The organism is Ensifer sp. Root1252 (genome assembly GCF_001425885.1).
Taxonomy (GTDB): Bacteria; Pseudomonadota; Alphaproteobacteria; order Rhizobiales; family Rhizobiaceae; genus Ensifer; species Ensifer canadensis.
This window is the reverse complement of record NZ_LMDT01000056.1, coordinates 1-56,949: the sequence shown is the minus strand read 5'-3', so window position 1 is coordinate 56,949 and position 56,949 is coordinate 1. Positions and strand designations below refer to the sequence as shown.

Here is a 56,949-nt window from a genome sequence, read left to right as displayed (position 1 = left end):
TCGGTATTTCCAGGCGTTCTGCAATACGCACGAGGTCGGCAAGCGAGGCCGCCTCCATCTTCTGCATCACATTGCGTCGGTGAATCTGCAGCGTCACTTCACTGATGCCGAGCGCGGCGGCCGCCTGCTTGTTGAGAAGACCGCTCACCACCAGAGGTAGAACCTCGCGTTCGCGCGGCGTCAGGTCAAGATAGCGACGCTTCAATTTCCCTGACTCGGCGCGCACTGCCCTCTTTTCCTTATCCAGTGCAATTGCCGCGTTTATGGCGTTCATCAGATCCGCGTCGGTAAATGGCTTGGTCAGGAAGTCTACCGCGCCGTCCTTTATCGCGCGCACGGAGGATCGGATATCACCGTGGCCGGTTATGAACACAATCGGTGGATGCTCCCCTTCAGCAATCTCACTTTGGAGGTCGAGACCGTTGATGTCGGGCAGTTCGATATCGAGGATCAGACAAGCGGGTGCATCCGGCTTTTCAAAGTTGACATAGTCCCCGGCGGATCCGAACGCCATCGCGCGAATGCCGTGCGAGGCCAGGAGCTCGCAGAGCGCCTCACGAATTCGGCTGTCGTCATCGACAATGAACACAATATGCTCGTCTCTCATCATACCGAAGCATCCACTTTGATCGGCAGCGTAAACGCAAACGTGGCACCCTCAGACTCGTTGTTCTGCGCCCACAACCGCCCTCCGTGCGACTCGATGATCGAACGACAAATTGCCAGGCCCATGCCCATTCCGTTCACTTTCGTGGTAAAGAAGGCTTCAAAGATCCGTTCCGGATACTCGACGCCCGTGCCGTGGTCGCTGACTTCGGTTTGAATCATCCCCGCGACGCGACGTGTGCGCACCTTCACCACCCGATCGGTCGCAACTTCGTCCATCGCGTCCATTCCGTTGCGGATAAGGTTCACCAGAACCTGCTGAATATGCACCCGATCCAGAGCGATCTGTGGAAGGTCGAGCGCGATATCAACGTCGACGCGAACACGACGTCGTAATGCGTCCTCTGCAATGAGATTGATTGCTTCACCAATTACGCTTGCCAGGTTGGTATTGCTCCTCGCTTCGACGGGATGTTTGAACAGTGCGCGGATCCGACTGACGACGTCCGCGGCGGAGTTTGCGTCACGGATGATGCGCTCGGCGGTGATCTTGGCCCGCTCCAGATTCGCAGGCTTGGCCGATAACCAGCGATGGCAAGCGTTGGAATTGGCAACGATTGCGGCCAGCGGCTGATTGACCTCATGCGCGATCGACGCCGACAGTTCGGCAAGGCTTGCCGCCTGGGCAGCGCGAGAGAGCCGTTCTTGCGCTAGCCGCAACTCTTCCTGCACCTGAACCTCGCCATGAATGTCCAGGCAAATGACGTTCCACTGAATGATCCTGTCCTCCGAGTCCCGCATCGCGGCGGCTCTTGTTTCAACCCATCGGTATTCACCATCATAGCGCCGCAGGCGATGCTTGCGCGCGTAGGGCTCGCCGGTTGCAAGAGAATGCGCATATTTCTCCTTCACGCCGGCAACGTCATCGGGGTGCACTCCGGCATCAAGCGTACCGTTCAATCGGGACTTTCCAACGCCGTCCAATTCCTCCAGGTTGTATCCGAGAAACTCTCGGAGCTGCTGGCTGCGATAGACTGGTTCACCATTCGGCATGGCGCAGTCGATCATCGCCGGAAGGGTTTCCACCAGCTGCCACAGCGACCGCTCCCGTTCACGTAGCGCCTCCTCGATCCGCAACTGATCGTCGATGTCATGCGACAGGCCGTACCATTGCAGGATATCTCCATTCTCATCGCGTAGCGGTTCAGCGTTGCTCTCGACCCAACGGTAGACGCCGTCCGCCCGGCGCAGGCGAAACTTCTTGGTGAAGTTCCCGCCGGTTGCGACAGATAATTTAAGCGCTTCCTCGAGGCCGGTCGCATCGTCGGGGTGGACCGCTGCCTTCAGAGTTGTTGCCAGCCGGTCTATGTCTGGCTGCCGTGTATCCGCGGCATTCAAACCAAGAAAAGCCATCATGCGTTTGTTGAAAAAGGTCGGTTCGCCTTGTCGGTTCAATCGCCAAAGCAGGCTTGGGACCATATCGACCAGTTGCGAAAGTTCTCGCTCCCGATCGCGAAGGGCCTCCTGCGCTCGCATCTCGTCATCGATGTCGATCGAGATCGCGTACCAATGCGCGATCGCTCCATTTGGATCGACCAGGGGCTCTGCGCGGCCGTCGACCCAACGATAGGCGCCATCGGCTCGGCGCAAGCGATACTTCATGGAATAAGGCTCACCTGTTACCACTGAATGGCGGACGGCTTTCAGAAGGCGCACGGCATCGTCAGGGTGAACGAGCTTTTCCATCGCGCGGGCCAATCGGCTCTCGCCTTGCCTTTCCAGCTGCGCAAGATCGGTCCAGCCAAAGAAATCGAGCAGGCGCTTGTTGAAGAAGGTCGGTTCGCCCTCGGGTGTAAGACGCCTGATCTGCACCGGTACCATGTCAACAAGCTGCGAAAGCTCGCGCTCCCGGCCGCGCAACGCCTCAACGGTTTTCTTGTAGACATCGATGTCGAGCGCTATGCCGAACCACCCGACGACACGGCCCTGTTTGTCGCGCGCGGGCCGTGCGGCGGTTCTGGCCCAGACATAGCTTCCACTGACACGACGAAAGCGAAACTCGACATTGAAGTCGTCGCCAGTTTCCAGACAACGACGCCATCTCGCCGCGACGTGATCATAGTCATCGGGATGTAACAGTTGCTTCCAGGCGGTATCGCCCTGATCCAGCGAGGTGTTCAGCTGCTCCGGCGTCACACCCAGCGAGCTTTGGGCGAAAGGATGCAGGTAGATCCAACGTCCGGCGGCATCGAATGCCCACCCGTTGCCGAATATGCTCTCGACGGCCCTGGCCGACCGCATCGGCTCGATATCATCCACCGCCGACAGGTCGGAAACCGCCGCTATATGCGGCTCTCTTTCCGTTACCAGATCGTCGATGTCGATGCTGACACTGTATCCTGGCTCTGCGCGGGTCTCCGTCCATCGATACTTGCCGTTTGTCTGGAGTTGGCGGTGCCTGGTGACCTGGGGAACGCCCGTCCAGAAGGCGCGGGCGGCCGCATGAGCGGCCGTCGTCCGGTCGGCTGGATGAATACGGCTCAACGAATGCGGCTGTTCTTGCGTGACCTTCCTCTCCAAAGCCGCGGTTGCGACATCGCCAAACCGCTCGCTGGCAACGGAGGTATCTCCAACAATGAACGTGCCGTACCAACCGAGCACACGGCCTTGACCATCGCGCAAGGGCTGGGCCGAACTCCTGCTCCATCCGTAAGCACCACTTTCACGCAATAAGCGATGCTCGACGTTGAAATGCTCACCCGTTTCAAGGCACCTGCTCCATTGAGCAGTAACGAGCCCGTAATCGTCCGGGTGAATCATGCGCCTCCAACCAAGCAAGCCACCATCTGCCGGCGAACTGAACTCTTCGAGCGTAATCGCCAGGTGCGACAGAACCGCAGCGCTCACGTAAATGATCTTGCCGGACGCATCGGCGGCCCAAGCGTTGCCGACCACGCTCTCGATGAACCGCACAGCTTGCAATACATCGGGCGCGATTTTGCCAGGTTGGTTGAACGCCTTCGTCATTGCCTTCTCCTGCCGGACGAGGAAAGCCTTTGTCAGCGCTCTGCATAGCACTTGTCTTGAGATCAGGACCGGGTGAACTCGTCACTTATCCTATTCCCGCTGCGCCTCCTGTGCACCCTATGGAAATCTATGACAACCGGGTGGTGCAATCTAACCTGTACTTCAGGATAGCTTGGTCTGGATCGTTGCGACGGGGTGGGAGCCGCCGGACAACGAGGTGACCTCCCTTAGGTGTCTGCGTCCAGGGTGCCTTCGCGCTCTACCTCACGTTGATCATCGTTCTGGACTCACAAGCGATACCGAGCCAAGGCGCCGTTTGTCGCCCACAAATATCGACGGCCGACCAAGCTAGGCTAGTGGTTTTTGCTGCCTCTGAGCGTAGATTTCGATAGATTGAAACTTTGGCATGAGGGGTAGAGCGGTGGCTAATAAAGCCCAGGCTTTCTCTGTCCGGTTGGAGAAGCCAATGAAATCAACGTTTCGCCCAGTTAGCAAAACCAATTCAGAAGCAGCGCGTACACAAACGCAACACCGAGATGGATCCGAACCAGGATCAAGTGGGGAAGCAGTCGTTGTGCCGCCAGTTGAAAGAGAATCGGCCCGGCGCGATTTTCCAGCAATGCGCCGATGGCGTGGGGTCGGGCTGCACCGCCCGCGGTTCAAGTATCTCGCGCTATTTTTCGCAGCCTATGTGTTGGGATGCGGATTCGCAAATGTGCTGGCGATCGTGCCTGGCATAACTGTTTCGATTTGGCCTCCTGGCGGGGTCTTCGTCGCTACCCTGATCCTAACATCTCCATACAGTTGGCCCTGGTGGATATTGGGGGGCTGCCTGGCTGAGATGTTCGCGCAGATCGTGTGGTTTCACAGTCCGCTGCCTGCCGGCTTTTTGATCTACGTGGGCAATGCCCTGTGCGCTATTGCCGGCGCTGCTCTCGTCAGCCGGGCGACCGGCAAGCCGGTCAAGTTGGAGACCTTGCAGCAGGTCCTTGCATTCGTCGTTTTTGGGGCGGGAACTGCGCCGCTCATAAGTGCGACGGTGGGAAGTGCGACACTTGCTTGGTTCGGTGTAAAAGCGCAGACTTTCACAGGCGTGTGGCCGCTATTTTGGATTGGAGATGCTACCGGCATCCTGCTCGTTGCGCCACTTGTATTGGTTTTGGTCCAATACTGGCGCAGCAAGTCCAAACTATCTGCCGCGCAGTTGGCAGAAGCCGGAGTGCTCGGTCTGATTTTTTTGGGAGTCGCCGCTCTCTCCCTGAGTGATAACTATCTTCCGTCTCCCTACATCATCCTGCCATTGCTTCTTTGGGCCTCAGCGCGTTTCGAGTTCCGGGGAGCCGCAGTCGCGCTGACACTCCTCGGCTTAATGACGATGGCACTTACAATATCTGGTGACAGTCAGTTTGTCGGCGAGTCCCAAAGGCAAAGGCAGGTAATGCTGCAGCTTTTCCTGGCGATATCAGCGTTTTCAGCGCTGATTGTCGCCGCCATCTCGCGACAATATCAACTGGCGTTGCTGACTGTGCGCGAAAGCGAGCGCCGCCTTCAGCAATTGATCGATGCAGTTCCAGCGCTCATATGGTGCACAACTCCAGAAGGCATACCCAGCTACCTCAACAAACAGGCCACGGACATCACAGGCATGACTCTCAAGCAGGTGATCGCGCCCGACGGGTCAAGGTCTCTGACAGACATTCATCCAGACGACCGGCAATCAACAGATGAGGCACTTAAGCGCTCGTTCGAGACGGGCGCGTCCTTTGTGGGTAGGTATCGCCAATGCCGAGCGGACGGACCCCACAGATGGGTTGAGGCGCGCGCCGAACCATTGCGCGACGAATCCGGCACGATCATTCAGTGGTATGGCGTGTCTGTTGACATTGAAGACATGGTGAGGGCGCAGGAGGCCCTGAGTGAACGAGAGGAGGAGCTCTCCCAGCTTGTCAATATGGTTCCAAGCCACGTTTGGCGTCTGACCCCTTCGGGCGAACCAGCATTCTTCAACAAACGCATGATCGACTTCCTTGGCTTGAATGTTTCAGATACGGTCAAACCGGGTATGACAAGGTTAGCCGCCTTGGTGGAGGCATCCGTTCATCCGGAAGACGCGGTTCCGTTCAACGATTTGCTTTCCCGCGCGCTCGCCACCGGGGAAGTCTTTGCCATGCGATACCGTCTGCGCCGGGCGGACGGCGTTTACCGCTGGATGTCCAGCCGCGCCGAACCGCGTCGGGATCAGTCCGGGCTTATCGTCCAATGGTACGGCATTTGTCATGACATTGACGATCAAATGCGTGCCCAAGACGCGTTGCGCGAACGGGAACGCGAGCTATTGCTGCTTGTGGACATGGTGCCGGCTTTCATCGCACGTCAGGCTTCAGACGGAGCGTTGACGTTCTTTAACAAGCGGTTGGTAGACTTCCTCGGGCTAGACGTTGCGCATGCGGACAAGTTGGGGATGAGGCGCGTGACCGCCATGATCCAAGCTGTCGTCCATCCCGACGATGTTTCCCTGGTGAGGGAGAACGCCACACGCGGCTTGTCGACGGGCGAACCCTTCTCGAATCGATATCGTATGCTTCGCGCCGACGGTGAGTATCGCTGGATGGACGGGCGCGCCGAGCCGTTGCGTGATGAGCGCGGGACGATAATGCAGTGGTATGCGGTCGCCATCGACGTCGATGATGAAGTGCGCGCGCAGCAAAGGTTGTACGATCGGGAGCGAGAGCTTTCGCAACTGGTGGATATGGTACCCAGCCCGCTCTGGCGGTTGACCCCAGAAGGGGAGCCGGTCTTCTTCAACAAGAGCTTGATTGAATTCCTGGGCCATGATGTTGGAGATGGGCGGCGCAAAGCATTGGCCGCTGCTCTTGTGTCTGCGATCCACCCGGATGACATGACAGCGCTTGAAGCATCACTGAACAAGGCACTTGCCACTGGCGAGAGCTTCTCCGTGAACTATCGCATGCGCCGCGCCGACGGCCTGTATCGCTGGATGTCTGGTCGCGGAGCGCCTCTGCGGGACACCGGCGGGCGCATCCTGCAATGGTTCGGCATTTGTCACGACATCGACGATCAACTTCGCGTCGAACAGGTCCTGCGCGAGAGGGAGCGCTCGCTGCGCCAACTTATTGAAACCTTGCCCGCAATGGTCGAATGCACGGGGCCAGACGGCCATCCGGTCTATCGAAGTGAGCAGCTTTGCGATTTCCTAGGATACAAACTTGAAGCGCCGGTCGGATCGGGAGAGCCGCGGCCGTCCGCAACGCTCAGTGCCGCTGTCCATCGTGAGGATATGCCCCTCGTCCGCGAGAACCATGAGCGCGCATTGGAAACCGGCACCCCTTATGCGCAGAAGCATCGTCTGCGGCGTTCGGATGGTGAGTACCGCTGGGTGGAAACCCGAGCTGCACCCATGCGAGACACCGACTCTTCGATTATTCAATGGAATGTTATTTGCCTGGACATCGATAGCGAGGTCAGGACGCAAGAGGAATTGCGTTTGACGCGAGAGGGCCTGGCGCGAGCATTTCAGGCGGCAAGCCTTGCCGAACTTTCCGCTTCGATCGCCCATGAGGTGAACCAGCCGCTGGCAGCGATCGTGGCAAACTCGCACGCATGTCAACGCTGGCTCACAGCCGACCCTCCAAATCTTGAGCGAGCGCAAAAGACGATCGGACGCATTACGCGCGATGCAAACGCTGCGGCTGATGTTGTGAGCCGTATCCGCGCATTGTTCAAGCGATCCCTGGAGACCGAAGCGAGCGCCACCCCCCACGAGGTCATCGCGGAGGCCCAGAGCCTGATGGCCGACGAGGCTGCACGACGTCGTGTCCGGATCGAGGTGAACGTTGCGAACGAACTTCCGTTTGTTCCTATGGATCGCGTTCAGGTCCAGCAGGTGCTGGTCAATCTGATGAGAAATGGCATCGAAGCCATGACATCCTCGGATGCGCCCAGGGTTCTAGGTCTAAGCGTGTATCCGATGGACAACGCGGTACAGATCGCGGTGAGCGATCTGGGCACAGGCGTGGAGTTCCCGGACAGGATCTTCGAGCCATTCTTTACAACGAAGGACGACGGCATGGGCATGGGGCTTGCGATCTGCCGTTCGATAGTCGAATCACACGGTGGGCGGCTTTGGGCGGAGAAAAACGAGCCGCAGGGCACCACCTTTTTCTTCACATTGCCGACTGAGCCAATAACAGTCGCTTGAGGCGAGACTTACATGGAGTTATATCGCCGGTCTCGAGGAGCTGCACCTCGGCCCCGGCCGTTAACGGCCTACTTTGCCGGTGTTACGAGCTCCGTTTCGGCAGTATCAAGAACGAAGACAGCCAGGATCTTTGCTGGCTCGCTATCGCTGGCATTCGCGCTCACGCGGTGATGGTCGCCGGGAACTTCGACCCAGTTTTCGCCAGTCTTGTATACCTTGATTTCGCCGTCGTTGATCTGGCTCTTGATGTTGCCTTCGATTACCGTGGCATAGATAAAGGCGCTCCTGGGATGCGTGTGTGAAGGGTTGTGACCACCAGGGCCATATTCGACCAGAACACCGCGCATGCTTTTTCCTGGCACGTTGGGAAGTGCTTGGTCGAACACCACTGAGACCTTGGCATTATAGGGCTGGTCCGAGGCTGCTGCAGGTGTAATCAGCGCCGCAAACATCAAGCCAGTCGCCAACCTTCGCATGAATATCTCCTCTTGCTTCATATTCGATTAATCTCGGGTGCGATCGTATGCCCGGCGCTGCGAAAGGAGGAGCTATACGTAGGTTGGTGGTGTTATACATACATGTCCGCCCCTGCGGCCGGGCGTAATCAAACATTGCACGTTGTTGCTCGACCAGCCGGGATTGGGCAGCATCAATGGTTTCGGCAGCTGGCATGAGCCGCATCGCCTTTGTTGCCGGCGCGACAATGCCAGACCTCAAACTCGACGCCACGCACGCCGCGTCGCCCTATACCAACAGACAATTGGAATTTTAACACGTTGTGTCAGCTTACGTCAGACTGGCGCAGCGCGGCTCGAGACAATTCGGAAAAAGCGCGCGGCGCCTCTTCCGAAACTGCGTCCGTTCAGTTGGCTTTCGAGGGTTAGATTTTCATGTCAGATAGCCCGCTCAGCCGCTGTTGGTTGCTGGCAAGCCTCGCGCTCCTCTTCGCCCTTGGCAGTGCCCATTTGACGCTCGCCCAGATGCCACCGTCCTCGATCACCGTCATTCTCACACCTGATCAGAGTGCCATCGAGATCGAACAAACGCTGGGCGCCGCCTTAAAGGTCGGCGGGTCGGTGACGGTCGAATGGCGCGACGAGTCAAATGAAAATGCAGGCTCCGGCAATGCGACAATACCCGGCACTGGAACGAGCGAGACAACGCCCCACATTGCAACTTCCGCCGACACGGATGAAAATGAGATAGCGGCCAGGACGCTGCCAGCTTTTCAAGCCGCGGATCCAGTGGAATCGTTCGACAGCGTTTCCGATCACCTTCTCAATGGGCTGCAAATCGGTTTTGCCGGCATCTGCGGTATCGCGGGGGCGATGGCAGACGTCGTGGCGGGGATCCATGCCGAGGGATGGTCGGTGATTTCTGTTGCCACAACTGCCCTCTGCGCCATCACGGCTGGCGTCGCCGCAGCACTGGCCAGCCGCCTCCTCATGAACCGGCTTTTCGGTGCATCGGTTGAGGTTGTCGACGGGCTGCACCGTGTGCGGGCCTCGATGATCAGACTCTGCTTCGATATCGCCTATCTCGCGCTCCTTGCAACCGTCGCACACGGCGTCATCAGGGTCTTCCTAGGGCGGGGGACCGCTTCGGCTGAATTGGCTCACGCTGTCGTCACCATCGCGCTGATATCGGCGGCCTACATTGCGGGCGCCCATTTCCTCTTCGCGCCGACACGCCCTGCAATCCGTCTGCTCGATATCGCCCATCCCCGCTTTCACGCCAACATGCTGTCAGCTTATGGCGCGATCGTCGCCGTCGTCAGCGCCAGCGTGCGCTTTGCCGACCAGCGCGCACTAGGCCCGGTCGCCATCGACGGCTGCTTGCTGATCGGCGTCACGGCGCTGACATTCGTGAAGCTCTACTGGTTCATCGCCGGCGCCCGCGATATCCGCACGCTGTTTGCCGGCTCGAATCCCGGACATTTGCGCCGCGCCATCGCCTTCGGTGTGCCGGAATTCTATGCGCTGAGCGCAATGGTACTGTGGCTAATGACCGCCATCGTCGCCGGCAGTCCCCACAGCGCCGCCTGGAGCTTTGCCGGCGGCGCCACACAGATCATCCTGCTCGCCCTACCGATCCTGGCCTTCGGGATCCATTCGTTAGCCGGAGCCGCCGCCGCGCGCCGCCGCACGCTGACCTCCTCGCCGCTTCATGCGGCGATCTCGGGCAGCGTGCAGACGGCGCTTGCCGGCGCTATCTGGCTGATCGGCCTGCATGCCATCATCGGCCTGTGGCGGCCGGTAATGGACGGGCACGAGACATCTGGCGCCGTCGGCTGGATCGCCGTCCTCGAGCGCATCAGTCTTGCAATCGTGGCTGCCTGGGTAATCTGCAGCTTCCTGTGGAAGAGTTTCGAGGCTTTCTCACCTTCCGTCCGCGTCGCGATACCCGGCGACCAGGAGGACAACACGGATGCCCACCAGCGAAGCCGGCTCGCGACGATCCTGCCGCTCATCCGCAACCTCATTTTCGGTGGCATCTTGGCCGTCACCAGCCTCGTCATTCTCTCCGCCCTCGGCATAAATATCGCGCCGCTGCTCGCAGGCTTCGGCGTGCTCGGTCTAGCCCTTTCCTTCGGTTCACAAACGCTGGTAAAGGATGTCGTCTCCGGCATTTTCTTCATCGCCGACGACGCCTTCCGCGTCGGCGAATATGTCGAAAGCGGCAAGCTCAAGGGCACGGTCGAGCGGATCTCGCTCCGTTCCCTGAGGCTCCGCCACCAGAACGGTCAAGTACACACCGTCCCCTATGGCCAGCTTCAAGCGGTGACCAACTACAGCCGCGACTGGAGTACGGTGAAGTTCGAACTCAAATTCGAGCGCGACGCCGATCCCGAAAAGATCCGCAAGACCATCAAGAAGGTCGGACTGGCCATGCTCGAAGACCCGGAAACCGGCGGCGAGTTCCTCGTGCCCTTGAAGATGCAGGGTATCCAGGACGTGACCGAAAACTCTCTCGTCGTCCGCCTCAAGTTCACCGCGCGGCCCGGCAACCCAAGCATACTCCAGCGTGAGGCGATGAAACGCCTTCTTCCTGCATTGCGCGAAGCCGGCCTCGACCTTGCCTCGAACGCTGTCACCGTTCGGTCTGGTGGCGCCAGTATTGGTGAAGCGGAGGTTGCGGCGGCAAACATGACGCTGGCCAGTAAGCCGGTAGAAATCGAGGCGGCCGTGTGAGGCATGTGTCGCCGTGCCGACCTGGTCGCCGCAGTTCACGAAGCCACGATTACCTAAGCGCGCCGGAGCGGATTACGCAGACACCGTAAAATGAATCGAAGGGGAAAACATTTGGCAAACTGCTATCGCGTTGCTGACCGTGGGCTTGGCCGCAAGTTCACCAGCTCTTCCGAACAGCTCGGGTTGATTTTTTGGCGGGCCATGGCAGTGTTCGTCTTCCTTTTCTGCCTCGCTGGTTGTGCAACGCAGCGCGTGGAGCTTGCAACGCTGCCCAAAACTGTGTCTCCCACCTCGCAAAGCCCTCAGACCATTCACGCAAGTTCCGAAACCTTCGACCTCCTCTACGTTACCGATCGCGCACGTGTAGCCGCTTCGGAAAGTGCACTGGCTTATGGTGCCGAAAGGGCCAGTTTCTTGAGCTTTGGCTCGGTGTCGATCACCCCGACACGTAGCTCTCTCAGCAGCAAAAAGCGGTTACGTGCCAGCGCGTTTTCCGAGACCGGACGGTTTCCGGCGACACCCTACGGCGTCGAGGCGACCGCAAACGGGCTACGCCGCCCTCCGGCGGCACTAGCGGCCCACGACCAGGCCGCCGCATCCCTGCAGGCTGAAGTCGCTCGTCGTCTCGCAACAGCCGATCGTAAAGAAGTCGTGGTCTTTATTCACGGATACGGTAACAGTTTCGACGACGCCGCGCTCGCGACTGGCGAGATTTGCAGGTCGCTGCAGAATCAGTTTGTTTGCGTTGTCCTGACGTGGCCCGCGGGAGGCTCCGGCGGCTTATTTTTCGGTTACAATATCGACCGCGAGTCGAGCGAATTTTCAGTCGCGGACCTCAAGAAAGCCATCCGGATCATCGCAGAAACACAGGGTGTCGAGCGACTTCACCTCATGGCCCATAGCCGCGGAACCGATGTCCTCGCCAGCGTGATCCAGCAACTCGGCATTGAGGCTTATGTTGGCCGATCCTCAATATGGCAGCGTTTCAAAATCGCGAATGTGGTATTTTTCGCTCCCGATATCGATCTCGACGTGGCTTCCTCCAAGATGTTCGCGTGGGTATCGGATCCAGACCTCGCCTTCGGCAGCATATCAAGGCCAAGCGAGATCCCGCCTCAGGGCCCTCTGCATCTCACGGTCTATTCGTCTCCCGGTGACAAAGCGTTGGGGGCATCAACACTACTCTTTGGCAGCGCCTTGCGGCTGGGGCAGCTCGCTGTTGATAGGCTGCCCAAGGACAGGAGCGAGGCGGCGACCAGGTGGGCGGGGTCGCAGATGGGCGGTTTGGTCGATTTCATCGAGTTTTCGGGCGGCGGGTTGATTGGCCATAGTTATTTCTTGTCTGATCCGGCTGTTAAGGCGGACTTCGTTGCGCTCATCCGCGATAGAGTGAAGGCTGGCGATCCACGTCGGCAAATCGTCGAGATCAAACGCCCTTTCTGGCGAGTAACTGATGTCCAGCAGGCCTTGCGATGATCGCTTTTCCGAACTTCGAAGCGATCTGCGGTAGGGCAGCGTCGTGCGGGGCGCCGACTAACGAATCTCTTCTTTTGAACGGAGTAGAACGACGGGCCATCGCTGACAGCCCAGGCCGGAAATGAGCGGATCGAGCGGCGGCAGCCAGAGCCCGTTCGCGCGCGATTTGACCGGATAAAAGCCTCGTCTCGGAGGATCAGCATTGCAACGGCGGGGATCCGGGAAGCCCGGTCAAGCCGATCCGTTTGATTGAGGGACCCCAGACAACGAGGTTTTCGCCACCTCGCCTATCCCTTCCCGCTCTGTCCAGAGCTCGTGCTATATCGATAATGTCGGTCTGGCGGCAGTCGGTTCATTATTGGACCAGGCGACCCAAGCCCGATCCTGAAGTCGCCCCCCTCACCTTTCTCAGTTCGAAATTGCCGTTGGGAAGATCAAGCGTCCATTCGGGGCCAAAGCCGATACCAAGAACGGCCGAGACGAGTGACACCAGCGAGAAGGTGTTGCCCCAGGTGTGGACGACGCTCTCGACCGCCGTTTCCATGGTCGGTAGAACCGCGTCAACTTCGCGGTGGGCCGCTACAAGCTCGGCCAGCGTCTCGTCCGCGTCACGGATGATGACACACCCTGTCTTTGTACAAAGTTCGAAGTCAGGGATTTCGCGTTTGATTATCTCTATCTGGTCGTATGCCTGCCGCCTTTTCGCTTGCCTTCATCATCCGCGCTAACCGGTCCTGCACCGCTTGCGGCTCGTTGAAAATGTAAAAGAGATGTGATATGGCGCCGCGCCTGATAGAGCTGCTCAGCGATCTCAAGAACGAAGATCCTTTTCCTGAATCCTGACCATGGCGTGACTGGTGCCTCGCATGCAGAACGCTTGGGAAGAAATGCTTCAAGGACGGGCGTCTCCGCCGGCCGGCAGGCAGCCATGTTTTCTTGATTTGCTCGGATCCGCACTTCCGCTCACCAATGTGCTTCGAATTTAATGAAACCTGCAGGCTGGGTCCACGGCTGGTTTGCCGTATAACTGCATGACCTGAAAAATAGAGGAGAGAGACTTGCCGTCGGCAATGGCGTTACACTGCCACTCGGCCCGCAATTTCGCGGTTGGGGATTGCCTTTGCTGCGGCTGCAAGCAGGTCGGTTTGCGAAATCAGCCCCAGAACACGACGATGATTGTCAACGATGATGACGGCGTGAATTGTGCCACTGGTCAAGGCGGGCAGCAGGCTCATCGCCCGATCATCGGGGCCGGCCGTTACGGGAACAGCGAGATGGTCCGACAGCAGGACGTCAGGGTCTGAAAGCTCCCTGAGCCCAACGGTGCCGACGAGCCGGTTGTCGATGTCCCTGACTGGCAGGACGCGAACATTGTGCTTGAGCAAGAGCGAGCGCGCCAACGCGCTGTCGTCACTGTCCCGGACGCTCATGACGTCGCGCGACATGATATCCCTGCACAGAATATTCGGCGTCGCGCGGATCGCAGCCTGCAATTCGACCTGCCTCAACAACCGTTCGAGATCGTCCCGGGTGATATCGAATGTTTCCTCCAGCGCTTCGAGTGCAGCGTCGACGTCTGCGCCCGTGAAACCAACTCGCCGATCCGAAGGCGGATCAACCGTCTGATGCGCGTTTGCAACGGGCACCGGAACATGTGGATAGTTGCGTCTCGCCACTTTGTGGAACAGCACGCCAAGCCCGACCAGCAGGCAGGAGTTCAGCGCGACGGGCACCAGCGGGAACAAAAGCCTCCAACTTGCAACGACCGGCCCACCAAGCACCGCGGTCAGGGCCGCTGCACCGCCTGGCGGATGGAGGCAGCGGGCAAACGACATCATAGCGATCGCGAGCGCGACGCCGACACCCGTCGCGATCAGCGGATCGGGCACCAGCATCGCCGACAGGACGCCGATAAAGGCCGAGATCGTATTGCCCCCGATAATCGACCAGGGTTGAGCAAGCGGGCTGGCCGGCACGGCGAACAGGAGAACGGCGGATGCGCCCATGGGCGCCACGATCAGAGGAAGACTGGCACCGCCGCCTAAGACGCTGCCGCTGATCATGCCGGTCAACAGAATACCAACGAGCGCCCCGAGGCAGCCAACAAGGCGCTCGCGCAGTGTCGCCCCGGCGAGAATTGGCACAAAGAAACGGCGGGGCGGCTTTGAAGGAGGCACGATGTTGGGTGGAGCGTCCATGGAAGTTTCCGTTTTTGGTAGTGCATGTGAAATCGGTCCAGCCGGTTGCCAGCCGAGAGGGTCAGTGTGCGTATGAGCCGCGATTGGCCAGCATCGCTTGATGCAGGATCTCGACCGCCGGAAAGCGTCTGTCCTTGCGGCTCACAAGCAACGTCTCAACATCGCGCAACGGGTATATTCTGACCGCCCCCCAGTCCATGAGATCAAATACGGATCTCGGCACCACGCCGATCGCGTCGCCGGACGCGACGCTCGCCAAAATCGCATGATATGAAGAGACTTCCGTGGTTGTAATCGATCCGGCTGACTTGGTCCATTTCTCCGCCATGCGCCGGTAGGTGCAGCCGGGCTCAAGCGCCGCAAGGGAAGCAACGCGCACGTCCGCAACCGTCGCGATCGGCGGGTGGGACGCCGGCAACACGATGAGAACTTCTTCCCGGTATATCGGCTCAGCGTCAAGATCACCGAGCAGGTCTGACGGCGCATCGACAATGTCGATCGGCATCCGTGCGATCAACGCGCAGTCGATTTCCTCGGCGAGGACGGCCCGGGTCAATTCCTCTGACGATCCCATTGTCAATCGCACGGAGATATCCGGGTGAGCCAGGTTGAACGCCTGCAGCACCAGGGGCAGGCGCGCGGCAGCCGTGCTTTCCATAGTGCCTAGACGGAGCGTATTGGGCATGCGCGTCCGGTTCAACGCACTGCGTGCCTCCTTCCCAAGCGCAATCAGACGGCTGGCATATGAGCGAAACAGGCGGCCATCCCGCGTGAGGGTCATCTTCTTGCCTTCGCGACTGAAGAGTTCAACGCCCAGCTCTTCCTCAAGTGCGCGAATGCGGTTCGTCACGTTGGAAGGCGCGCGTTCGGCCGCGACGGCAGCGCGCGTCACGCTGGCATGCTCGGCGACAGCGAGAAAGATTTCAAGGCTCGTAAAGTCCATTTTAGCCTGAAAGAAGAATGAAACTGCCCTATTGTTCTTGATATCGGAATGACAATCAAGGCGACCGCAGGAACTGAATTCGAAACTTCGCGAGATCAGGAGAAAGGCAGACGATCATGAACCGGGACAATGAGGACGACATTCCGCCGACCTATTCGTCTCCCCCATGTCTCATGAGCGAGGTAGATGCTGCATATATGGGACTCGAGCAGGCAAACCCAGCTTCGACCTATGTTTGGCGCCACCAACAGCGTCAAGTGCTCATCAATGCAAGACAAACACGATCTGCCGCGGAACGCGCCACGTGGACGCAGGCTATCCAAGCAGCGATTGATGCACTCTTGCCCGACGTTGAAGGCAAGGCGATCGCTCTTTACTGGCCGTTTCGGGGCGAACCGGATCTACGTCCCTGGATGAACGCGCTTGTTGCCCGTGGCGCCAACTGCCTGTTGCCGGTGGTTGTCGCAAATGCGCGGCCATTAAGCTTTCGATCGTGGCGACAGGGTGAACCGCTGGAAAGGGGCGTGTGGGGCATACCGATACCGGCCGCCGGGCAGGATATCAAACCCTCGATCGTGATCGCACCTATGGTGGGTTTCGACGAAGGCGGTTTCCGTCTGGGCTATGGCGGCGGTTATTATGACCGTACGCTCGCCGGTCTCACACCAAAGCCCCTTGTGATCGGGGTGGGGTTCGAATTGCAGAAGATGGAGAGTATCCGTCCGCAATGGCACGACATTGCCATGGACGCGTCGTGACCGAGGTGAGGACGCGGTTGCGAACATGAGGTCAGTGCTCGAAATCGCGCCGGTTCTCCGGCCGGCGGTCAAACGGTTAAAACTAACGGGCCCGCCAGGTGAAGGTAGGAGCAGAGAGCCACAGTCGAGATGACGAGCGAGATCGTAGGCGAAACCAGTCGGGCGGCCACGAGCGAAAGCCCGATCCCAAACAACACCGCCGCGACGCCAAGCCAGAGGCCTTGATAGCTGAACACCAGACCGAGCGCAGTCAGGCCGACGGATGTGTGGACTGTTGTCCGCACCGCGTTACCGCGCGCCTCCTCAACATGTTCGTTCAATCCGGAAGTCGCTCCCTTGACACTGAACCCTATCGAAACGCTCAGCAACAGCGATAGCAACAATCCATTCCACATCGTCTGCCCAATCCTTGAGTTCGTGCTTCAGAAGGAGGAAGCAAAAGCCGGGCCAGGCGGTAACATCCTGGCTGCGGCGCTCGAACCTATGCCAGGAGACCAGATTGCCGGAAAATCCGGCACGTGAGCAGACAGCTTGTCCATTCGATGTGCAGATTAAGTAATCGCAGCCGAGGTGTCGTCGTGATCGCCTCGATGAATTCAAAGGCGGCATTGCATGGGGTGCTGGCACACTGGTTCAAGGAACCGTTTTTGGTGATGCGTCGTCGGCGTCCGTGCGGACCTTGATGATGTTTTTGAGATTGTCGATGCCATCTTTGGTGAAGAGGATCATGTTGCGTATCATGACGCCATGCGCACGCACGAAAAGCTACCGTCGGCGAACTCTGGAGCGGTAGATGTTTGCTACCTGCTCCTTGCCTCATTCTTGCAAAGCTCTAGTCGGCTGCGATGGGATCATCGGTATCCTGGCTCTGAAAGTGGTCTAGCAGGAACCGAGCGGCAGGGCCGGGCGGCGTGTCGGTGCGATAGACCCCTTGAAGACGGTAGGGGCCGCCCTTGCAATCAGGAAGGTCGAGTTGGACGAGTCGCCCCGCTACGATATCATCGCATACCATAGGTTCCGGCATATTCCCCCAACCGATACCTTCCTTGAGAAGCATGTGTTTCGCACCCAGATCGGCGAGCCGCCATGTGTGGTTGCCGACCACTGCGAACTCGTGGCCCTGTGTGAGCGGTGATCGGTCGGTCAATACAAGCTGGATATGGCCGCGTGCAGCACCTGGCGGATGTGAGCTGCCGGCGAGGGGATGTTCTGGCGATGCCACGGGTATAAGCTTCACGAAGCCGACGCCGATCCTCTCCAGGCCTGCTATCTCCACATCCAGGGGACCGCTGATGCCGATAGTCGCTGTCCGGTTCAGCACCAATTGGGTGACGGCTCCCAAGGCTTCGACATACAGCCGCAGCGACACGCTCGGGTACTCCCGTCTGAAGGCCTTAAGCGCGTCCATGACGCGCGCTGCAGGAAGCATGACATCGAGCGCAAGATGAACTTCCGGCTCCACACCGCGCAGCATGCTCTTGACTTTAGCGCGGAGGTTATCGATCCCATGGGCGACGCTTTTAGCCTCAGCGAGGACAGTTCGGCCTTCCAACGTCAACTGAGGCTTCTTGGTCGAAAGCCGGTCAAAGAGTGTGACGCCCAGCTGTGCCTCGAGGTTGGCGATGGTGTAGCTGATCACCGAAGTCGCCCGGTTCAGCTTTCGCGACGCGGCTGCAAAACTGCCTGTTTCGACAACTGTGATGAAGACTTGGAGCTGATCAAGCGTGGGCTGACCCGGATCTGACATTTCGATTTCCTCGACCGTTTTCGCCGAAATTATCTGAGTTTTCCGAAACGTCCAGCGGCACTAGGTTTCAGACATTGAAACGAACCCACCCGGAGACGACAATGTCGTATCTATCCACAGCTGACATCGAACAGGTGATATTGCCTTCTACGCGGGATCTCGGTGGCTTTTCTGTTCGCCGTGCCCTTCCGGCGGCGATGCGGCAGATGGTCGGTCCATTCATCTTTCTCGACAGTTTCGGTCCCGTCAGGTTTGGCGAGGGCGAAGGTATCGATACCCGGCCCCATCCGCATATAGGCCTCTCCACCCTCACCTACCTTCTTGAAGGCGAGTTGTTGCATCGGGATAGCGAAAGTTACGTTCAGTCTATCAGTCCCGGTGAAGTCAACATGATGGTGGCGGGATCAGGCATTGTTCATTCCGAACGGACACCGGATGACGTGCGCCATACGGGCGGCAAACTCACGGGCTTGCAGAGCTGGATAGCCCTTCCCCGGCAGTATGAAGAAACCGACCCGCTATTTCAGCATCTCGCTGCAGATACACTTCCCGGCGTAAATGGCGACGGGATCACGATGAAACTCCTGGCGGGCACACTCCACGGCAGCAAATCTCCCGCAGCCACATTCTCAGACCTGTTCTCGGCCGAGATCCAGCTTCAGGCAGGAGGCCGATACAGGATTGATGGTGAACATGTGGAGCGTGCCATCTTCGTGGTGAGCGGATCTGTCGAGGTCGCAGGGCAGGACGGCACTTTCGGGCCTGATCGCTTGATCGTGTTCAAGCCTGGCGCCGAGATCGTCGTTAAAGCCAACGAGGCTTCGCGCTTTCTGGCGTTTGGCGGGGAACCGCTTCCGGAGAAACGCTTCATTCGCTGGAACTTCGTCGCCACCGATCAAGAACGCATCCGGCACGCTGCAGATCTCTGGCGGAAACGCCGATTTCCGGGAGTACCGGGCGACGACGAGTTCATTCCTCTGCCCGACAACTTCAGCTGAACCTTAACATCCATCCCAACAACGGAAGAACCACGATGACCACATATGCAATCATCGGCTCGGGCGCTATCGGCTCGGCTCTATCGGAACGCTTTCATGCAGCCGGGGTGGCAGCAGTTATCGCCAATACCCGCGGCCCCTTCTCGCTCACCATTATCAACGACAAGTTTGGCAGCACGGTCAAGGCCGTCGAACTAAAGGACGCGCTTCAGTGCGATGTCATCATCCTCGCAGTCCCCTATGACGCGGTACCAGAGGTGTCGAAGACCCTCACGAACTGGAATGGCCGTATTATCGTCGATGCCACGAATGCGATCGACTTCCCAGCTTTCACCCCTCGCGATCTCGGTGGCCGCCTCTCGTCGGAGGTAGTAGCTGAGTATTTTCCCGGCGCGACGCTGGTCAAGGCATTCAACACCCTTCCAGCAGCGGTGTTGGCAGCCGATCCGAACAAGGGTACCGGAAAGCGGGTGTTGTTCCTTTCGGGCAATCATTCCCAAGCCAACAGACAGGTTTCAAACCTCATCGCGACCTTAGGCTTTGCGCCTACCGACCTGGGGACGCTGAACACATCTGGCTCCCTTCAGCAGTTCGGACGTCCGCTGGTCGCTCTGAGCCTGCTCAAGGATTGATGATCGGGGCCGCCCCTCTGCGGGCGGCATCCCTCATAGGTATCTGCAACCTTTGAGGGCACCATGGGGGCATTCCGCTGAGAAGAACGAAACACGCGCTATCTAGGAGTAAGGCGAACTGCCATCCGAACAGCTGGAACTGTTGAAAACGCGAACCCCAAAAGTCTGTTTCGGGCAGGAGGCGAGAGGTTATCGCTCAGGTCGGCGGCTAAGTTGGGGCTAAGCTGAACAGGATTGTCGGCGCCACCGAATGCCGATAGGTTTTCTGGTAGTTGCCCGGTAATTTGAGAAACAGAATGATTGAACGGCTGGCCGGTATCCTGGCGAACAATGCGACGATCGATGGCGTAACTGAAACCGGGATTGCAAGATTGAACATTCTTCGGTCGGTCACGCCGACTGAGCCAATTCCTCTCCTCCATAAGCCTGCCGTTTGTTTTGTAGCGCAAGGACGTAAGCAGACGAGACTTGCGGAAGAGGCCTTTGTCTACGAGCCGATGAAGTTCCTGATCGTGAGCGTTGATCTGCCGATCGCGGGTCAAATCCTCGACGCGTCCAGCGATCATCCCTATCTGTGTCTGCGGCTCGATCTCGAACCTGCAGCGATTGCTGATGTGATCGGCGCAGCCATTCCCGGGGGCATTCGCGACGAGGAGCCGCAGCGAGGCATTGCAGTCAGCGACGTGCCGACAGAGCTTCTTAACGCCGTCATCCGCTTGGCGGAACTTCTGGAATCCGGCCGCGCCAGCGATCGCGCCGTGCTGGCGCCCCTTGCCGAACGGGAAATCATCTATCGCCTGCTTTTGGGCGACCAGGGCGACCGTCTTCGGCAGATTGCCATCGCGGAGAGCAAGCTCAGCCAGATCAACAAGGCGGTCGCGATTATCAGGAGCCAGTACGACCGCGCTTTACGAGTGGAAGATCTCGCAGCGCAAGTGAACATGAGCGTTTCGTCGTTCCACCATCATTTTAAAACGGTCACCGCGATGAGTCCCCTGCAGTATCAGAAGCAAATCCGGCTCCAGGAAGCGCGCAGACTGATGATCGCACAGGCCCTTGATGCTGCGTCGGCCGGCTTCAACGTCGGTTATGACAGCCCGTCTCAGTTCTCGCGCGAATATGCGCGGATGTTCGGACTGCCGCCAAGGAAGGACGTCGAGAAAATGAAGTCAATGCCGGTCACGACGTGGCAATAAGCCTAACGAAAACCGAGGCGGCGCTCCGAGTGCCGCCTTTTTTATACATTCTATTTTTCAAGATCGGCAGTGGTGCGCAAAGCGAACGCGTCGACAGACGGGGTTGCTTCAAAGGTGGCGGCGGGGGCGTGTCGACTTTTCTAATTTTTCGAACGTAAGAGATCATTTTATCCGGCTGTTTCGAAATGCTGGAACCCTGCAGTTTGTCTTCATCGAAACCAACTCGAAGGAGACGCACAATGACCAAAGTACTCGTTCTTTACTACTCGTCCTACGGCCACATCGAAACCATGGCAGGCGCGATCGCAGAGGGCGCTCGCAACACCGGCGCACAGGTCACGATCAAGCGTGTGCCGGAGACTGTGCCGCTCGAAATCGCCGAAAAAGCCCATTTCAAAATTGACCAGGATGCGCCAGTCGCAACCGTTGCAGAGCTGGCCGACTACGACGCAATCATCGTCGGCACGGGAACCCGCTTCGGCCGCATGTCGTCGCAGATGGCAGCTTTTCTCGACCAGGCCGGCGGTCTGTGGGCACGCGGCGCCCTGAACGGCAAGGTAGGTGGCGCGTTCGCGTCGACAGGCACGCAGCATGGCGGGCAGGAAACCACCTTGTTCTCAGTCATTACCAACCTCATGCATTTCGGCATGGTTATCGTCGGCCTGCCCTACAGCCATCAGGGCCAGATGAACATGGAAGAGATTGTTGGCGGCGCCCCTTATGGCGCAACGACCGTGGCCGGAGGCGACGGTTCCCGTAAGCCTTCCCAAATCGATCTGGCAGGTGCTTACCATCAGGGCGAACTGGTCGCCCGTACTGCCGCGGCCCTTGTCGCAGCTCGCGGCTAACGCCGCTAACCCGCCCAAAAATATCAACCTCCAAGCGGACCAGCCTTTAGCGCCGCTGGCAAGGGGAAGTTATGTCTCAACTTTTCGCCAAGAAAGTAGCAGCCATCACAGGAGCAGGTTCAGGCATTGGACGCGCCTTAGCCATCGGGCTCGCCCAGGAAGGCGCCACGGTGCATATCGCTGATAGAAACGCCGAAGGACTTGCCGAGACTGCCGAGCTGATCGGGGCTGGAGACGCTCGGGCCTTCATGACGGAGCTCGACGTATCGAGCGAAATCCAAGTTGGCAGCTGGATTGAGCAGATCGGTTCAACATCGGGGCGGCTCGATGCCGCCTTTAACAATGCCGGCATCACTGGTCCTGCGCTGCCGATCGAAAATTACCCGCTGGAGGATTTCCAGCGCGTCATCGCTGTCAATCTGCAGAGCGTATTTCTTGGAATGAAATACCAGATCCCACTCATCAAGCGGAGTGGCGGTGGCGCGATTGTCAATACCGCCTCGGTTGCTGCGCTGACGGGCCCCGGTGGGATGAGCGCCTACGCTGCGTCAAAGCACGGCGTGCATGGCCTGACCCGTGTTGCCGCTATGGAGAACGCAGTTCATGGCATTCGGGTCAACGCAATCGCACCCGGCTGGACCGAAACTCCAATGGTCGTGGCAAACAGCCAGCAGAATCCGGGTTTCGCAGCGCTTGCGCGAAACGCCATTCCCGCCAAACGCGGCGGCAGGCCCGAGGAGATCGCGGCTGCAGCGATCTGGCTTGCCTCTAACCCCGCATCTTATGTCACCGGACACATGCTGACCGTCGACGGCGGCATGACGATCGGTGGTTTCGAACTCTGACTCCGAAGCTAGAAAGGATCATCTCATGTCAGACCAACAGGCTTCACCAAAGGCTGTCGTAGGTCGCAACACACTTGAAGTGCAGTCCGGCGGCGATTTCGAGCTCTTCGACGAACTGTTCGCCGACGATTTTCTTGACCATACGCCACAGCCAGGCGGAACGCCGGACAAGGAAGGTGCGCGTCGTCTCTATCACGCCCTTCGTGAAGCCTTCCCGGATTTCCGTGCCGAGATCCACTGGCAGGCGGTCGACGGAGACATTGTCACGACCTTCAAGACCTACCACGGCACCCACAAGGGCGTAGTTCTTGGGATCGAGCCAACCGGCCGGAAGATCAAATTCGAAACGGTCGATGCCATGCGCATTCGTAACGGCCAGATCGTCGAGCATTGGGGTGTCGCCAACCTCTACTACCTTCTGCAGCAGCTCGGCGCCCTTCCTCCCTCGGCTCCCAAAGTGCCTGAGCTTTAAGGATCACCATCATGAGCAATAGTAACATTCTTTACGGCAAGGTCGTCATCGTAACCGGCGCATCAAGCGGTATCGGGCGCGCAATCGCCATTCGGGCAGCAGAGCATGGTGCCAAGACAGTCATCGTCTCAGACGTCGTTGAGGCCCCGCGCGAAGGCGGCGAGCCGACTGCGTGCGAGATCCAGAAGCTCGGCGCGCAGTCCGTTTTCGTAAAGGCGGACGTTAGCCGTAAGGCTGACAATGACGCCCTGATCGCTGCATCGGAGGAATTCGGTGGTGTCGACGTCATGGTCGCAAACGCCGGCATCACGTTAAGGACCGATGGCGCCGAGGTTCCTGAAGAGGATTATCGCCGGCTGATGTCCATCAATCTCGACGGCCCGCTGTTTGGTGCCCAGGCTGCCGCCCGTCAGATGAAAGCGCTCAGTAAACAGGGCAGCATCGTCTTAATGGCAAGCATGGGCGGGATTGCTGGCGCCGGAATCACGGTTGCCTACTCGACGAGCAAGGGCGGGGTCGTGCTCATGGCGAAATCATTGGCCGATGCTCTTGGCCCTGACGGCATCCGCGTGAATGCCGTCGCACCTGGCACAATCGACACCGAGCTTCTCCGCACAAGCCCAGGGATCGCGCAAGCCTCCGAAGGCTTCCGTCAAAGGACCCCCCTTCGCCGGCTTGGCAGGCCATCGGAGGTTGGAGACGCCGTAGCCTTCCTCGGCTCGGACCTATCGAGCTATGTTTCCGGCACGGCCCTCATAGTGGACGGAGGCCTCCTCTCCGTCATCTGATTTACACGACCCTCCAGCCGGACCCGCGCATTCAAGAGCGCGGGTTTTTCTTTGTCGCTACCATTCGAAAAAATCGATGATAATAGGAGAAATTAACCAGCTTTTTCGTTGGATCGGATGATGGCAATTTCTTCTCAAGACGCAGCCACGGTGGCTACGCCCAACTCAGGAGAACGTCCATGCCCTATTCCGATGCAATCGCTCAACGCGTTGAAACCATTTCCCAATCGGCCCTGATCAACGGTGTGACACCGCTTGCGGGCCGTGTCCTTCTGGCCGCAATCTTCCTTCTTTCCGGCATCAGCAAGATTTCCGATCCGGCTGGTACGATCGGCTACATCAACATGGTGGGTCTGCCTTTCCCTTCTCTTTCCTACGGCGCCGCGGTGGTGACGGAAGTCATCGGCAGCTTCGCGCTCATCCTGGGTTTCCAGACACGCGTCGTGGCCCTTATTCTTGCATTCTTCAGTGTCGCAACGGCCGTCACGTTCCACAACAACCTCGGCGACCTGAACCAGTTCATCCACTTCTTCAAGAATATCGCGATGGCCGGTGGTCTGCTGCAGGTGGTCGCGTTCGGCGCGGGACGATACAGTCTCGACGCCCGCCGCTAATCGGACGAACAACGACAGTCAAAAGCCCAGGCACAACGCCCGGGCATTTGTCGTTATTCCTTTGCCCCACTCAGGGCCACCTTCCGTGCAGTTCCCGCCCCGTTACGATGGCGACTTTTCCTTCGAAACGCTTCGCCGAGAGGATCTTCTGCCCGAAGCGTATCCGACAGGCCTTCGACTGCGAATTTCGTCGCGCAATAATACCCAACGCCGGTATAGCCGACTATGCCGCCGATTGATGTCAGATTGACAATAGTGCTACTGCGGCGAGAGCGCGGAAGTAGCGCATCGATGGTGTTGGCAGTGCCGAAGAAATTGGCGTCGAATAGGCGTCGGGCATCCTGTCCATCAGTCGATCGCGTCGAAGAAGTCGATACCAGCATTATTGATCACAACATCAATTCGACCGACGTGGACCTTGGCAGCTTCTAGAACTTGCCGGCACTGATCGCGGTCGATGACATCGAGGGGCAGGATCAAGGCTTCGCCGTTGAAAGTCAGCGACCTTGTCGGTCTTGCGTGCGGTGACCACACCTTTTTCGCCGGCTTCCAGGAGATGCTCATCGATGTAGCGACCCAAGCCGGTCGAGCAACCGGTCACGAGCCAGACTTTTGCGTTTTGCGTGCCCATTTGATGTACTCCTTTCATATCTCAGACCTGCGGGGATCGTTGCTGATAGCCGCAAATTTCCACGTCTTCGGAGCACAGATCCGGTAGCTTCGCCATAAAGGCCTGGACGTAACCCGTCCCCATGTGAAGATCGAAGTCGGATTCGTACCTCCAGTCTTCGAGCACCATCCAAACGTCTGAGACGTCGTTGGATTGGTGGATCTCATAGCGGAGGCAGCCCGCTTCACGTCTGGAAGGGGTAACGAGTTGAAGCAGCTCCTTACCCAGATCTGTCGAGCGGCCCGGCTTTGCAGTGAAGTAGGCCACGTTGGTCAGTTCGGCCATTTCGGGTCTCCTTTCAATTCATTCCGATCCGAGCCATTGTGATTGATCCTCAAGTTTAACTTTCGCTGACCCATGCAAGATCGGTCGGGTTTTTGCGCTTTTCAGACCCCGGCGAGGGCAATGATGCGGGATCGCGCAGCGGCTTGGCGTTGCGTCGCAAGCGGTGCGTATTCTGGCGATGAAAACAGCTGGCGGATCGCTTCCTTGTCGGGAAACTCGATGATCAGCATATTGGTCGCCTGCCAGCCTTCGAGCTCAAGCGGCTCGGCATCGAGAGAGATAAGGCGCCCACCTGCCTTTGCGACAAGCGGCAATGCCTTGGATCGATAGTCTTCGATCGCCTGTGGATCGTGGATGTCGAGATCGACCACGAGATATGCGGACATGACGTCTCCTTCTGGTTTTGAATGTTGCGAACGGCGCCCGTCACGGGAGATGGCGCCATTTCACCATGCGGTCCTTGAGATCGAGCGTGCCGCCGTCGACAGTAAAGGTGCCGTCACCCCGGTGATGCATCATCCGACGCTCTTTGCGGTCTTCGTTGATCCAGACCCTCGTCGCCTCAAGGACGAAGAGGTTGTAGGGATCAGTGAGGGTGGTATCAACGATCCGACACTCGATGTTTGCCAGACAATCGTTGATGAGCGGGGCGGAAACGTCCTTGGCCGGCCGTGTCTTGAGGCCAAACCTCTGGAACTTGTCCATCCGGTCGCCGGAGCAGTTTCCGACGTCAACGACCGTCTCACCGAGATCGAGACCGGGAACAGCAATCACGCATTCGCCAGTGTTCCGAAGGGTCTGATAACTGTGGTCCCAGGGACCGATAACGCATCCGATCAGCGGCGGGGCGTGTTGGATCATCATGTGAAAGCCCATCGTCATCACGTTTGGCTTTCCATTTTGGCTTGTCGTGACCAAGACAATGGGTCCTTGCTCGAGAAGACGATAGGCTTGAGATGCAGGTATTTCCTTCATTGTTTTCTCCCTCGAAGGGAGCCCCCGCGCATAGGCGGGGTCCCTATTAGGGCCGGCTTTCACCAACCCTGTTCAACGGGCAGGACGAACAGCTCGGCGACATCCACGTGAGCCGGGGCCTGAGCGGCAAACACGATGGTGTCGCCGATATCCTCGCCCTGGAGGAAGGTCATCTGACCGGCAAGCTCATCCATCTGCTTGCGGTAGCCCGGGTCGGTGATGTGGTCATAGAGCTCGGTTGCGACAGCGCCTGGCTGGATGCAGGTGACGCGGATACCGTGCTTCTGTCCGACTTCCATGCGCAGCCCGTCCGAGAAGGCAGTTACCGCATGTTTTGTGGCGCAGTAGACAGACAGACCCTTGAACACTTTGCGACCAGCAATCGACGACATGTTGAAGATATGGCCGGAATGCTGCTTGATCATCTGGGGCAGAACGGCGGCCGTCGTGTTGAGCAGGCCCTTCACATTCACGTCCACCATCCGGTGCCACTCGTCGACCTTGAACTGGTCGATGTCGGAGAGCGGCATCAGGCCAGCATTGTTGACCAGGATGTCGATCGAGCCGTAGGTATCGACAAGCTTCTTGACGCCCATTTCGATCGACGCCGCATCGACCACATCCATCTCGATCACAAGAGCTTCACCGCCCTTGGCTTCAATCCGGCTCTTGAGATCTTCGAGCTTTTCGGTGCGGCGAGCCGCGAGGCCGACCTTTGCGCCAGCTTCAGCGAGCTTTACCGCGGTAGCGGCGCCAATGCCGCTTGATGCGCCGGTTACCAGTGCGATCTTTCCGTTGAGGTTGGTCATTGTCTTCATTCCTTGTCTTGAAGCCCACCACCTCGGTGGGCGTTTCGTTTCGACAAGGAGGAACCTAAGTGTTTCATGCTTGCCCTTCTCTCGGGGCCTTGCTCGACCTGTTGCGATTTTGCTCAAATCGCAACAGGCGAAGAAACTAACCCCGGCGGTAGTGGCTCGGCGGCAGACCCGTCTCGCGCCGGAAGACCTGGGCAAAGTGGCTGGGGCTCGAATAGCCGACGGACATGCCGATCTCGATAATGCTCGTGTCCGTTTCCTGTAGGAGCTGCTGTGCCTTAGCAACGCGCTGGCGGATGAAGTATCGGGAGGGCGAAAGGCCTGTTGCCTTTTTGAACAGACGGCTGAAATGGAATTCGCTCATGCCAACTGTTCCGGCGAGCTGAGCGAGATTAAACGGGTCGGCCAGGTGGCCTTCGAGGTAGGCAATAGCCCGTCGAAGCTTGAAGCCTGGAAGTGCTGTCTGCCGGCCGATGTCAGTCTCACTCGACGCATAGTTACGGATGAGGTGGACGGCCAGGCTCTGAGCGAGCCCCTGGACGAACAACTGACTACCTTTGCCTTCAGCGGTAAGTTCCTGATGAATCAACGCCAGAAGATGCGAAAGCTGCTCGTCTTTGCCGCCCGATACATCACGCAGTGCGGGAGGCGCATCGCCGCTAAGCACCTCTGCCACGCGTTCGAAGAGAGGAACTGACAGATAAAGGTGCATCACCTGAAAAGGGGCCGGGCCGGTCGCGCGCCAACGCATTTCATAGGGTGTCGGAGAGCGGGTGAGGAAGAAGTCACCGACTGTTACGATATTGGAGACCCATTCTCCATCCAGCTCTCGTTCTTCGACGATGGCTTCCCCCGACATGACCCAAACGATGAGCGGTTCGGCGACAGCCGGTACAAGAAACGGTTCTTGCTTAATGTGGCGGGAGTAGACCTGCACGAACATATCGGTCCATGCTGGACTGTCCCCGCTCACCAGAATGCGGCCGGCGATATATTGTTCGAGACCAAGGGGCGAGGTCCGATCCGGGGTGATTTCGTCTAAGAGAGGGAGAGGCGACGCAACGTGGAGCCCATCTTCAACGCGGTTGCGGATGGGAGGGACTGCTTCCGATTTTGTTGCATCTGCGATTTCCAACTTGAACCCCTTTTTAGAGGGCATGAAGCTACGCCCTCGTGCTTGACGAGCGAGCATTCTTGGAATGCCCCTCGTTTCACTAGTCCGCCCATGACATTCTCAATGCTGACATGAAGTATTTGGTTTCATGAGCCGGGAAAGAAATTCACCCCCTCAGGGATCACAAGGCAGGTCATGTGCCGATAACTATCCTGCGGGAACTCTGGGGTAGGCGGTAGAACGTTGCTCTCGAACCATTGCCCATTTCTCCAACGATCCACCCGTCACAATTAGACTTCGAACCGAATGATGCCGACAAAAGCCCAAACAGACCACCGTGGGACTGGGCTCTGCAGCCAACGAAACACCATCCACAACTTTCGTTGTGAATGGCGGTCTGTTTTTCGATAAAGCCGTGCCCACCTGGCAGGGTCTAACGGCGTTAGTACTGGGCACGATAGACCAGCGGCACCCAGTCATAATTGCTCTCATCCCGACGAACGTGGCCGATCCCAGGAAACGCATGATGGGCACCGGCGACCAAATACCGCTGATCAGCGGCTTCGGCGAACGCGGCTGCCCGGGTCGATGCTGCTGCGCTCTGATCCACGTCGAATTCGACAGTCACTTCCGGATGATCATACTGGAGAACATCGCCATGGGCGATATCACCCCAGAACACGATCTTTTCGCTATTGCTCTCCACGACGATACCGCTGTGACCAGGTGTATGACCGGCCAGCAGGATTGTTCCAAAACCCGCAACAGGCGTACCATTGTCATCGAAGGTTTCAAATTTGCCGGCGTCGACATAGGGGCCGACACATTTCTCAGCCTGAGCGATCTGCGGGCCGAGCACCTTGTCTGTTTTAGCCTTGGCATCTGCGTTTAGCCAAAACTTGGCCTCTCGCTGGTTGACATGTAGGACGGCGTTTTCATACACGCGGCTGCCGTTGGCAACGAGCCCGCCTGAGTGGTCGGCGTGGATGTGGGTCAGAATGACGTCGTCGATGTCGGAGACGTTGTAACCCGCTGCACGGATATTGGTCGCAAGCTTGCCCAACGCCGGGCCCATCAGGTCGCCCGTGCCGGTATCGATGAGAACCAGGCGCCCGCCCGTGTTGACAAGGAAGGCATTGACAGACGTTTCGCTAGAGCTCGATTGAAACCGGTCAGTCAGGTAAGTGCCGATCTCCTTTTCATCCATGTTTCTGTAGATTTTGGACATCGGCAGCTTCACCGTGCCGTCGGAGAGGGCGGTAATCTCGTAGTCGCCGAGCTTTATCCGATAAAAGCCGGCGGCTTGCGTGCCGACGATGGGCGCCTTGGCAAAGACGCCAGCCGGAAACGCTGCCACGGTCCCGGCGGCGACCGCAAATCCAGCTGTGTTGATGAGAAGCGAACGGCGTGTGTGCATTAAAAAACTCCAGATGCTGTCAGGTTTCCAGAACTCAGGCCTTGAACTGCCCTGGAGAGCAAATATGTTCCGGGGCATCAGCACGCAAATCGATGCAGGTCATGACAACTATCGATCATTTCAATCTTCGCTCCTTCGATCTCAATCTCCTCGTCGCTTTCGATGCGTTGATGGCTGAAGGAAATGTTACGAAAGCCGCGCGACGCTTGAAAATCCAACAGCCAGCGATGAGCCATTCGCTTTCGACGTTGCGCGTGCTGTTACAGGACGAGTTATTCATACGCGTCGGACAGGTTATGCAACCTACCGCGCGAGCCCGGAGCCTCGCCGTGCCCGTGCGCAAGGCGTTGCGGCAAGCCCAATTGGCGCTGACAGGCGGCGAGGAGTTCGATCCGGCTACAGAGGAACGAATTTTTCGCGTTGCAATGTCTCCGGAAATCGAACTCTTGCTTATTCCGGATTTGACGGCGCGTTTGCGACGGCTCGCTCCCGGCATCAAGATACTCGCGCGCGTCTTCCCGTACGAGGCGATGGAGCCTTCCCTTGAGGACGGGTCGATAGATCTTGCCGTTGGCTGCACCTATACCCTGACAAGCCGCCGATCGTTTGAGAAGCTTTACGAGACGGGAGTGGCTTGTTGCTTCAATCCAGACCTTATCGCACTGTCTAATCCCGTTGGACTTGACGAATATCTGTCCGCTGAACATTCGACTATATCCCAGAATGAAACCTTGCATGGGTGCATCAAAGATGCGCTGGAGATTGCGGGGGTGGATCTCAACGTTGTTGCAGCGGCACCAGGCTACATGTCCGTTCTGTCCGCGGCGCAGCTCAGCCCCGTCATAGCCACAGTGCCTGCGCGGATTGCAGAACGATACGGGCCGCTATTGGGATTGGAGGTCAGCCCGTTGCCAGTATCATTGACCTTCCCGCCCGTGAACATGGTTTGGGCAAAACACGCCGACAGCGACGCCGCAAATTACTGGGTTCGACAGCAGATCCGCGACAGTCTCGCGAGCAACGGCGTTGCCGATAGGTTTGAACGGCCTGTTGCCCCGATCTCCAACCCTTGAGCCGGCGGGAGCGCTGGGCGCGAGGCAGTTGACGGTGACGTTAGTGGGCGAGCCGGCCCGAACAGGCCCGCCTCGGACGCACTCGCAGACATTGGTGACTTCTGGCTGTTCGTCGTCTGTTGCGCTCAGTTGAGCTCTTGGGCGAGCCCGATGAGAAGTCCTTCAGGCCCACGGACGTAGCAGAGGCGGTAAGCGTCTCTATACTGGACTACTTCGCCTACGAGCTGCGCGCCGCGGGTGCGGAGCCTTTCAAGCGTCTCGTCAATGTCGTCCACCGCGAACATGACGCGCAGGTAGCCTAGGGCGTTAACCGGAGCGTTCCGGTGATCTGCAATCACAGGCGGGGAGAGGAGGCGGGAGAGCTCTAGCCGACTATGGCCGTCTGGCGTGCGCATCATGGCAATCTCGACATGCTGATCGCCCAGTCCAGTGACACGTCCGGCCCATTCACCTTCGGTCGTGGTCCGCCCTTCGAGCTCGAGGCCGAGTTCGCGAAAGAAATCAATCGACCCTCCCAGATCTTCGACGACGATTCCTACGTTGTCCATCCGCCTGAGCGCCATGTGTCCAATCTCCAATGTGTTGCTCCAGACTACAAGGTGTCGCCGGTCCAACAACGGACGCTTGAATTGCCTCGTTTCCGGCGGCCATCGGGCCTGTTTTCGCTGCTGCCCAGATCAGAAGCTCGGATCACGGGCCGTCCGCCGAATTGTTTTTTAGAAGCGATCTCGAATCCACCGCGCGCAGATGTCCGACGTCCATCGCATCCTGTTTTCGCAGCAGTCCTCATAAGCCACGAGCGGGCATTCGCGGGCTCGTCATGAACACTGGCTTCAAAGTCTGTCGCCGGAGAGGCGCGCAGCATGACCTGCGACGCGCAATTTCTTCCGCCCGGACTACGAGAGTCGACCTGCTGGACGAGGCCAGTCAGATCTAGCCTTGGACGCCTTGGATGCGGGTAGGCCGCGGTCTGACAAGCGTTCAAATACGCCCGCTGCGCGCAGAGGCGGCATTAGCGATATAGGCGCTGTATTATTTGCGCTTGCTCACCAACAAACTGAATAACCGCTCGAAGCCGTGGAAGGCGTCGTAGATCCTGATGATACCCTAGCCAGGTATCCCTTCCAGGGGGAGCCTCCGACACGTCGACACGCTTCAACCCCTCCATCGAGTCCCCCAGCGGCCTCGGAAGAACGGCCATACCTGCACCATCTGCGCATAACCGTGCCTGAACATCGCGATTGTTGCTTCGAATCGAAACTTTCGCATTCGGGAACCGGCCCTTAAGCCAAGCCACATCGGGCATGCTTCCAAGTGCCTCATCCATAATGATCACGCTGAATCCCGCTCCTGTGCCGGGCGAAGGGTCGTCCGATCCTTTGGCGACATACAGGCCATAGGGAATATGCAGTAGCTTGCGTGAAATGACTTCCGGCTCCGTGAAGGACCGTATCCGGAAAACCAGATCGGCTTCGCGACGCGCCAGGTTCAAAAGCCTGGAGTCAGTGAGAATCTCGATGATTACATTGGGATGCACACGTCTGAAGTCGGCAAGGATGGGGGCGAGAACATGGACGCCGAACCAGTCAGAGCAGGATATCCGCAAGGTGCCGGACAACGTGTTCTCGGTACCCGCAAGTTGGCGCTGGAGTGCGATCGCCTCCTCCTCCATCCGCTCGGCGTGCCCCATTACGACGGCACCCTCATCTGTCAGGACAAACCCGTCCGGTGTGCGTTGGAACAGCGAGTGGCCGACCGCGGCCTCAAGAGTCTTTAGTCGTCTTCCCATAGTCGGCTGCGTCAGGCCCAACTTTCTCGCGGCCGCACCCAGCGTTCCTTCCCTCGCGATCGCAAGGAAAAGACGAATGTCGCTCCATTCCATCATGACTTACGACCCATTCAAAAATGCATTATCAACATGCAAGCTATATGATGTCCATTCGGAAGCTTCCAGAGCAAAGTGCTGACATCAAGTGAAAGGGATCAATCCTATGGGCACGATGAAAGCATTAGTTCTTGAAAATCACGGTACCGAATTCCGTGTCGCGCAGATTGCACGACCGGTTGCGGGCGAAGGTCAGGTGCTCGTCCGCGTAAAGGTGAGTGGCGTAAACCCATTGGACACGAAAATCCGCGCAGGTGCAGCCGCTCACGCCCGTCATCCGCTTCCCGCAATCCTAGGTATCGACCTTGCCGGGATTGTTGAAGAAGTCGGTGCAGGCGTGACGGGGTTTCGCCGCGGAGATGAAGTCTATGGCATGACAGGCGGCGTAGCCGGCGTGCAAGGTTCGCTGGCAGAACTTGCGGCCGTCGATGCACGGCTGCTGGCCATTAAGCCATCTCACCTTTCCATGCGTGAAGCGGCTGCGCTACCGCTCATCTTCATCACGGCGTGGGAAGGCCTCGTGGACCGTGTGGGCGTCCGGGCTGGCCAGAAGGTGCTCGTCCTCGGTGGCGGTGGCGGGGTCGGACACGTAGCAGTTCAGATTGGCAAATCTCTTGGTGCGGACGTCTATGCAGTCGATGGAGCCCGGAAGGCTGACTACATCAAGAGCCTCAATGCGACGCCGATCGACTACGCCACGGAAACCGTTGAAGAATACGTCGCCAAATACACACAAGGGCAAGGATTCGACGTCGTCTACGACACGATTGGCGGCGCTGGTCTGGACACTGCGTTCAAGGCAGTCGCCCGCTTTGGGCATGTGGTTAGCTGCCTCGGCTGGGGCTCGCACGCCCTCGCCCCGCTTTCATTCAAGGCGGCGACATACTCCGGCGTGTTCACACTGCTTCCGCTACTCACTGGCGAAGGTCGTGAGCATCACGGGGACATCATGCGGGAAGCAACGCGCCTTGCAGAAAGGGGTCAGTTGATGCCGCGTCTCGACGATCGGTCCTTCACACTTGAGAATGTGATGGCGGCCCACGAGTTGATTGAAGCCGGCCAGGTTGACGGAAAGCTCGTCGTAGACATCGCTTAAAGGCCAGGGTCCCGCGTCATCATGGCCGGGACCCGTTTGCCCTGCAATCCCATCGAGTTCTGCATACACCCAGACGCGAGGATGTCCTTCTCTTTGTCTCGCTCGCAAAAGATCATGCGGGGACGGCTGGGTGGAACAGATCTGGTGTGTCTGGTTTAGCAGCAAAGGACCTGTCGTTCGAACGGACCGTGATCCCGACGGCGAACAAGACTGCCTCCGCGCCGACGCGAGGTCTTCCATTCAACTTCGCCAGTTCCGATCGATGTGGCCTTCTTCGGCTTTATGAAAGTATTGGGAGCATACCAGCCAGCCTTTCAAAGGCCTCAACAGCACGACACATGCTGCCGTGGTTAAAGGTAGAGTTGAAAGATGTACCCAGAGCGAGGGCTCGAATGTCAGTTGGAGCCACAGAGCGAAAGCAAGCGCAGGAACGGCGACGATACTCATGGCGAAAAATGCGGGCCGTCCGCAGGGTCAGCGAACGCATAGTCCAGACCACTGACCTCACAAGACGACGCCAATGACAGGAGCCCGTTAAACAGGTGTCCCCGTTGACAACGCGGACAACGCCCCTTGAATCCGGTGAGCGCAGGATTGGTAGTCTCGTTGTAGTCGATGGTCATGTATCCGTTCCCTCACCATCGAAATCGAGATGGATGCTGTTGAAGGCTAGCTGGCCTCGGCCTTGGGTGGCAACGCCGCTGCAAACTCGTCACGAGAGGTCGGGTTCCCGTCAATCATCTCGTAGACGGCCTTAGAGCGGCCAAGGGTTTCCATTAGCGAGGATGGCCCCGCGAAGGGTTGCCCGCCAATATGCCAGCCATCGGTGTGAAGCTCCTCTATCAGAACCCAGGTAACGGAACGGAATGCCTCGGAGCCTTCGAACTTGACCATGACATCGGTGATCGCCTTCGCCAGCGCGTGTTTTTGGGTGCTGGTAAATACACCATCCACGAGTTTGATGTTCACAAAGGGCATCGTATTCTCCTCTGGTTTCTTTGGTTAGGGAAATTCGACAGGGCCGACCGCAACTAATCGAGCTCGACAACAAGCTTGCCGTTGGCCTTTCGGGTCTCGATTAGCTCGTGGGCGCTGGCAGCGGTCTCGAGCGTAAATGTCCTCGCATCGAGGCGTGGCGACACCTTCCCTGCCTCCACCAGTTTCGTAGCCTCCCGCATGATATCGCCATCGTGCTCGCGCCCATCACCGGTCAGCAGTGGGATCAGAGTGAAGACACCAGAGTAGGTAGCAGACTTGAACGAGAGGGGAGCCAGGGCATGAGATCCCCAACCAAGGCAACTCACCACGTGTCCGAACCGGGCGACGGCCTTGAATGCGGCGTCCAATCCCGCGCCGCCGACGGTGTCGTAAACGACATCGAATCCTTTGCCGCCGGAGTGCTTTGCAACGTAGGTCTCAACGTCATCGGAGGAATAGTCGATCGGCGTTGCTCCCAGGCTGCGGAGATAGTCTCCCTTGCTCCCCGAATCGACGGCACACACGACAGCTCCCAACGCCACTGCGATCTGGACAGCGATATGCCCGACGCCCCCGCCAGCACCAATTACGAGAACTGATTGTCCAGCCTGAACGTTCACTCGGTCGACGAGCCCCTCCCATGCAGTGATGAAGATCAGTGGCAGTGCCGCTGCTTCGCGCATTGAGATGTTCGACGGCTTGATTGCCAGAAGGCGCTCGTCAACCGCCGCGTACTGCGCAAGTGATCCTTGATTACCACCCACACCTCCGGCCATCCCGTAGACCTCGTCACCGGGAGAAAACCTCGTCACACCCTCACCAACCTCCTTCACGACCCCGGCAAGATCGATTCCAAGTATCGCAGGCAATTCATGTCGGGCATGCGCCGCGGCTCCGGCACGGATTTTCGTATCCAGGGGATTCACACCGCTAGCCCAGATGCGAACCAACACCTCGCCAGACTTGGGTACCGGATGCTCCAATTCAGAAATCCGGAAGGGACCATTCGCGGCTTCGACCACCGCTGCTCGCATCGTCGGCATCTCGCGTCTCCTTGTAGCGTTCGTCGGGGGAGACTGTGCGCCAACTTCCTGGTGGCCGAAATCATATATACCTTTAGATGCGCGCTTTCGGCGAAGTGGCAACCGAGCCCGGCGGTTGCAATTTCAGGTTAGAGCTCTCGCCCTAATGGAAGATATGATTTCGGATTTTCAGCAGAGGTGTACCTTATAGGAAGAGCTGATCAGACATGATCGAGCGGGTCGTTGTCACTTGGTATCGGGAGCGAAAGTTTGAACAAGCTGCTCGACAAAGCCATCGTTGCTCATGGGGGGCTGACAAACTGGGGCGCACATAATGTTGCGAAGGCAACGGCTTTACTGGGTGGCGATTTATGTGTGAATTTTGGCAACCCGGCGCCTCGACAGATAACTGTCTTCCCGCAGCTGCAACGAGCGGTCATTGAACCCCTTGGATGCGTCAATTGCCGAAGCGACCTCGAACGCAACCGCTTGTCCATCCTGGGTGACGACGGCTCCCTTGTTACCGGAGTCGAGGACGTGCGTTCCGCGCAATTGCAATACGACTTCAAACTGCCAGTCGATGCATTGGTCGGAGTTTTGCTGGCATGCTCCACTGTTAGATCGTTTTTGACCGCTCCATTCCATTTAATGCTGGAAGGTGTCGAGGTATGTGAGCTTGTTCCCTGGAACGAAGGTGGAAACCAATGGCGGGTTCTCAGGGCCCAGTTGCCGCCGGACCTTGCAACCGCTGCCCGCGTACACGATTACTTCTTTGACGGCAACTTCCTCTTGCGCAGGCATGACTACCATGTCGATGGCGACGCGGGCATAACCATCACGGAATTGCTTTCTCACTACGAAGAGTGTCATGGGGTCAACATACCAACGAAGCTACGTGGGTACCCTCGCCTAGCAGACCTCACGCCCGATTTGTCTCGCTTGATGATATCCATCGATGTAAGCGGTCTGGAATTTTCGGTCGCCTAGAGTTCGCACCCAACCACGCAGTTGCAGGGGGCGGATATGGTGGACACTGGTGATTTCCGCCTCGGTCAAAAGGAAGAATGCGATGAAGGACCTCACGCGCTGTGTCGTGACACCCCACGTAAATGCCGAAGGCTTCGCAACGTTCGGGGTTGGAGTGCATCGTGCTTCAACGATCGTCTTCGACACCGCCGAGGATTACGCAAACCGCGGACAACGCGGACCTGACGGCTACAGTTACGGTCTTTACGGGACACCGACCACCAGAACGCTCGAGGCAAAACTGACAGCTCTCGAGAACGGTGCCAGAACATTCCTCGTGCCCTCGGGCCAGGCGGCCAACGCGATTGCGATGCTTCCATTTCTCAAGGCGGGTGACGGCATCCTCATAGCCGATTCCGTGTACCCCCGGTGCGCGATTTCGCCAATACGGAACTCGCGCGCTTCGGTATCGAGGTTGCCTACTACGATCCCGTCGATCCATCCGATCTCGTCGCTAAAATCAACGCCAGAACCAAGATAGTCTGGTGCGAATCTCCTGGGTCGACGACAATGGAAGTCCAAGATCTTCCCATTATTGCTGACATAGCCCATCGGCACGGGGCACTGGTTGGCTGCGACAATACCTGGGCGACACCTCTGAACTACAAACCCCTGACGCTCGGAGCAGACATCGTCACAGAGGGGCTGACCAAGTACATTTCGGGGCATTCAGACGTACTGCTGGGATCGTTGACGGTCCGCGACGAACAACTAACCGCTCCGATACGGTCAACGCTCGGACGAATGGGGATCTGCGTGTCACCGGATGACGCCTCTTTGGTCTTAAGAGGACTAGAAACGCTCGGCGCTCGCATGAGACATGCAAGTCAAGGTGCCCTGCAGTTGATCGAAAGGATACAGGCAGCGGAAATCGTGGAACGTGTTATCCATCCAGCATTGCCGACCGATCCTGGCCATTCGATCTGGAAGAGGGACTTTCTTGGGGCGTCAGGTGTCTTTGGCGTCGTTTTCAAAAGAGGCCTGTCCGATCGCGTCTCGCCTTCTCTCAATGTGCTCAAGACATTTGCGATAGGGGCATCCTGGGGCGGAATGCGCAGTCTCATTGCGCCCATGCCTGTCAAGGCCTACCGCACGGTGCGGAGGTGGGACGCAGATGATCTCGTCTTGCGCATAAGTGTTGGCCTTGAAGATCATCAGGACCTTGTCGATGATATCGAAGCGCTTCTCGCCGAGATTTCCAGATGATGACAGCACGGACACTTGGGCCTCCTGGCTCAGGCGATCTGGCTCTGGTCTGCCGGCTTAGCCGAGTCCTGTTTTCACATCGAGGCGGGCCTTCGTCGCCCACTATGGCCTCAGGCAGCTTTCGGGAGTGCCTGAGCATGAACCGAATCTTTCTTTTCTCAACCGAACCTCCGTTCACCCAATTGCGGGTTTCCCTGACAGGCCCGACCTGGGCTGAGCCTCAATGTAAACCGCTGAGGTTGTCATGAAGCCTTTGATTTGACGGCATCCATCACTCGCGTGGAATAAACGAGTCCTGCTCCAGCGTTGACGCCAATAGCCGTCCCGAGCGCCTCGGCGATCTCTTCGCGCGTCGCACCCGCTTTAAGCGCGGCGTCGGTGTGAACAACGATGCAGCCATCGCAGCGCAGCGAGACCGCAGCCGCTAGAGCGATCAGTTCGTTGACCTTGCTACCCAGCAGATTGGTCTTACGGGCCGCTCCGCCGATTGCCTGGTAGCCTCTGATCACGTCCGGACTCAGTGCGGCGATTTCGCCGACCCCCGCAAGCACCTGCTGATGATAGGCATTCCAATCGATCATAGACATCACATACCCTCGTGTTCGCAACTCAGACGCCATGATAGACAAGGCGCGTGAAGAACTCGGGACTGATGACGAACTGCCCCCACTTTGCGTCGAAGTCGGCAGTCGGTTTCGCGGCAATGATCTCGTCGATGGGCTTTCCCTTGGACTTCAGCTTTGCCACATTTCCGCGGATGTCGACGAGCATCGTACGGTAGTCACTTAATTCGGACTTTTTGCTGAGAGGCTGACCGTGCCCCGGAATGACAACTGTCTCTTCGGTGATGTTAGAGAGAATGTCTTCAACCGCCTTGATCTTGCCGTCGATCCCTCCACCAGTCGAATAGTCGATGAATGGGTAAATGCCGTTCCAGTACAGGTCTCCGGTGTGAACGATGTTTGCCTCGCTGAAGGTGACCGAGATGTCGCCGTCGGTATGCGCGTTCGGATGGTGCTTCAGCATCAACGTTTCCTTGTTGAGCTCCAGCGACATCTCGTCGCCGACCGTCTCCGACGGCACCGCGGCGAGCGGCGGGCGTGGAAACTCGAAGTCCCAGTCGTCCACCCTTTGAACGGTCATCAGATGTTTCCTGGTGTTCTCGTGCGCGCGGATCGCGGCCCCTTCGGCGTTGAGCCACTCATTTCCATCCGTGTGATCGAAATGCCAGTGTGTGTTGATCAGGTGCTTGATCGGCTGTTTTCCGAGGCCGGATAAGGCATCGAGTATGCGAGGACGGGACGCGGTTATGCCTCCATCGATCAGGACCTTTCCGTCGCCCCCGGTCAGCACTGCTATGTTCCCGCCTGAACCTTCAAGGATCGAAACGCCCGCCTTAGTTTTGTGAACCTTGATCGGCGCTTTTGCCGCTTCATCGCGGATCATGTCCACGATACCTTGGGCTTTCGCGAAAACCTGCCGGGGACTTAGCCAGCCTCCGGACGCCGCGAACGTGGAGGCTGCCATGCAGCATAGACAAAACCCGCGGCGAGAAAATTTGAAGTCTTGGGTCATCACAGATCCTTTCGGAAACGGGCGGGGCGGCTCCAGGGGGCTTGGGGTATCACCTGAAGCCGCCTTTCCCGCCGGGCGATCATGCCTGGAAAAACGCCAGCAGATCGGGATTGATAATATCGGGATGTGTGCTGCACATACCGTGCGGTAGCCCCTTGTAGACCTTCAGCGTACCGTGCTTCAGTAGCTTGACCGACAGGAGGGCAGCGTCGGCGATCGGAACGATCTGGTCATCGTCGCCGTGCATTACCAGAACCGGAACATCGATCTTCTTCAGGTCTTCAGTGAAGTTTGTCTCCGAGAAGACCTTGATGCATTCATAGTGCGCGATCGCTCCGCCGATCATTCCCTGCCGCCACCAATTCTGGATCAGCCCCGGGAACACCTTGGCGTCCTTCCTGTTGAAGCCGTAGAAAGGACCCGTGGGAACGTCGAGGTAGAATTGCGCGCGGTTAGCTGCGAGTTGGGCGCGGAGATCGTCAAACACTCCGATGGGCAAGCCACCCGGATTGTCGTCGGACTTCAACATCACCGGCGGAATAGCAGAGATGATCACCGCCTTGGCCACCCTGTCATTTCCGTGTTGGGCAACGTAGCGAGTGACCTCGCCGCCTCCCGTCGAATGCCCCACATGGATTGCATCACGCAGGTCGAGCGCCTTTGCAAGCTCCGCAACGTCGGCCGCGTAGGTATCCATGTCATTGCCCGTCGCGGTCTGCGTCGAACGGCCATGTCCGCGCCTGTCGTGGGCAATTACCCGATAGCCCTTGCTGAGGAAGAAGAGCATCTGGTTGTCCCAGTCATCGGCGCTAAGCGGCCAACCGTGATGGAAGACTATAGGCTGGCCCTTTCCCCAGTCCTTGTAGAAAATCTGCGTTCCGTCCTTAGTCGTGATCGTGCCCATTGTCTTTTCCTCGGCTGATCGTTGCTGTGTCGTCTGTCCACTCGCGGTCAATACCGGAGCAATTGCTGGAAACCCTAGAAGGGAGGCTCCGACGGCTCCTGCAGCGCTGCCCAAGACGGCACGCCGTGAGATCGGAGGAAGCTCTGTTTTTCGCTCTGCCATGAACCTTCATCCTTCAGTGGGCTGTCGCTCGGACGGCGGCTGGGACAGCGAGCTTGACGGGATTTAATTCGCGTGCGTGGGTCGCTTGCGGTGCTTTCGATGTTAGACAGGAGGCTCAGATCGGCCAATCATATGTTTCCGTTAGTCCTGGAAGCGCAGCTAGCCTGATCATACTGATCAAAGTATAGTTTCGCCGAACCTTGAGGGGTGCCAACCAGGGAGACTGTCGTGAGGGGGCCTGAAATACGGCAATACGCACCTGCACTTGCGACGGGATGCGCCGGAACTGCTCTGGGGATATTCGAACAGGAGCCGTACGGTGTGCTGTTCTTAGCCCTTGCGGCACTCATGCTTGTCAAACGCAGGCAGGTCGCTGTGGCAATTGCGTTGCTCTTGATTGTCGTCGGCGCTCTGATCGTTTTCCTATCGTCCGATGGGTTCGCCTCCATAGCCCGACCGACGGCGTTTCTGTTGTGTGCTCTGGGCGCCTTCTGGCTTGCGAGCATTTGGCGAGCGCGTGCTGATGTCGACCAACACCTGCAAGACGCGAAGTTGATCGTGGAAAGCATGCCGGGGTTAGGCTGGGCCACCGACGCTAAGGGAAACTTCGTCTACGTGAATCCAAGCGTAGTCGAGTACGTCGGCAAGCGTACCGACGAATTCAACGCGACAGGGCGAACCGGGCTGGAGGCCGTTCACCCGGACGAGGCCGAACGCGTAACCGAGGCTTGGCTTACGAGCATGAGGACCGGAACCTCCTTCGAGTCAGTTCATCGCATAAGACGGGCAGACGGCGACTATCGCTGGTTCCACGCCTACGGCCGCCCCCATCTCGATAAAGAGGGCAACATTCTCGGGTGGTTCGGAACAACAATCGACATCGATGAGAAAAAGCGCGCTGAGCAGCGGCTGGAGGATAGCGAAAGGCAGCTTCAAACACTGATCGATACGATGCCGGTGATGATATGGTGCGCCTCCCCGTCGGGCGTGCCGATCTACCAGAATCCCAAGACCCTGGAGTACCTTGGGGCGACATTCGAGGAGATCAGATCGAACAATTTCGGTGTCGTTCATCCGGATGATGCTGAAGGTTTTCAGTCGGCGTGGGCGGCGTGCGTCGAACGAAAGGCATCACTCTCCCTGGTCTGCCGATTGCGATACAATGACGGCACCTACCGTTGGAACAGGATCGACGCCGCCCCGCTCCTCAGCGAGGAGGGTGAAATCATCGAGTGGTATGGGACCAACATCGATATAGAGGAGCTTCATCGGACGCAGGAGGAACTCCGGGCGAACGCAGACCGGCTGAGATTGATGCTCGACACGCTTCCCGCCTTTGTGTGGTGCGCGAGCCCGGAAGGTCAGCCAACCTATTTCAACGAGCCTTTGATGGAGTATTCCGGGGTGACGCTCGAGGAGCTTCGTGGGGTAAATGGTTCAGGCTTCGCGCCGATGATCAGCAGTCTCGTTCACCCGGCGGACGCGCCTTTGTTGCGACATCGCTTTGAGCAATCCTTCAAGTCCGGAGAACCCATTGCTCTGAAATACCGCCATCGTTTGGCCGACGGCCATTATCACCTTGTCGACTGCAGGGCACGTGTCCTGCGCGACTGCCAAAGCAGGCTGTTTCAGTGGTATGGCGTTATTGTCGATGTCGAGGAGGAAACGCAGGCACAGGCACAGCTTCAGAAGGCCCAGCATCAGCTTGAACTCGCGACGCGTGCCGCCAGTTTATCTGAGTTATCCGCTTCGATTGCCCACGAATTGAACCAACCATTGGTGGCCGTCGTCACCAATAGCAGCGCCACCGAAAGCTGGCTCAGTGCGACACCACCAAATATCGAAAGGGCGAAGATCAGTGCCCGAAAGGCGGCAGATGCCGCGAACGACGCAGGCGAAGTGATCAGCAGAATAAAGGCTCTCTTCAGGCAATCGGGCGGGGCGAAAAGCCCGGGAAACATCAACGAAGTCATCGAGGAGGCCTGCACGCTCCTGCGCGAAAGGATTTCGGGTTCGAAATGCGATCTGCGAACTCGCCTGGAGCCGGACCTGCCGACGGCGAACTTCGACAGGGGCCTCATCCTCCAGGTGCTTGTCAATCTCATTCAGAACGCGATGGATGCGATGGCGACATTGAACGGGGCAATACGATTACTGGAAATCCGCTCGCGGTTCGATGACGGGACAATCCTCGTGGATGTGCGGGACAGCGGGGTCGGGCTACACGACAACGAGAAGATATTCGAACCATTCTACACCACGAAGCATAACGGCATGGGGATCGGGTTGTCGATCTGCCGAAGCATCGTCGGCGCACACGCCGGAAAGCTATGGGCTTCGCCCGCGGAGCCCACCGGCACGGTATTCAGCTTTGCACTCCCCTTGTCCGGAGAATAACCGATGTACAGTGAGGATCATGCAGTCTTCGTGATAGACGACGACAAGCGCGTCCGGGACGGACTTTCCGAGCTCCTGGAATCGTGGCAGGTCAACGTTACGACGTTCGCAACGGCGCAGGAATATCTGGATGCCCCAAAGCCCCAGAACCCTTCATGTCTCGTACTCGACATACGGCTGCCAGATATCGACGGTTTCGAGCTCCAAGCGCGGTTGGCGGATGAACCGCATCCTCCGATCATTTTCATAACGGGCCACGGGGACATACCGATGACGGTCCGCGCGATGAAGCTGGGCGCAGTCGATTTCCTTGCGAAACCGTTCAGGGAGCACGACCTGCGCGCTGCGATCGAATTGGCACTCGCGCGCGACCGCGAGGCGCGACACGATCGAGCCGCACTCAGTGAACTACAATCTCGGCTGGAATGCCTTTCCGCCCGGGAACGCGATGTCCTCCCACTCGTTGTAAGTGGGTTAATGAACAAACAAGGTGCCGCCGAGCTTGGAATAAGCGAGATCACCTTCCAAATCCATCGAGGCAACATGATGCGCAAGATGCATGCCGACTCCTTGGCCGACTTGGTGCGGATCGCCTCCAAACTCAGCATACCGATTACGCACTCCCGACATGGAAACTGACGAATGATAGCGCAGGCGAGCCATACCTTTGCAATTGTGGATGACGATAAGCGGGTTCTTGAGGGGCTGCGTGAGCTTCTTGAGTCCGTAGGTTATCTGGCCCGTACCTATAGGTCGCCGACGGCTTTTCTCTCGAGTGGAGACCTCTCCGCGTGTGACTGCGTAATCACGGATATCAGCATGGGCTCGATGGACGGGTTCGAGTTGGAGCAGGCGGTCAGAGGCCAGGAACCTGAAATGCCGATGATACTGATGACGGGTCGCAGCGATATCGATGATCGTGGTTTCGCAGGAGCCGATGACCGCAGGGTCTTTATGCGAAAACCACTGAACAGCAAAGTGCTTCTCCAGGCGATTACGCGGCTTCTTGCATTTCGGCAATGATCGGGGCCGCCCGGCCCACCTTAGCCTCGGCAAGGCTTTTCCTGTAGTGGCTGGGCGCGGTCCCCATCACCTTTCTGAAGGCCTTGGTGAAGGCCGCCTCGGACTGGTAACCCACGCTCCGCGAGATGACAGAAAGCTTGTTTGCATTCCCCTCAATCAGTCTGGCAGCCTGGAAAATTCGCCATTCTGTCAGATACGACAGCGGAGCTTGTCCGACTAGATCCTTGAAGCGGGCGGCGAAAGCTGAGCGCGACATTCCAGCCCTACTTGCGAGTTGACCCACCGTCCACGGCACTTGTGGCTCCGCATGCATGGCTTCGACCGCCAAGACCAGATTCTTATCGGAGACGGCCGCCAGCCATCCAGTCTTTGGCGTCGACCATTGTTGCGCAAACGCGCGGATCGCATGAACGAAAAGCAGTTCGAACAGGCGTCGCACGACGGCATCCGAACCCAGCCCAGGAGCATCGGCTTCTGCCGCGAGCAACTCAAGCACCGACTGGAACTGTTGGCTCCGGCTCTGCTCCGATTTAAGGTGAAGCAATCTTGGTAGCACATTCAGCAAGGGCTGGGCGTCAAGCTTTTCGATCTCGAAAAAGCCGCTGATGAAAGTCGTCGTGGCGCCACCTCCTCCGAACTGAATGCGGTTGCCCACCCGAAGGGTCTCGACATCAAGACAGTCCGCCGTGCGCGAGTCTGCATGATCGTAGACCTGGTAAGGTTCGTTCCCGAACATGATGAAGACGTCGCCTGCGCGCAACGATACCGCATCGGGGTTTTCCCGTGTGGTCAGGACTCCTGATCCGCGGACCACGAGAACGAATTTGATCGCCGGATCACCGTCCGAGGCAACGCCCCAGGGCGCAGTCGCCTCCAGCGTCGTGAACTTCGCTTTCCTAATTCGCATCGAAGAGAAGATGTCGGTCAAAGGGTCCAACTAAATGTTCCTATTATGGACGATCGAGCCAAAACTTGGGACGATCGAGACTGAAGGCTCTTGCTGTTCGTCGCTATATGGTGACCCGAAAAGGAGATTCCAATTGCAAAACCATCTCGCTCTGGTCGAAACCAAACGCACATTGAAAGCACGTTATTGCCGATACGTGGATACGCAGAACTGGCCGGAATTCGCTGCGTTATTCGCACCTCAACCGTCGATACGCTTTATCGGCGAGGACGGTGTCACAGTCGCCGCGTTTGACTCCATTGATGAGTTCCTGGCCGTCACCAAGAACTACCTCGCTGGGGCCCGGACAATCCATCAGGTCCACAATGACGAGATCGACGTCGTTTCGGAAACGGAAGTCCGCGCCATCTGGTCCATGGAAGACTACCTGATTTTTCCCGATGTCAATGATGGCCGTCCCGCCTCGATGCACGGGTACGGCCACTATCACGAAACATGGCGGCTCGAAGGCGGACAGTGGCGCTTGGCGCACCTGGAGCTTCGCCGCACGATCCTAGAAATCAAGCCGAAGGAGAATGCGGCATGACCACCAATCCCATCAACGTCGGCATCATCGGCGTCCATCCGGACAAGGGCTGGGCCAACACAGCCCATATCCCCGCCCTGAAAGCGTTGCCTGAGTTTCGCATCGCGGCTGTAAGCCACAACAGGCCGGAAATAGCTCGCGCGTCTGCCGAGAAGTTTGGCGCGGATAACAGCTATGGAACGACGGATGAACTGGTGAATGACCCGAACGTCGACCTGGTCGTCGTGACCGTCAAGGTTCCACATCACCTTGAACTCGTCACCCTGGCCCTGGAAGCAGGGAAAGCGGTTTTCTCGGAGTGGCCGCTGGGCATGAACCTGCCCGACGCCGAAAAAATGCTAGCACTGGCGAAGAGCAGGAATGCATTTACGGCGATCGGGCTTCAAACGCGTTCGGTTCCGGCCATCAACTTCATCAGGGATCTGATCAAGGACGGCTATGTCGGCGAGGTCCTGTCTGTTCCCATGATCGGTTCTGGCATCATCTGGGGTGAGGAGATCAACGAGAGTTACCTGTACACCCTGGATATGGCAAATGGAGCCTCGATGTTCCACGTGCCGTTCGCGCACACGCTCGACGCGACCCTCTACGCCCTCGGGTCGAGACTGAAGTCCATCAGCGGCGCGCTGTCGAACAGCCGAGCGATGACGCGAATAGCGGAGACGGGGAAAGAAGTTCCGTTGACAGCGCCAGATCAAATCATTGCCGCTGGCTTGCTCACGAACGGCGCAGCCCTCAGCGCACATTTCCGCGGTGGCCTCTCGCGCGGCACGAACTTCCATATCGAGATCAACGGTACCAAGGGCGACCTCATTCTGACCAGCCCCGTCGGCTATGTCGGGCTGGGCGGCTTCACTGTTAAGGGCGCACAGGGGGACGGGCAGATGCAAGAATTACCTGTGCCGCCTCTCTACGAGACCCTCGGCTTCGAGGATGGGTTCAGCCAAAGCGTCGGGGTCGCCTATTCCCGCATCGCGTCTGATATGAGAAATCACACCAAACTGTCTCCCACCTTCGAAGACGCTGTGAACCTGCATCGCGTTCTGGATGCCATCGTCTCAGGCAACGGGGAACGGCGCGATGTCTGAGAAAATGCAGGCCCTCGTTGTCACTAGACCCGGCGGACCCGAAGTGCTTGAGGTGCGCGAAGTCGACCGCCCTCGGCTAAGGGACGAGCTTGATGTTTTGGTCCAAGTGAAGGCAGCCGGGATCAATCCCGCTGACTGGCAGAACAGGAAGAACGGAGCTGTTTACGACAGTGATGGGAGGTCTCAGAAAGAACCTACGATCCTCGGAATTGACGGCGTCGGCGTGGTGGTGGAAGCCGGACGAGAGGTAGTGAACGCCCGAGTAGGTGACGAGGTCTGGTACGTGGACGGCGGCTACGCCGGAAACCCGGGAAGCTATGCCGAATACAAGGTCGTCCGTTCAGACTATGTCACCGCGAAGCCGGAAAAGCTGACCTTTGTGGAAGCCGCTGCCCTGCCAGTGGTGGCCCTCACCGCATGGGAGGCCGTGTTCGAGAAGGCGACGGTAAGCCCAGGTGATCATGTCCTGGTCCACGGCGGCGCGGGCGGGCTCGGGCATATCGCAATCCAATATCTCGCTTCCCTCGGAGCCAGGATCGCCACGACCGTCTCGAACGAGGCAAAGGCGGAATTGGTGAGAGTGCTCGGTGCCGAACTCGTAATCAATTACCGGACGGAAAGCGTTGAGGAGGCCCTTGATGCGTGGCGGGGCGAACCGGGAGCTAACATCGTGTTCGACTTTGTAGGACATGGCAACTTCTCGGAGAGCTTCAGGCATACGGCTGCCTATGGGAGGCTGATCAACACAGTAGTGTCGGATTGGCCCGCCGAGGGAAACGGGCAGGCCGAGTGGAAAAACCTGGACATCAGCTTCGTCAACATCGGTCTGCCGCAGATCAGCCGCCACCATGCACATCGCCTTCGCCAAACCGCCGCGCTCACGGAGATCGCCGAACTCGTCGATCGGGGTGGCTTGCGGGCGCACATTGACAGGGTGGTACCCTTCACGGGTGTCGGTGAAGCGCAAAGGGCACTCGAAGCAGGCGAAACTCTGGGCCGCCCGGTCCTTTTGATCTCAGGTGGATAAAGCCATGAAACGATGGGAATATCGGCCGCGGGAGAGCGGTTTCGCGCTATGTGATGTCCCGATCCTCAGTGGGGCATTAAAGGCCCTGATGGCTTGGAGGCACGGTCCGTCGTTGCAGCTCTCGGAACCTAATATGAACCCATAATTGGCGGGATCGGCCCAGTGTGTAGGTTGTTCGGGCGGGGCACCAATGAAATTGCAAAATCCCTCGCCTTAACCGCCAACAAGGGAGCCATGACATGTCAACCGCCAATCACGCAATCACTATCGATGTGCCGGTTAGGCTGAAGTCGGTAAAATCCGTTCACAGCATCGGCTCGCTTCAATTTGAGGGGGATTTGCCTGCCGCCATCTTCCACCTTCAACTCATTACGAACGATATTGCGGACTGGGGCGCTGAGGCCGAAGTGATAGTGGTATTCCACACAAACGCGGGACACCTCACTTTGCATGACGAGGCGTACAACGGCTCACGGAAGATCGCAGCGGGGAATCCCAACAAGAACTTGATCGCCGATTTGGTGAAGCGGGGTGTCAAGATAGAGCTCTGTGGGGCCACCGCGGAGGCGAACGGGTGGGGCAATGCAGACCTTCTTCCGAACGTGAAAATTAACACGGATGCGATGGCGCGAACAATCCAGCTTGTTCAACAGGGATACGTGAAAATCACTGAGGCTTAGTCGCGGGGGCGCCGCCCCGGCGGAGCGGCGTACCGACCGCTCCGCCACATCTGTCAACATCGAACGAGAACGGCAGGCAATGTCCTTGCCCTGGTCAAAACACGCCCATAGAGCTCCGTTCGCGCTGCTGGGACCGGCAACGAACTACCGTCCTCAAGCTGCACGAGCTGGCCCTTAGTGCTCTACCAAATCGATCTTCGCCTGGATTTCGGCAAAGCCCGGGCGCTGCCGCCGCTCACTGATCGACTCTGGTCGAATGCCGAAAGTGACGGCCTTGCCGAGTTGGCGAAGCCACTCGGGCCTGAAACTATGGTCTATTTTTCCATCGGGGATCGGGGCATTTTCGCGCCTGTATCGACCCCGAAAGCAATCCGAAGCCCAAAACCACGATGCCGCTGTCGTTCAACATGAACCAGATGCATCTGTTCGACGCGACGACGGGCCGCGCGTTGTCGATCGGCTGACTGGTGGTCTGAAACGACGGTTGCAGGCATAAAGTTCATCGCCGGCGAGCCAATGAAACCTGCAACGAAGTGGCTGACCGGCCGATGATAAAGCTCTTGCGGCGGTCCAGCCTGTTCGACGCCGCCATTCATCACTACCACACGATCAGCCATCGTCATGGCTTCCACCTGATCGTGCGTCACATACCCGTCGTCGTCGGCAACAGCTGGTGCAGCCGTTTGATCTCGGTCCGCATCTGAACCCTGAGCTTTGCATCAAGGTTCGAGAGCGGTTCAGCAAAGAGGAAAACCTTTGGATTACGCACGATCGCCCTTCCCATTGCGACGCGTTGGCGCCGACCGCCGGACAACTGACCAGGGCGGCTGCACCTTGGATCAGATTGACGAAAGGCCCGCCTCGATGGGAGCTTGCGACGCGTTTGCCCAGGCTGCTCGATTCAACGTGCCATCTGCAAAGCGTCTTCTACTTCGGCAATATCGTTGGCGATGACGCTGCGCATCATGCGAGCAAAAGCGATGGCCAAGGGAGAGTGCTCGCTACGCGGATAAATGGCTGAAAAGTCGAAAGTCAGTTCCGGCGTAAAGCGGCGCATGACGATGTTCGTACGATCAGCGCCGAGCACTGAGAAGATATCGGTGACCCCAATGCCGAGGCCGCGCGCGACATAGCTGGGCACGGTGTTGGAAAAAAGCGTCTGTATGACTGTTCCGCCTCTGATGCCGGCGCTCTCCAGCGCCGCCTCGATCTGGAGCCGAAGCAGGCTACTAGTTCCGAGCGAAATCAGTTGCTCTTGATGAAGGTCAGTCACGGAAATCGACTCCTTCGCCGCGAGCCGATGGTGTCTGGGAACAAGACAGATTGCCGACGATGTGGGCATCGGCAAATGCTCAATGTCAGTACGCTCTGTCGGCACGCGCCCGAAACCTATATCGAACTCGTTCCTTTGGACCGCATCGATGATGTGATGCGAGGTGTCGGAGTGAATGTAAAAATCGAGTTCGGGCTCGATCTGCTTGAAGCGGTGGATTGCTTCCGGCAAGGTACGTGACGACAGGGTGGACATTGCGGCAATCCGTAGCCGTCCACCCCGGCGATTACGCAGGTAACGAGCAGTTTCGACGATGCGGTCGACGCCGTTAAAGTACCGTTCCACCTCGCGAAATAGCTCCAGCGCCTGCTGTGTCGGTTTTACGGCGACGCCGGTACGGGTGAACAACGGAAGGTCCAATTCCCGTTCAAGGTCTTTGATCAACCTCGTCACTGCCGGCTGGCTGAGGTGAAGGATTTTGCCCGCGCCGGTCATGCTCCCGGTGACCATAACCGCGCGAAAGCTGAGCAGCTGACGATGATTTAATGAACGCATTTTCCCACCGTACACATTTTATGCAGAAACCCGACACCTTCGTCATTTTATAGGCAGAAATCGCTCCTTGTATAACAAAAGCTGATACTAAATCCGTTAATTCGATTGGCACCGGGCAAATTCTTGCTGTTAGCTCGCGAAATCAAAACAAACTTTGCGAGACAAAAATGGCAGATATCATTGGCGAATACGTCGATCGCTTGATCACCGTAGAAATGCGCAACCGCGCCATGAACCACAACATCATCGCATCAATCTATAATGAAGCACGGCGCGAAGGCGGCGGGCGACCGATCACGGCACGGGCAGCCGAGGCGTTGGTTGAGAAGGTTAGCGCGGGCGACGTCGTGATAATCGTGACCGGTGCAGGTTATGCCCCCGAGGTTCCGAACGGTGAAAGCGACGGTCCTCCCGGAGCCGCCGCGCTGGCTAGGGCGCTTTTCTGGGGCCTCAACGCTGTTCCTGTCTATGTCACCGAGGTTTGCCATGCTCCCCCGGTCGTTGCTTCAAGCAATGCCGCAGGCATCATGATCCGCGAATACGAACTGGCCAAGAACCGCCGAATGGGCGCGGCGATCCTTACCGCGCCAGAGGTACAATCCGAAATCGACGATTGGGCAGGCAAGCTTCTCGACGACTTGAAACCAAAGGCGATCATAACGATCGAGCGCCTGGGTCCGAACGAGAACGGCACTGTCCACTATTCGACGGGTGTTGCTCCCGAAGGCTGTGTCAACATCGCGCCGCTCATCGATAAAGCCACCGAGCGCGGTATCCTGACGATTGGCATCGGCGACAACGGCAATGAGATCGGCTTCGGACGCATCCATCCGTTCATGCAGGATTTTCACCCGTATGGTCGGGAAACCCAGACCGACAAGCCAGGCGGCGCAGTGACCGTGACCGCAACCGACATCTTCCTGCCGGCTTCCGTGTCCAACTGGGGCGCATACGGGATAGCCGCCATGCTTGGTTTCCTCCTCAAGAACCGTGATCTCGTTCAAACGCCAGAACTTGAAAAGCGCATCGTTCAAGCATGCCTCGATGCAGGAGGCTGGGAGATGCGGTACTGCACCTCGCGGTTCATCGTCGATGGTACCGAAGGCGAAAGCTCGATGGCGATCGTCCAGCTTCTGCGAGATATGGTGCGTCTCAATATCGCCGGGCCTGACCGTGGGCTTTCGCACGGCCAAATGAAAAAGACGAAGGGAACAAGAGAATGAATAAGCTTTTCAAAGGCGGAGCTCTTTTACTGGCGATTGTGGCGGGCCTAGCCGGGCCAGCCATCGCACAGACCTATCCAGATCGTACGATACAAGTGATCGTGCCTTATGCCCCGGGTGGCCAAGGCGACATCACCGCGCGACTGATCGCCGAGCAGCTATCCCCCGCACTTGGCCAGCCGGTCGTCGTCGATAACCGGCCCGGCGCGAACGGCTCGATTGGCAGCACATTCGTCGCTCGAGCCGACCCAGACGGCTACACGCTCGAAGTCGTTGTCCAGTCGCATGTTTTGGGCAAGGCGCTCATGCCGAACCTTTCATACGATCCGGTCCAGAGCTTCGAGCCGATCTCGCTGTTGGCGCGTACGCAGGTCGGTCTCGTGGTTCCTGCCACCCTGCCCGTCAACACGCTTGCGGAGTTCGTGGCATATGTAAAGGAACGTCCCGGACAGCTGGGCTTTGCCTCCGCAGGGATTGGCAGCAACGTTCATATCTTCTCCGAGTGGTTCCTCGACAAGGCCGGACTCGACATGGTGCACGCGCCGTATGCCGGAAGTGCTAAGGCTCATCCCGACCTTATTAGCGGTGTCGCGACGATGGCGTTCGATACGCTCCCCTCAGTTAGCGCACTCGTGCGCGAAGGACGCCTGAAATTACTCGCCGTGGGCGGAACCGAACGGTCGCCGGAGTTTCCCGACATACCGACCGTGGCTGAGTCGGGCTATGCCGACTACAATGCAGGCTCGTGGAGCGCGATGCTGGCGCCGGCCGGCACCCCGCAGGAAATCATCGATATGCTGAATGCGGAAGTCGTGAAGATTCTGAATAAGCCCGAAGTCGCAGAACGCCTCACGAAGCTCGGCGCAGTGGTGGTTGCAAGCTCTCCCGAAGAGGCGAGAGTTGCCATCGAGAGGGAAGGCAAGGTCTTCGGAGAGCTGATTGGTCGCCTTGGCATCAAGGTCGGCCAGTAAGGTTCCAGCACCAAGAGGGCCGCAAGTTGCGGCCCATTTCCCATGCAGCCAGGAGACGCTTCGATGACCGTCCTTGCAAGCGGCACTATCACCATCAAGAAAGATGTTGTGGCAGGCGGCTTCATCACCGCTTTCGCAATCGGATTTGGCGTAATCGCCTGGAACTATTCATTTGGCAACGCCTCACAGATGGGGCCTGGCTTTTTCCCGCTTATCCTATCGGCCATACTCGGCTGTCTCGGCCTGGCCGTCGCCATCAAGGGAATAATCGGTCCGGGTGAGCAGATGACGTTCGTCGCCCCGGTCAGATTGCTTTGCGTTCTGGCCAGCCCCCTTCTCTTTGGCCTGCTCGTGAGACCTGCCGGTTTTCTAATCGCAGTGACCGTGACGGCCTTTGTTGGCACTCTGGCGGCGCCCGAGATGCGCATGTTGACGCGCCTAATCGTTTCCTGCGTTCTGGCAGTCCTCGCCACCGCGGTTTTCATATGGGGGCTGGGTCTGCCGCTGCCGGCATTGGGCCGCTGGCTAACGCTTTAACCAGGGGGACCGATTGTGGATCTGGTAACCAATCTTATGTTCGGGCTGCAAACGGCCCTTACCATCGACAACCTGTTTTACTGTTTTCTCGGTTGTCTCCTCGGCACTCTGATCGGCGTGCTTCCGGGTGTCGGGCCGACTGCAACAATAGCACTTCTTTTGCCCATCACGTTCGGCCTCGATGCTTCAACGTCGATGATAATGTTGGCAGGCATCTACTACGGCGCACAATATGGCGGCTCAACGACCGCCATCCTCGTCAATCTACCGGGCGAAGCAGCCTCGGCAGTCACAGCCATCGACGGCTACGAAATGGCCCGAAAGGGACACGCGGGCATCGCGCTTGCGACGGCCGCAATCAGTTCATTTATTGCCGGTACCATCGCTACTGTTGTCGTAGCTGCCTTTGCGATGCCGCTCGGCGAAATGGCGCTGAAATTCGGCCCCCCGGAATATTTTGCGCTGATCGTATTCGGCCTAATCCTGTCGGTAACGCTCGCCAACGGCCAGCTAATCAAAGCGGTAGCGATGATCGTGCTTGGTTTGCTGTTCGGCATCGTCGGCGCCGACGTTTACACCGGCGTCGAACGATTCACCTTCGGCGTCCCCGATCTCTACGATGGGATCAGTTTCGTCGCATTTGCCACCGGCATCTATGGCCTGTCGGAAATTCTTCGCAATCTCGAACCGAGCGACACACCAAGTCGCTCGGTTCGCGAGATCAGTCGACTGATGCCGTCGCCTTCTGATTTCAAGCGGATGATCATGCCCGCCCTGCGGGGCACGGGCCTAGGCTCCATTCTCGGCGTGCTGCCCGGCGGTGGCGCAACGCTGTCATCCTTCGCATCGTACGCTTTGGAGAAAAAGCTGTCGAAAGGACCGGTAAGGTTCGGTGAGGGGGCGATGGAAGGCGTAGCTGGACCGGAAGCAGCCAACAATGCTGGTGCGCAAACATCGTTCATCCCGATGCTGACGCTCGGCATTCCCGGCAACGGCGTTATGGCGATGATGATCGGCGCGTTGATGATCCAGGGCATTCAGCCCGGACCTAGCGTGATGACCAATAACCCGGCGCTTTTCTGGGGCTTGATCGCATCCATGTGGATTGGCAACCTTATGTTACTGATCCTGAACTTGCCCTTGGTAGGGCTGTGGGTGAAGCTGTTGTCGACGCCCTACAACATGATGTTCCCGGCGATCCTCGTCTTTAGCGCGATCGGCGTTTACTCGATCAATATGAGTTTGGTGGACCTTGTCCTTTTGAGCGGATTTGGAATGCTCGGCTACATCCTGTTCAAGCTGGATTGCGAGCCGGCTCCCTTGCTGCTGGGGTTCATCCTTGGGCCGATGCTCGAAGAGAACCTGCGCCGGGCGCTGATCTTTTCGCAAGGCGACTGGACGGCGCTTGTGTCCAGCCCGATCAGCATCACCCTGCTCGGTATGTCCGCTCTGGCGCTCATCCTTATATTGACACCCAGCGTGCGTCGTATGCGTTCCAACACGTTTGCCGAGGCCGAAGACTAAAGAACTCAGCAGAGACATGTTCGCATTCGGCGCCTGGCCCCTTCCTTGCAAATCTCAACCCAAAGTCGCTTCACGTCTTGTGGGATTATCCTTGGCGCACTCTGAAACGATACAAACCGGTAATGGAGACCAATTTGCTTTCAGCCATATCCACCACCAACGCCCCCGCCGCAGTTGGCCCCTTTTCACAGGCGATAAGCACGGGACAACTTCTGTTTGTTTCTGGCCAATTGCCGATCGATCCGGCCACGGATGAGATCGTTTCGAAAGACCCGGTGCTACAACTGCGCCAGTGCCTAAAGAACATCTCCGCCATCGCAACGGAAGCCGGAACCAACCTTGCCCGGACAGTGAAAACGACTGTGCTGATTACTGACATGTCGAAATTCGGCGCACTCAACGCGGAGTACGCTACCTTCTTCAAGGCACCGTTTCCCGCTCGCGCATGCTTCGAAGTGTCCGCCCTGCCAAAGGGCGCACAGATCGAAGTGGAGGCGGTGTTGACGCTACGCCATTCTAACGAATAGGGACCTTCCCACACTGATCTAAAAAGCAACGCCCTCATCGCGCTGGCGTTGTTCAAGAGCATCGAGCATGTAACAGCGTTCCCACGCGCGCGCCCCTCGCATCTCTGACAGCACCTACGCCGATGTGTATGCCGTCTTGACGGTTGTGTAGAATTCGGCGGCATAGCGACCTTGCTCGCGCGAGCCATGGGAGGAGCCTTTGCGGCCACCGAAGGGCACGTGGAAATCGACGCCGGCGGTCGGCAGGTTGACCATCACCATGCCGGCCTCGGCATTGCGCTTGAAATGCGTCGCATGTTTCAGGCTGGTGGTGGCAATGCCCGACGACAGCCCGAACGGCGTGTCNAGCCATGGGAGGAGCCCTTGCGGCCACCGAAGGGCACGTGGAAATCGACGCCGGCGGTCGGCAGGTTGACCATCACCATGCCGGCCTCGGCATTGCGCTTGAAATGCGTCGCATGTTTCAGGCTGGTGGTGGCAATGCCCGACGACAGCCCGAACGGCGTGTCATTGGCAACGGCAAGCGCCTCGTCATAATCCTTCACCCGGATTACCGAAGCGACCGGTCCGAAGATTTCTTCGCGCGAGATGCGCATCTGGTTGGTTGCCTCGGTAAACAGCGCCGGCTGCAGGTAGAAGCCGGGCGTGTCGCGCTTCAAAAGCTCGCCGCCGAAGGCGAGTTTCGCGCCGTCCTGTTTGCCGATGGCGATGTAGTCGGTGTCCTGGTTGAGCTGGCTCTGGTCGACCACCGGGCCAATATGGGTGCCGGCCTTCAGCGCATCGTCGATGGTGAGCCCCTTCATGCGCTCGCCCATTGCCGCCACGAACCGGTCGTGAATGCCTTCGGTCACGATCACCCGCGACGAGGCGGTGCAACGCTGGCCGGTGGAGAAGAAGGCGGAGTTGACGGCGGCTTCGACGGCAACGCNATATGGGTGCCGGCCTTCAGCGCATCGTCGATGGTGAGCCCCTTCATGCGCTCGCCCATTGCCGCCACGAACCGGTCGTGAATGCCTTCGGTCACGATCACCCGCGACGACGCGGTGCAGCGCTGGCCGGTGGAGAAGAAGGCGGAATTGACGGCGGCTTCGACGGCAACGCCAAGATCGGCGTCGTCGAGCACCACGAACGGGTTCTTGCCGCCCATTTCCAGCTGGTATTTGCGATTGTGTTCGACCGAGGCCAGTGCCACGCGTTTGCCGGTGCCGGTCGAGCCGGTAAACGTGATCGCCTGGAYGTCGGGGCTGTCGAGCATCGTCTGGCCGACGACCGAGCCCTTGCCCATCACCAGGTTCARCACGCCCTTCGGCAGGCCGGCGCGATGGAGAATRTCGACGATCGCCCAGGAGCARCCGGGCACCAGTTCGGCCGGCTTGAAGACRAYGGTGTTGCCATAGCAGAGCGCCGGCGCGATCTTCCAGGCGGGAATGGCGATCGGGAAATTCCATGGCGTGATGATGCCGACGACGCCGACCGGCTCGCGGGTGATCTCGACGCCGATATCAGGGCGCACCGAGGGGATGACCTCGCCAGCCAATCGCAGCGCCTCACCGGCAAAGAAGTCAAAGATCTGGCCGGCGCGCACGGTCTCGCCGATGCCTTCYGCCAGCGTCTTGCCCTCTTCGCGCGACAACAGTCGCCCGAGCTCGTCCTTGCGCGCCAGGATCTCGTCTGCGGTCTTTCGAAGGATCGCATGACGCTCGAGGATGCCGAAGCGCGACCAGGCCGGAAAGGCCGCCTTGGCCGCAGCAATCGCCGCCTTCGCATCCTCGGCCGAGGCGCGGGCATATTCCCCGATCACGTCGTTGGTGTCGGACGGATTGATATTGGCAACGCCATCACCGCCAACCCATTCGCCGGCAATCAGGTT

52 protein-coding genes and 7 pseudogenes (2 of these 59 cut by a window edge) are annotated in these 56,949 nt (G+C 58.3%); 29 read left to right on the top strand and 30 right to left on the bottom strand.

The genetic code is table 11. The features are described from left to right. Nucleotide 1 carries a 1-nt sliver of a response regulator gene (locus ASD02_RS40170; protein ID WP_337797722.1) on the bottom strand. The gene continues 422 nt to the left of window position 1, outside the view, so a 1-nt sliver of its 423-nt coding sequence is all that appears in the window; its start codon straddles the left edge of the window (only 1 of its three bases is visible, at nt 1); its stop codon lies off the left edge, out of view. After that, nucleotides 1–610: pseudogene (locus ASD02_RS40165) on the bottom strand (response regulator); its annotated part reaches 23 nt to the left of the window's first position; the annotation flags it as partial. The pseudogene ASD02_RS40165 and the gene ASD02_RS40170, both read right to left, overlap by 24 nt. Further along, nucleotides 607–3,633, bottom strand: coding sequence for a PAS domain-containing protein (locus ASD02_RS32245; protein ID WP_057221625.1), 3,027 nt, complete (start codon nt 3,631–3,633; stop codon nt 607–609). The pseudogene ASD02_RS40165 and the gene ASD02_RS32245, both read right to left, overlap by 4 nt. Before the next feature lie 619 nt (nt 3,634–4,252). Here ASD02_RS32245 and ASD02_RS32240 point away from each other — a divergent pair. Beyond that, a complete protein-coding gene (locus ASD02_RS32240) occupies nt 4,253–7,852 on the top strand; it encodes a PAS domain-containing protein (RefSeq protein WP_057221624.1) in 3,600 nt (1,199 codons plus the stop codon). Nucleotides 7,853–7,920: 68 nt separating this feature from the next. Here the strand turns inward: ASD02_RS32240 and ASD02_RS32235 are convergent, their stop codons facing one another. Continuing rightward, complete coding sequence (locus ASD02_RS32235) at nt 7,921–8,328, bottom strand: cupin domain-containing protein (protein WP_057221623.1); 408 nt, start codon at nt 8,326–8,328, stop codon at nt 7,921–7,923. A gap of 414 nt (nt 8,329–8,742) precedes the next feature. On the opposite strand from ASD02_RS32235, the gene ASD02_RS32230 reads away from it, so the two are divergent. Both ASD02_RS32230 and ASD02_RS32225 read left to right on the top strand, forming a co-directional pair. Further along, complete coding sequence (locus tag ASD02_RS32230; protein WP_057221622.1) at nt 8,743–11,043, top strand: mechanosensitive ion channel family protein; 2,301 nt, start codon at nt 8,743–8,745, stop codon at nt 11,041–11,043. Between the two features lie 90 nt (nt 11,044–11,133). Then, complete coding sequence (locus tag ASD02_RS32225; RefSeq protein ID WP_156408514.1) at nt 11,134–12,519, top strand: alpha/beta hydrolase; 1,386 nt, start codon at nt 11,134–11,136, stop codon at nt 12,517–12,519. Between the two features lie 355 nt (nt 12,520–12,874). On the opposite strand, the gene ASD02_RS32220 is transcribed toward ASD02_RS32225, so the two are convergent. From ASD02_RS32220 to ASD02_RS32210, 3 genes are all read right to left on the bottom strand, one after another. After that, nucleotides 12,875–13,063, bottom strand: coding sequence for a hypothetical protein (locus tag ASD02_RS32220; RefSeq protein WP_057221620.1), 189 nt, complete (start codon nt 13,061–13,063; stop codon nt 12,875–12,877). Nucleotides 13,064–13,595: 532 nt separating this feature from the next. Beyond that, nucleotides 13,596–14,717, bottom strand: coding sequence for an HPP family protein (locus tag ASD02_RS32215; RefSeq protein WP_057221619.1), 1,122 nt, complete (start codon nt 14,715–14,717; stop codon nt 13,596–13,598). A gap of 61 nt (nt 14,718–14,778) precedes the next feature. Beyond that, nucleotides 14,779–15,660, bottom strand: coding sequence for a LysR family transcriptional regulator (locus ASD02_RS32210; RefSeq protein WP_057221618.1), 882 nt, complete (start codon nt 15,658–15,660; stop codon nt 14,779–14,781). 116 nt (nt 15,661–15,776) lie between these two features. On the opposite strand from ASD02_RS32210, the gene ASD02_RS32205 reads away from it, so the two are divergent. Beyond that, the gene (locus ASD02_RS32205; RefSeq protein ID WP_057221617.1) at nt 15,777–16,418 is read left to right on the top strand and encodes a 5-formyltetrahydrofolate cyclo-ligase; all 642 of its coding nucleotides are present in this window, start codon (nt 15,777–15,779) and stop codon (nt 16,416–16,418) included. Between the two features lie 68 nt (nt 16,419–16,486). On the opposite strand, the gene ASD02_RS32200 is transcribed toward ASD02_RS32205, so the two are convergent. Continuing rightward, a complete protein-coding gene (locus ASD02_RS32200) occupies nt 16,487–16,738 on the bottom strand; it encodes a hypothetical protein (protein WP_057216289.1) in 252 nt (83 codons plus the stop codon). 16 nt (nt 16,739–16,754) lie between these two features. Here ASD02_RS32200 and ASD02_RS32195 point away from each other — a divergent pair, with 16 nt between their 5' ends. Next, a complete protein-coding gene (locus ASD02_RS32195) occupies nt 16,755–16,940 on the top strand; it encodes a hypothetical protein (RefSeq protein WP_057216292.1) in 186 nt (61 codons plus the stop codon). A gap of 310 nt (nt 16,941–17,250) precedes the next feature. On the opposite strand, the gene ASD02_RS32190 is transcribed toward ASD02_RS32195, so the two are convergent. Then, complete coding sequence (locus ASD02_RS32190) at nt 17,251–18,165, bottom strand: LysR family transcriptional regulator (RefSeq protein WP_057216295.1); 915 nt, start codon at nt 18,163–18,165, stop codon at nt 17,251–17,253. A 101-nt stretch (nt 18,166–18,266) separates the two neighbouring features. Between ASD02_RS32190 and ASD02_RS32185 the strand changes: the two genes are divergently transcribed. The 8 genes from ASD02_RS32185 (at nt 18,267) to ASD02_RS32150 (ending at nt 24,558) form a co-directional block, all read left to right on the top strand. Continuing rightward, a complete protein-coding gene (locus ASD02_RS32185; RefSeq protein ID WP_057216297.1) occupies nt 18,267–19,163 on the top strand; it encodes a pirin family protein in 897 nt (298 codons plus the stop codon). Between the two features lie 35 nt (nt 19,164–19,198). Continuing rightward, nucleotides 19,199–19,795, top strand: coding sequence for an NADPH-dependent F420 reductase (locus tag ASD02_RS32180; protein ID WP_057216300.1), 597 nt, complete (start codon nt 19,199–19,201; stop codon nt 19,793–19,795). Between the two features lie 296 nt (nt 19,796–20,091). Beyond that, nucleotides 20,092–20,991 carry an AraC family transcriptional regulator gene (locus ASD02_RS32175; RefSeq protein WP_057216303.1) on the top strand — a complete coding sequence of 300 codons (900 nt, stop codon included), beginning with the start codon at nt 20,092–20,094 and terminating at the stop codon, nt 20,989–20,991. A 239-nt stretch (nt 20,992–21,230) separates the two neighbouring features. After that, nucleotides 21,231–21,839, top strand: coding sequence for an NAD(P)H:quinone oxidoreductase (gene wrbA, locus ASD02_RS32170; protein WP_057216307.1), 609 nt, complete (start codon nt 21,231–21,233; stop codon nt 21,837–21,839). 71 nt (nt 21,840–21,910) lie between these two features. Further along, nucleotides 21,911–22,684 (top strand): SDR family NAD(P)-dependent oxidoreductase, encoded by a 774-nt coding sequence (locus ASD02_RS32165; protein ID WP_057216310.1) that lies wholly within the window; start codon nt 21,911–21,913, stop codon nt 22,682–22,684. Nucleotides 22,685–22,709: 25 nt separating this feature from the next. After that, nucleotides 22,710–23,156 (top strand): ester cyclase, encoded by a 447-nt coding sequence (locus tag ASD02_RS37710; protein WP_082555688.1) that lies wholly within the window; start codon nt 22,710–22,712, stop codon nt 23,154–23,156. An 11-nt stretch (nt 23,157–23,167) separates the two neighbouring features. Next, nucleotides 23,168–23,944, top strand: coding sequence for an SDR family oxidoreductase (locus ASD02_RS32155; RefSeq protein WP_057221615.1), 777 nt, complete (start codon nt 23,168–23,170; stop codon nt 23,942–23,944). A 179-nt stretch (nt 23,945–24,123) separates the two neighbouring features. Then, on the top strand, nt 24,124–24,558 hold the full coding sequence (locus ASD02_RS32150; protein ID WP_057216318.1) for a DoxX family protein: 435 nt from the start codon (nt 24,124–24,126) through the stop codon (nt 24,556–24,558). Between the two features lie 134 nt (nt 24,559–24,692). Here ASD02_RS32150 and ASD02_RS40655 read toward each other — a convergent pair. The 7 genes and pseudogenes from ASD02_RS40655 to ASD02_RS32115 form a co-directional block, all read right to left on the bottom strand. Further along, a pseudogene (locus tag ASD02_RS40655) lies at nt 24,693–25,189 on the bottom strand (SDR family NAD(P)-dependent oxidoreductase); the annotation flags it as partial. A 21-nt stretch (nt 25,190–25,210) separates the two neighbouring features. Further along, on the bottom strand, nt 25,211–25,513 hold the full coding sequence (locus ASD02_RS32140) for a putative quinol monooxygenase (protein ID WP_057216321.1): 303 nt from the start codon (nt 25,511–25,513) through the stop codon (nt 25,211–25,213). Between the two features lie 101 nt (nt 25,514–25,614). Then, the gene (locus tag ASD02_RS32135; protein ID WP_057216323.1) at nt 25,615–25,899 is read right to left on the bottom strand and encodes a DUF1330 domain-containing protein; all 285 of its coding nucleotides are present in this window, start codon (nt 25,897–25,899) and stop codon (nt 25,615–25,617) included. A gap of 40 nt (nt 25,900–25,939) precedes the next feature. After that, nucleotides 25,940–26,488, bottom strand: coding sequence for a flavin reductase family protein (locus ASD02_RS32130; RefSeq protein ID WP_057216325.1), 549 nt, complete (start codon nt 26,486–26,488; stop codon nt 25,940–25,942). A gap of 59 nt (nt 26,489–26,547) precedes the next feature. After that, complete coding sequence (locus tag ASD02_RS32125; RefSeq protein WP_057216371.1) at nt 26,548–27,297, bottom strand: SDR family oxidoreductase; 750 nt, start codon at nt 27,295–27,297, stop codon at nt 26,548–26,550. A 145-nt stretch (nt 27,298–27,442) separates the two neighbouring features. Then, nucleotides 27,443–28,438, bottom strand: coding sequence for an AraC family transcriptional regulator (locus tag ASD02_RS32120; RefSeq protein WP_234907968.1), 996 nt, complete (start codon nt 28,436–28,438; stop codon nt 27,443–27,445). A gap of 421 nt (nt 28,439–28,859) precedes the next feature. Next, a complete protein-coding gene (locus ASD02_RS32115; RefSeq protein WP_057216328.1) occupies nt 28,860–29,834 on the bottom strand; it encodes an MBL fold metallo-hydrolase in 975 nt (324 codons plus the stop codon). Between the two features lie 101 nt (nt 29,835–29,935). Here ASD02_RS32115 and ASD02_RS32110 point away from each other — a divergent pair, with 101 nt between their 5' ends. Then, a complete protein-coding gene (locus ASD02_RS32110) occupies nt 29,936–30,907 on the top strand; it encodes a LysR family transcriptional regulator (protein ID WP_057216378.1) in 972 nt (323 codons plus the stop codon). Nucleotides 30,908–31,032: 125 nt separating this feature from the next. Here the strand turns inward: ASD02_RS32110 and ASD02_RS32105 are convergent, their stop codons facing one another. Further along, the gene (locus ASD02_RS32105; protein WP_057221614.1) at nt 31,033–31,470 is read right to left on the bottom strand and encodes a VOC family protein; all 438 of its coding nucleotides are present in this window, start codon (nt 31,468–31,470) and stop codon (nt 31,033–31,035) included. 449 nt (nt 31,471–31,919) lie between these two features. Then, entirely contained in the window at nt 31,920–32,789 is an 870-nt protein-coding gene (locus ASD02_RS32100; RefSeq protein ID WP_057216382.1) for a LysR family transcriptional regulator, read from the bottom strand. Nucleotides 32,790–32,898: 109 nt separating this feature from the next. On the opposite strand from ASD02_RS32100, the gene ASD02_RS32095 reads away from it, so the two are divergent. Continuing rightward, nucleotides 32,899–33,888, top strand: coding sequence for a zinc-dependent alcohol dehydrogenase family protein (locus ASD02_RS32095; protein ID WP_200951726.1), 990 nt, complete (start codon nt 32,899–32,901; stop codon nt 33,886–33,888). Between the two features lie 240 nt (nt 33,889–34,128). Here ASD02_RS32095 and ASD02_RS37705 read toward each other — a convergent pair. From ASD02_RS37705 to ASD02_RS32085, 3 genes and pseudogenes are all read right to left on the bottom strand, one after another. Beyond that, nucleotides 34,129–34,511 (bottom strand): annotated as a pseudogene (locus ASD02_RS37705) (DUF983 domain-containing protein). A gap of 46 nt (nt 34,512–34,557) precedes the next feature. Beyond that, a complete protein-coding gene (locus ASD02_RS32090; RefSeq protein WP_025431004.1) occupies nt 34,558–34,866 on the bottom strand; it encodes a 4-oxalocrotonate tautomerase family protein in 309 nt (102 codons plus the stop codon). Between the two features lie 53 nt (nt 34,867–34,919). Beyond that, nucleotides 34,920–35,909, bottom strand: coding sequence for a zinc-dependent alcohol dehydrogenase family protein (locus ASD02_RS32085; protein ID WP_057221613.1), 990 nt, complete (start codon nt 35,907–35,909; stop codon nt 34,920–34,922). Nucleotides 35,910–36,158: 249 nt separating this feature from the next. Here ASD02_RS32085 and ASD02_RS32080 point away from each other — a divergent pair, with 249 nt between their 5' ends. Together ASD02_RS32080 and ASD02_RS32075 are read left to right on the top strand one after the other, a co-directional pair. Continuing rightward, the gene (locus ASD02_RS32080; protein WP_057221752.1) at nt 36,159–36,875 is read left to right on the top strand and encodes a hypothetical protein; all 717 of its coding nucleotides are present in this window, start codon (nt 36,159–36,161) and stop codon (nt 36,873–36,875) included. Between the two features lie 82 nt (nt 36,876–36,957). Beyond that, nucleotides 36,958–38,120, top strand: a pseudogene (locus ASD02_RS32075) (PLP-dependent transferase). Nucleotides 38,121–38,362: 242 nt separating this feature from the next. On the opposite strand, the gene ASD02_RS32070 reads toward ASD02_RS32075, so the two are convergent. The 3 genes from ASD02_RS32070 to ASD02_RS32060 all read right to left on the bottom strand — a co-directional run bounded on the left by ASD02_RS32070 (nt 38,363) and on the right by ASD02_RS32060 (nt 40,599). Then, a complete protein-coding gene (locus tag ASD02_RS32070) occupies nt 38,363–38,707 on the bottom strand; it encodes a carboxymuconolactone decarboxylase family protein (protein ID WP_025431008.1) in 345 nt (114 codons plus the stop codon). 22 nt (nt 38,708–38,729) lie between these two features. Further along, a complete protein-coding gene (locus ASD02_RS32065) occupies nt 38,730–39,647 on the bottom strand; it encodes an MBL fold metallo-hydrolase (RefSeq protein ID WP_057210961.1) in 918 nt (305 codons plus the stop codon). 127 nt (nt 39,648–39,774) lie between these two features. Next, entirely contained in the window at nt 39,775–40,599 is an 825-nt protein-coding gene (locus ASD02_RS32060; RefSeq protein WP_057210962.1) for an alpha/beta hydrolase, read from the bottom strand. Nucleotides 40,600–41,109: 510 nt separating this feature from the next. On the opposite strand from ASD02_RS32060, the gene ASD02_RS32055 reads away from it, so the two are divergent. Genes ASD02_RS32055 through ASD02_RS32045 form a run of 3 tightly spaced genes read left to right on the top strand, consistent with a single transcriptional unit; the run spans nt 41,110 to nt 44,181 of the window. Next, nucleotides 41,110–43,158, top strand: coding sequence for a PAS domain-containing protein (locus ASD02_RS32055; RefSeq protein WP_057221751.1), 2,049 nt, complete (start codon nt 41,110–41,112; stop codon nt 43,156–43,158). Between the two features lie 3 nt (nt 43,159–43,161). Further along, entirely contained in the window at nt 43,162–43,797 is a 636-nt protein-coding gene (locus tag ASD02_RS32050) for a response regulator (RefSeq protein ID WP_057210964.1), read from the top strand. A gap of 3 nt (nt 43,798–43,800) precedes the next feature. Beyond that, nucleotides 43,801–44,181 carry a response regulator gene (locus tag ASD02_RS32045; protein ID WP_057216342.1) on the top strand — a complete coding sequence of 127 codons (381 nt, stop codon included), beginning with the start codon at nt 43,801–43,803 and terminating at the stop codon, nt 44,179–44,181. On the opposite strand, the gene ASD02_RS37700 is transcribed toward ASD02_RS32045, so the two are convergent. Further along, nucleotides 44,153–45,118 (bottom strand): AraC family transcriptional regulator, encoded by a 966-nt coding sequence (locus tag ASD02_RS37700; RefSeq protein WP_082555687.1) that lies wholly within the window; start codon nt 45,116–45,118, stop codon nt 44,153–44,155. The genes ASD02_RS32045 and ASD02_RS37700 overlap by 29 nt on opposite strands. 103 nt (nt 45,119–45,221) lie before the next feature. Here ASD02_RS37700 and ASD02_RS32035 point away from each other — a divergent pair, with 103 nt between their 5' ends. The 4 genes from ASD02_RS32035 (at nt 45,222) to ASD02_RS32020 (ending at nt 48,469) form a co-directional block, all read left to right on the top strand. Further along, nucleotides 45,222–45,674: a nuclear transport factor 2 family protein gene (locus ASD02_RS32035; protein ID WP_082555686.1), complete on the top strand. Its 453-nt coding sequence runs from the start codon at nt 45,222–45,224 to the stop codon at nt 45,672–45,674. Then, on the top strand, nt 45,671–46,762 hold the full coding sequence (locus tag ASD02_RS32030) for a Gfo/Idh/MocA family oxidoreductase (protein WP_057221612.1): 1,092 nt from the start codon (nt 45,671–45,673) through the stop codon (nt 46,760–46,762). Before ASD02_RS32035 ends, ASD02_RS32030 begins: the two co-directional genes overlap by 4 nt. Continuing rightward, entirely contained in the window at nt 46,755–47,789 is a 1,035-nt protein-coding gene (locus ASD02_RS32025) for a zinc-binding dehydrogenase (protein WP_057221611.1), read from the top strand. Before ASD02_RS32030 ends, ASD02_RS32025 begins: the two co-directional genes overlap by 8 nt. A gap of 239 nt (nt 47,790–48,028) precedes the next feature. Beyond that, nucleotides 48,029–48,469 (top strand): DsrE family protein, encoded by a 441-nt coding sequence (locus tag ASD02_RS32020; RefSeq protein ID WP_057216351.1) that lies wholly within the window; start codon nt 48,029–48,031, stop codon nt 48,467–48,469. Between the two features lie 473 nt (nt 48,470–48,942). Here the strand turns inward: ASD02_RS32020 and ASD02_RS37695 are convergent. Both ASD02_RS37695 and ASD02_RS32010 read right to left on the bottom strand, forming a co-directional pair. Further along, a pseudogene (locus ASD02_RS37695) lies at nt 48,943–49,295 on the bottom strand (ATP-binding cassette domain-containing protein); the annotation flags it as partial. 75 nt (nt 49,296–49,370) lie between these two features. Next, on the bottom strand, nt 49,371–50,297 hold the full coding sequence (locus ASD02_RS32010; RefSeq protein ID WP_057216354.1) for a LysR family transcriptional regulator: 927 nt from the start codon (nt 50,295–50,297) through the stop codon (nt 49,371–49,373). Between the two features lie 167 nt (nt 50,298–50,464). Between ASD02_RS32010 and ASD02_RS32005 the strand changes: the two genes are divergently transcribed. From ASD02_RS32005 to ASD02_RS31985, 5 genes are all read left to right on the top strand, one after another. Next, the gene (locus tag ASD02_RS32005; RefSeq protein ID WP_057221609.1) at nt 50,465–51,520 is read left to right on the top strand and encodes a glutamate cyclase domain-containing protein; all 1,056 of its coding nucleotides are present in this window, start codon (nt 50,465–50,467) and stop codon (nt 51,518–51,520) included. After that, nucleotides 51,517–52,491, top strand: coding sequence for a tripartite tricarboxylate transporter substrate binding protein (locus ASD02_RS32000; protein WP_057221608.1), 975 nt, complete (start codon nt 51,517–51,519; stop codon nt 52,489–52,491). Before ASD02_RS32005 ends, ASD02_RS32000 begins: the two co-directional genes overlap by 4 nt. A 63-nt stretch (nt 52,492–52,554) precedes the next feature. Then, nucleotides 52,555–53,028: a tripartite tricarboxylate transporter TctB family protein gene (locus tag ASD02_RS31995; RefSeq protein ID WP_057216357.1), complete on the top strand. Its 474-nt coding sequence runs from the start codon at nt 52,555–52,557 to the stop codon at nt 53,026–53,028. Between the two features lie 15 nt (nt 53,029–53,043). Beyond that, on the top strand, nt 53,044–54,552 hold the full coding sequence (locus ASD02_RS31990; RefSeq protein WP_057221607.1) for a tripartite tricarboxylate transporter permease: 1,509 nt from the start codon (nt 53,044–53,046) through the stop codon (nt 54,550–54,552). A gap of 134 nt (nt 54,553–54,686) precedes the next feature. Further along, nucleotides 54,687–55,079, top strand: coding sequence for a Rid family detoxifying hydrolase (locus ASD02_RS31985; protein ID WP_057221750.1), 393 nt, complete (start codon nt 54,687–54,689; stop codon nt 55,077–55,079). Nucleotides 55,080–55,193: 114 nt separating this feature from the next. Here ASD02_RS31985 and ASD02_RS31980 read toward each other — a convergent pair. From ASD02_RS31980 to ASD02_RS31970, 3 genes and pseudogenes are all read right to left on the bottom strand, one after another. Further along, nucleotides 55,194–55,424, bottom strand: a pseudogene (locus tag ASD02_RS31980) (aldehyde dehydrogenase family protein); the annotation flags it as partial. A 1-nt stretch (nt 55,425) separates the two neighbouring features. Continuing rightward, nucleotides 55,426–56,007, bottom strand: a pseudogene (locus tag ASD02_RS31975) (aldehyde dehydrogenase family protein); the annotation flags it as partial. A gap of 1 nt (nt 56,008) precedes the next feature. Further along, nucleotides 56,009–56,949: aldehyde dehydrogenase family protein (locus tag ASD02_RS31970; protein WP_244494323.1), on the bottom strand; the 941-nt coding region annotated here is incomplete at both ends.

Excerpts from the sequence above, each read along its gene's own strand:
- ASD02_RS32245 (WP_057221625.1), bottom strand. The coding sequence starts at position 3,633 with ATGACGAAGGCGTTCAACCAACCTGGCAAAATCGCGCCCGATGTATTG.
- ASD02_RS32240 (WP_057221624.1), top strand. The coding sequence starts at position 4,253 with ATGCGCCGATGGCGTGGGGTCGGGCTGCACCGCCCGCGGTTCAAGTAT.
- ASD02_RS32235 (WP_057221623.1), bottom strand. The coding sequence starts at position 8,328 with ATGCGAAGGTTGGCGACTGGCTTGATGTTTGCGGCGCTGATTACACCT.
- ASD02_RS32230 (WP_057221622.1), top strand. The coding sequence starts at position 8,743 with ATGTCAGATAGCCCGCTCAGCCGCTGTTGGTTGCTGGCAAGCCTCGCG.
- ASD02_RS32225 (WP_156408514.1), top strand. The coding sequence starts at position 11,134 with ATGAATCGAAGGGGAAAACATTTGGCAAACTGCTATCGCGTTGCTGAC.
- ASD02_RS32220 (WP_057221620.1), bottom strand. The coding sequence starts at position 13,063 with ATGGAAACGGCGGTCGAGAGCGTCGTCCACACCTGGGGCAACACCTTC.
- ASD02_RS32215 (WP_057221619.1), bottom strand. The coding sequence starts at position 14,717 with ATGGACGCTCCACCCAACATCGTGCCTCCTTCAAAGCCGCCCCGCCGT.
- ASD02_RS32210 (WP_057221618.1), bottom strand. The coding sequence starts at position 15,660 with ATGGACTTTACGAGCCTTGAAATCTTTCTCGCTGTCGCCGAGCATGCC.
- ASD02_RS32205 (WP_057221617.1), top strand. The coding sequence starts at position 15,777 with ATGAACCGGGACAATGAGGACGACATTCCGCCGACCTATTCGTCTCCC.
- ASD02_RS32190 (WP_057216295.1), bottom strand. The coding sequence starts at position 18,165 with ATGTCAGATCCGGGTCAGCCCACGCTTGATCAGCTCCAAGTCTTCATC.
- ASD02_RS32185 (WP_057216297.1), top strand. The coding sequence starts at position 18,267 with ATGTCGTATCTATCCACAGCTGACATCGAACAGGTGATATTGCCTTCT.
- ASD02_RS32180 (WP_057216300.1), top strand. The coding sequence starts at position 19,199 with ATGACCACATATGCAATCATCGGCTCGGGCGCTATCGGCTCGGCTCTA.
- ASD02_RS32175 (WP_057216303.1), top strand. The coding sequence starts at position 20,092 with ATGATTGAACGGCTGGCCGGTATCCTGGCGAACAATGCGACGATCGAT.
- wrbA (WP_057216307.1), top strand. The coding sequence starts at position 21,231 with ATGACCAAAGTACTCGTTCTTTACTACTCGTCCTACGGCCACATCGAA.
- ASD02_RS32165 (WP_057216310.1), top strand. The coding sequence starts at position 21,911 with ATGTCTCAACTTTTCGCCAAGAAAGTAGCAGCCATCACAGGAGCAGGT.
- ASD02_RS37710 (WP_082555688.1), top strand. The coding sequence starts at position 22,710 with ATGTCAGACCAACAGGCTTCACCAAAGGCTGTCGTAGGTCGCAACACA.
- ASD02_RS32155 (WP_057221615.1), top strand. The coding sequence starts at position 23,168 with ATGAGCAATAGTAACATTCTTTACGGCAAGGTCGTCATCGTAACCGGC.
- ASD02_RS32150 (WP_057216318.1), top strand. The coding sequence starts at position 24,124 with ATGCCCTATTCCGATGCAATCGCTCAACGCGTTGAAACCATTTCCCAA.
- ASD02_RS32140 (WP_057216321.1), bottom strand. The coding sequence starts at position 25,513 with ATGGCCGAACTGACCAACGTGGCCTACTTCACTGCAAAGCCGGGCCGC.
- ASD02_RS32135 (WP_057216323.1), bottom strand. The coding sequence starts at position 25,899 with ATGTCCGCATATCTCGTGGTCGATCTCGACATCCACGATCCACAGGCG.
- ASD02_RS32130 (WP_057216325.1), bottom strand. The coding sequence starts at position 26,488 with ATGAAGGAAATACCTGCATCTCAAGCCTATCGTCTTCTCGAGCAAGGA.
- ASD02_RS32125 (WP_057216371.1), bottom strand. The coding sequence starts at position 27,297 with ATGACCAACCTCAACGGAAAGATCGCACTGGTAACCGGCGCATCAAGC.
- ASD02_RS32115 (WP_057216328.1), bottom strand. The coding sequence starts at position 29,834 with ATGCACACACGCCGTTCGCTTCTCATCAACACAGCTGGATTTGCGGTC.
- ASD02_RS32110 (WP_057216378.1), top strand. The coding sequence starts at position 29,936 with ATGACAACTATCGATCATTTCAATCTTCGCTCCTTCGATCTCAATCTC.
- ASD02_RS32105 (WP_057221614.1), bottom strand. The coding sequence starts at position 31,470 with ATGGCGCTCAGGCGGATGGACAACGTAGGAATCGTCGTCGAAGATCTG.
- ASD02_RS32100 (WP_057216382.1), bottom strand. The coding sequence starts at position 32,789 with ATGGAATGGAGCGACATTCGTCTTTTCCTTGCGATCGCGAGGGAAGGA.
- ASD02_RS32095 (WP_200951726.1), top strand. The coding sequence starts at position 32,899 with ATGGGCACGATGAAAGCATTAGTTCTTGAAAATCACGGTACCGAATTC.
- ASD02_RS32090 (WP_025431004.1), bottom strand. The coding sequence starts at position 34,866 with ATGCCCTTTGTGAACATCAAACTCGTGGATGGTGTATTTACCAGCACC.
- ASD02_RS32085 (WP_057221613.1), bottom strand. The coding sequence starts at position 35,909 with ATGCCGACGATGCGAGCAGCGGTGGTCGAAGCCGCGAATGGTCCCTTC.
- ASD02_RS32070 (WP_025431008.1), bottom strand. The coding sequence starts at position 38,707 with ATGTCTATGATCGATTGGAATGCCTATCATCAGCAGGTGCTTGCGGGG.
- ASD02_RS32065 (WP_057210961.1), bottom strand. The coding sequence starts at position 39,647 with ATGGCAGCCTCCACGTTCGCGGCGTCCGGAGGCTGGCTAAGTCCCCGG.
- ASD02_RS32060 (WP_057210962.1), bottom strand. The coding sequence starts at position 40,599 with ATGGGCACGATCACGACTAAGGACGGAACGCAGATTTTCTACAAGGAC.
- ASD02_RS32055 (WP_057221751.1), top strand. The coding sequence starts at position 41,110 with ATGCTTGTCAAACGCAGGCAGGTCGCTGTGGCAATTGCGTTGCTCTTG.
- ASD02_RS32050 (WP_057210964.1), top strand. The coding sequence starts at position 43,162 with ATGTACAGTGAGGATCATGCAGTCTTCGTGATAGACGACGACAAGCGC.
- ASD02_RS32045 (WP_057216342.1), top strand. The coding sequence starts at position 43,801 with ATGATAGCGCAGGCGAGCCATACCTTTGCAATTGTGGATGACGATAAG.
- ASD02_RS32030 (WP_057221612.1), top strand. The coding sequence starts at position 45,671 with ATGACCACCAATCCCATCAACGTCGGCATCATCGGCGTCCATCCGGAC.
- ASD02_RS32025 (WP_057221611.1), top strand. The coding sequence starts at position 46,755 with ATGTCTGAGAAAATGCAGGCCCTCGTTGTCACTAGACCCGGCGGACCC.
- ASD02_RS32020 (WP_057216351.1), top strand. The coding sequence starts at position 48,029 with ATGTCAACCGCCAATCACGCAATCACTATCGATGTGCCGGTTAGGCTG.
- ASD02_RS32010 (WP_057216354.1), bottom strand. The coding sequence starts at position 50,297 with ATGCGTTCATTAAATCATCGTCAGCTGCTCAGCTTTCGCGCGGTTATG.
- ASD02_RS32005 (WP_057221609.1), top strand. The coding sequence starts at position 50,465 with ATGGCAGATATCATTGGCGAATACGTCGATCGCTTGATCACCGTAGAA.
- ASD02_RS32000 (WP_057221608.1), top strand. The coding sequence starts at position 51,517 with ATGAATAAGCTTTTCAAAGGCGGAGCTCTTTTACTGGCGATTGTGGCG.
- ASD02_RS31995 (WP_057216357.1), top strand. The coding sequence starts at position 52,555 with ATGACCGTCCTTGCAAGCGGCACTATCACCATCAAGAAAGATGTTGTG.